The sequence below is a fragment of the Streptomyces sp. NPDC107522 genome, assembly GCF_055657525.1.
Map to the genome: position 1 here is coordinate 225392 of NZ_JBVKAU010000005.1, position 55467 is coordinate 280858.

Annotated in this window: 50 protein-coding genes and 3 tRNA genes (2 of these 53 only partly in view); 20 read left to right on the top strand and 33 right to left on the bottom strand. The window is 71.7% G+C overall.

Features of this window, described 5'->3' with window-relative positions:
• The 3 genes from ACZ7L6_RS18180 to ACZ7L6_RS18190 form a co-directional block, all read left to right on the top strand.
• Positions 1-957, top strand: the 3' portion of a protein-coding gene (locus tag ACZ7L6_RS18180; RefSeq protein WP_471924951.1) for an alkaline phosphatase PhoX. It extends 201 nt beyond the left edge of the window; 957 of the gene's 1158 nt are visible here — the last part of the coding sequence; its start codon lies off the left edge, out of view; the stop codon is at positions 955-957.
• Between the two features lie 85 nt (positions 958-1042).
• On the top strand, positions 1043-1513 hold the full coding sequence (locus tag ACZ7L6_RS18185; RefSeq protein WP_471924953.1) for an excalibur calcium-binding domain-containing protein: 471 nt from the start codon (positions 1043-1045) through the stop codon (positions 1511-1513).
• Positions 1514-1596: 83 nt separating this feature from the next.
• Positions 1597-2523, top strand: coding sequence for an oxidoreductase (locus tag ACZ7L6_RS18190; protein ID WP_471924955.1), 927 nt, complete (start codon positions 1597-1599; stop codon positions 2521-2523).
• Between the two features lie 14 nt (positions 2524-2537).
• On the opposite strand, the gene ACZ7L6_RS18195 is transcribed toward ACZ7L6_RS18190, so the two are convergent.
• The 6 genes from ACZ7L6_RS18195 to ACZ7L6_RS18220 form a co-directional block, all read right to left on the bottom strand.
• The gene (locus ACZ7L6_RS18195) at positions 2538-3317 is read right to left on the bottom strand and encodes an SDR family NAD(P)-dependent oxidoreductase (protein WP_471924957.1); all 780 of its coding nucleotides are present in this window, start codon (positions 3315-3317) and stop codon (positions 2538-2540) included.
• A 71-nt stretch (positions 3318-3388) separates the two neighbouring features.
• Positions 3389-3973: a TetR/AcrR family transcriptional regulator gene (locus ACZ7L6_RS18200; protein ID WP_471924959.1), complete on the bottom strand. Its 585-nt coding sequence runs from the start codon at positions 3971-3973 to the stop codon at positions 3389-3391.
• Positions 3974-4019: 46 nt separating this feature from the next.
• On the bottom strand, positions 4020-4370 hold the full coding sequence (nirD, locus tag ACZ7L6_RS18205) for a nitrite reductase small subunit NirD (protein ID WP_471924961.1): 351 nt from the start codon (positions 4368-4370) through the stop codon (positions 4020-4022).
• A complete protein-coding gene (gene nirB, locus ACZ7L6_RS18210; protein WP_471924963.1) occupies positions 4367-6955 on the bottom strand; it encodes a nitrite reductase large subunit NirB in 2589 nt (862 codons plus the stop codon). Before nirB ends, nirD begins: the two co-directional genes overlap by 4 nt.
• Positions 6955-8178 (bottom strand): NAD(P)/FAD-dependent oxidoreductase, encoded by a 1224-nt coding sequence (locus ACZ7L6_RS18215; RefSeq protein ID WP_471924965.1) that lies wholly within the window; start codon positions 8176-8178, stop codon positions 6955-6957. Before ACZ7L6_RS18215 ends, nirB begins: the two co-directional genes overlap by 1 nt.
• Positions 8179-8456: 278 nt before the next feature.
• A complete protein-coding gene (locus ACZ7L6_RS18220; RefSeq protein WP_471924967.1) occupies positions 8457-9389 on the bottom strand; it encodes an NAD(P)-dependent oxidoreductase in 933 nt (310 codons plus the stop codon).
• 98 nt (positions 9390-9487) lie between these two features.
• On the opposite strand from ACZ7L6_RS18220, the gene ACZ7L6_RS18225 reads away from it, so the two are divergent.
• Positions 9488-9928 carry a winged helix-turn-helix transcriptional regulator gene (locus tag ACZ7L6_RS18225; protein WP_471924969.1) on the top strand — a complete coding sequence of 147 codons (441 nt, stop codon included), beginning with the start codon at positions 9488-9490 and terminating at the stop codon, positions 9926-9928.
• Here the strand turns inward: ACZ7L6_RS18225 and ACZ7L6_RS18230 are convergent.
• The 6 genes from ACZ7L6_RS18230 to ACZ7L6_RS18255 form a co-directional block, all read right to left on the bottom strand.
• Entirely contained in the window at positions 9866-10510 is a 645-nt protein-coding gene (locus tag ACZ7L6_RS18230; RefSeq protein ID WP_471924971.1) for a class F sortase, read from the bottom strand. The genes ACZ7L6_RS18225 and ACZ7L6_RS18230 overlap by 63 nt on opposite strands.
• A 115-nt stretch (positions 10511-10625) precedes the next feature.
• On the bottom strand, positions 10626-11150 hold the full coding sequence (locus tag ACZ7L6_RS18235; RefSeq protein ID WP_471924973.1) for a hypothetical protein: 525 nt from the start codon (positions 11148-11150) through the stop codon (positions 10626-10628).
• Positions 11151-11456: 306 nt separating this feature from the next.
• A complete protein-coding gene (locus tag ACZ7L6_RS18240) occupies positions 11457-12536 on the bottom strand; it encodes an ABC transporter substrate-binding protein (protein WP_471924975.1) in 1080 nt (359 codons plus the stop codon).
• Positions 12537-12696: 160 nt separating this feature from the next.
• Positions 12697-12855 carry a hypothetical protein gene (locus ACZ7L6_RS18245; RefSeq protein WP_471924977.1) on the bottom strand — a complete coding sequence of 53 codons (159 nt, stop codon included), beginning with the start codon at positions 12853-12855 and terminating at the stop codon, positions 12697-12699.
• The gene (locus ACZ7L6_RS18250; RefSeq protein ID WP_471924979.1) at positions 12852-13397 is read right to left on the bottom strand and encodes a GNAT family N-acetyltransferase; all 546 of its coding nucleotides are present in this window, start codon (positions 13395-13397) and stop codon (positions 12852-12854) included. Before ACZ7L6_RS18250 ends, ACZ7L6_RS18245 begins: the two co-directional genes overlap by 4 nt.
• Positions 13398-13466: 69 nt before the next feature.
• Positions 13467-15113 (bottom strand): M4 family metallopeptidase, encoded by a 1647-nt coding sequence (locus ACZ7L6_RS18255; RefSeq protein ID WP_471924981.1) that lies wholly within the window; start codon positions 15111-15113, stop codon positions 13467-13469.
• Between the two features lie 111 nt (positions 15114-15224).
• Here ACZ7L6_RS18255 and ACZ7L6_RS18260 point away from each other — a divergent pair, with 111 nt between their 5' ends.
• Positions 15225-15653: a gamma-glutamylcyclotransferase family protein gene (locus ACZ7L6_RS18260; RefSeq protein WP_471924983.1), complete on the top strand. Its 429-nt coding sequence runs from the start codon at positions 15225-15227 to the stop codon at positions 15651-15653.
• Positions 15654-15804: 151 nt separating this feature from the next.
• Here the strand turns inward: ACZ7L6_RS18260 and ACZ7L6_RS18265 are convergent, their stop codons facing one another.
• Positions 15805-17988, bottom strand: a complete 2184-nt coding sequence (locus ACZ7L6_RS18265; protein WP_471924985.1) for a molybdopterin oxidoreductase family protein — start codon at positions 17986-17988, stop codon at positions 15805-15807.
• 199 nt (positions 17989-18187) lie between these two features.
• On the bottom strand, positions 18188-18874 hold the full coding sequence (locus ACZ7L6_RS18270) for a SanA/YdcF family protein (protein ID WP_471924987.1): 687 nt from the start codon (positions 18872-18874) through the stop codon (positions 18188-18190).
• A gap of 223 nt (positions 18875-19097) precedes the next feature.
• On the opposite strand from ACZ7L6_RS18270, the gene ACZ7L6_RS18275 reads away from it, so the two are divergent.
• The 5 genes from ACZ7L6_RS18275 to dnaG all read left to right on the top strand — a co-directional run bounded on the left by ACZ7L6_RS18275 (position 19098) and on the right by dnaG (position 25169).
• Positions 19098-19985, top strand: coding sequence for a sirohydrochlorin chelatase (locus ACZ7L6_RS18275; protein WP_471924989.1), 888 nt, complete (start codon positions 19098-19100; stop codon positions 19983-19985).
• Positions 19986-20086: 101 nt separating this feature from the next.
• The gene (locus ACZ7L6_RS18280; protein WP_471924991.1) at positions 20087-20479 is read left to right on the top strand and encodes a nuclear transport factor 2 family protein; all 393 of its coding nucleotides are present in this window, start codon (positions 20087-20089) and stop codon (positions 20477-20479) included.
• A gap of 49 nt (positions 20480-20528) precedes the next feature.
• On the top strand, positions 20529-21827 hold the full coding sequence (locus ACZ7L6_RS18285) for a deoxyguanosinetriphosphate triphosphohydrolase (protein ID WP_471924993.1): 1299 nt from the start codon (positions 20529-20531) through the stop codon (positions 21825-21827).
• A gap of 133 nt (positions 21828-21960) precedes the next feature.
• Positions 21961-23226, top strand: a complete 1266-nt coding sequence (locus ACZ7L6_RS18290; RefSeq protein ID WP_471924995.1) for an NAD(P)/FAD-dependent oxidoreductase — start codon at positions 21961-21963, stop codon at positions 23224-23226.
• A 38-nt stretch (positions 23227-23264) separates the two neighbouring features.
• The gene (dnaG, locus tag ACZ7L6_RS18295) at positions 23265-25169 is read left to right on the top strand and encodes a DNA primase (RefSeq protein ID WP_471924997.1); all 1905 of its coding nucleotides are present in this window, start codon (positions 23265-23267) and stop codon (positions 25167-25169) included.
• Here the strand turns inward: dnaG and ACZ7L6_RS18300 are convergent.
• Positions 25140-26144, bottom strand: coding sequence for a nucleotidyl transferase AbiEii/AbiGii toxin family protein (locus tag ACZ7L6_RS18300; protein WP_471924999.1), 1005 nt, complete (start codon positions 26142-26144; stop codon positions 25140-25142). The two genes, dnaG and ACZ7L6_RS18300, sit on opposite strands and share 30 nt — an antisense overlap.
• Positions 26141-26767 (bottom strand): hypothetical protein, encoded by a 627-nt coding sequence (locus ACZ7L6_RS18305; protein WP_471925001.1) that lies wholly within the window; start codon positions 26765-26767, stop codon positions 26141-26143. The genes ACZ7L6_RS18300 and ACZ7L6_RS18305 overlap by 4 nt, the downstream gene beginning before the upstream one ends.
• Before the next feature lie 138 nt (positions 26768-26905).
• Here ACZ7L6_RS18305 and ACZ7L6_RS18310 point away from each other — a divergent pair, with 138 nt between their 5' ends.
• Entirely contained in the window at positions 26906-28216 is a 1311-nt protein-coding gene (locus ACZ7L6_RS18310) for an RNA polymerase sigma factor (RefSeq protein ID WP_471925003.1), read from the top strand.
• Between the two features lie 189 nt (positions 28217-28405).
• Here ACZ7L6_RS18310 and ACZ7L6_RS18315 read toward each other — a convergent pair whose 3' ends face one another.
• From ACZ7L6_RS18315 to ACZ7L6_RS18330, 4 genes are all read right to left on the bottom strand, one after another.
• Positions 28406-30334 carry an ABC transporter ATP-binding protein gene (locus tag ACZ7L6_RS18315; RefSeq protein WP_471925005.1) on the bottom strand — a complete coding sequence of 643 codons (1929 nt, stop codon included), beginning with the start codon at positions 30332-30334 and terminating at the stop codon, positions 28406-28408.
• Positions 30334-32067, bottom strand: coding sequence for an ABC transporter ATP-binding protein (locus tag ACZ7L6_RS18320; RefSeq protein WP_471925007.1), 1734 nt, complete (start codon positions 32065-32067; stop codon positions 30334-30336). Before ACZ7L6_RS18320 ends, ACZ7L6_RS18315 begins: the two co-directional genes overlap by 1 nt.
• Before the next feature lie 159 nt (positions 32068-32226).
• Positions 32227-33684: an FGGY family carbohydrate kinase gene (locus ACZ7L6_RS18325; RefSeq protein WP_471925009.1), complete on the bottom strand. Its 1458-nt coding sequence runs from the start codon at positions 33682-33684 to the stop codon at positions 32227-32229.
• 165 nt (positions 33685-33849) lie between these two features.
• On the bottom strand, positions 33850-34158 hold the full coding sequence (locus tag ACZ7L6_RS18330; RefSeq protein WP_471925011.1) for a YtxH domain-containing protein: 309 nt from the start codon (positions 34156-34158) through the stop codon (positions 33850-33852).
• Positions 34159-34316: 158 nt separating this feature from the next.
• Between ACZ7L6_RS18330 and ACZ7L6_RS18335 the strand changes: the two genes are divergently transcribed.
• The 3 genes from ACZ7L6_RS18335 to ACZ7L6_RS18345 all read left to right on the top strand — a co-directional run bounded on the left by ACZ7L6_RS18335 (position 34317) and on the right by ACZ7L6_RS18345 (position 34723).
• Positions 34317-34389 (top strand) — tRNA-Asn (locus ACZ7L6_RS18335).
• Positions 34390-34394: 5 nt separating this feature from the next.
• Positions 34395-34467 (top strand) — tRNA-Asn (locus ACZ7L6_RS18340).
• Between the two features lie 179 nt (positions 34468-34646).
• Positions 34647-34723 (top strand) — tRNA-Ile (locus ACZ7L6_RS18345).
• Between the two features lie 45 nt (positions 34724-34768).
• Here ACZ7L6_RS18345 and ACZ7L6_RS18350 read toward each other — a convergent pair.
• The 6 genes from ACZ7L6_RS18350 to ACZ7L6_RS18375 form a co-directional block, all read right to left on the bottom strand.
• Positions 34769-36523, bottom strand: a complete 1755-nt coding sequence (locus ACZ7L6_RS18350) for a VanW family protein (protein ID WP_471925013.1) — start codon at positions 36521-36523, stop codon at positions 34769-34771.
• Between the two features lie 196 nt (positions 36524-36719).
• On the bottom strand, positions 36720-37865 hold the full coding sequence (locus tag ACZ7L6_RS18355) for a DUF475 domain-containing protein (protein ID WP_471925015.1): 1146 nt from the start codon (positions 37863-37865) through the stop codon (positions 36720-36722).
• Positions 37865-38263 carry a universal stress protein gene (locus ACZ7L6_RS18360; RefSeq protein WP_471925017.1) on the bottom strand — a complete coding sequence of 133 codons (399 nt, stop codon included), beginning with the start codon at positions 38261-38263 and terminating at the stop codon, positions 37865-37867. The genes ACZ7L6_RS18355 and ACZ7L6_RS18360 overlap by 1 nt, the downstream gene beginning before the upstream one ends.
• Before the next feature lie 18 nt (positions 38264-38281).
• The gene (locus ACZ7L6_RS18365) at positions 38282-39784 is read right to left on the bottom strand and encodes a tripartite tricarboxylate transporter permease (RefSeq protein ID WP_471925019.1); all 1503 of its coding nucleotides are present in this window, start codon (positions 39782-39784) and stop codon (positions 38282-38284) included.
• A 7-nt stretch (positions 39785-39791) separates the two neighbouring features.
• On the bottom strand, positions 39792-40328 hold the full coding sequence (locus tag ACZ7L6_RS18370; RefSeq protein WP_471925021.1) for a tripartite tricarboxylate transporter TctB family protein: 537 nt from the start codon (positions 40326-40328) through the stop codon (positions 39792-39794).
• Positions 40325-41335 (bottom strand): Bug family tripartite tricarboxylate transporter substrate binding protein, encoded by a 1011-nt coding sequence (locus ACZ7L6_RS18375; RefSeq protein ID WP_471925023.1) that lies wholly within the window; start codon positions 41333-41335, stop codon positions 40325-40327. The genes ACZ7L6_RS18370 and ACZ7L6_RS18375 overlap by 4 nt, the downstream gene beginning before the upstream one ends.
• A gap of 97 nt (positions 41336-41432) precedes the next feature.
• On the opposite strand from ACZ7L6_RS18375, the gene ACZ7L6_RS18380 reads away from it, so the two are divergent.
• Positions 41433-43139, top strand: a complete 1707-nt coding sequence (locus tag ACZ7L6_RS18380) for a sensor histidine kinase (protein ID WP_471925025.1) — start codon at positions 41433-41435, stop codon at positions 43137-43139.
• Positions 43136-43816: a response regulator gene (locus ACZ7L6_RS18385; RefSeq protein ID WP_471925027.1), complete on the top strand. Its 681-nt coding sequence runs from the start codon at positions 43136-43138 to the stop codon at positions 43814-43816. Before ACZ7L6_RS18380 ends, ACZ7L6_RS18385 begins: the two co-directional genes overlap by 4 nt.
• Positions 43817-43829: 13 nt before the next feature.
• Here ACZ7L6_RS18385 and ACZ7L6_RS18390 read toward each other — a convergent pair whose 3' ends face one another.
• Positions 43830-44126 (bottom strand): DUF1876 domain-containing protein, encoded by a 297-nt coding sequence (locus tag ACZ7L6_RS18390; RefSeq protein ID WP_471925673.1) that lies wholly within the window; start codon positions 44124-44126, stop codon positions 43830-43832.
• A gap of 372 nt (positions 44127-44498) precedes the next feature.
• On the opposite strand from ACZ7L6_RS18390, the gene ACZ7L6_RS18395 reads away from it, so the two are divergent.
• From ACZ7L6_RS18395 to ACZ7L6_RS18405, 3 genes are all read left to right on the top strand, one after another.
• Positions 44499-45176, top strand: coding sequence for a response regulator transcription factor (locus ACZ7L6_RS18395; protein WP_471925029.1), 678 nt, complete (start codon positions 44499-44501; stop codon positions 45174-45176).
• Positions 45177-45185: 9 nt separating this feature from the next.
• The gene (locus ACZ7L6_RS18400) at positions 45186-46427 is read left to right on the top strand and encodes a sensor histidine kinase (protein WP_471925031.1); all 1242 of its coding nucleotides are present in this window, start codon (positions 45186-45188) and stop codon (positions 46425-46427) included.
• A 186-nt stretch (positions 46428-46613) separates the two neighbouring features.
• Complete coding sequence (locus ACZ7L6_RS18405; RefSeq protein WP_471925033.1) at positions 46614-47978, top strand: hypothetical protein; 1365 nt, start codon at positions 46614-46616, stop codon at positions 47976-47978.
• A 52-nt stretch (positions 47979-48030) separates the two neighbouring features.
• Here the strand turns inward: ACZ7L6_RS18405 and mreB are convergent, their stop codons facing one another.
• The 6 genes from mreB to ACZ7L6_RS18435 form a co-directional block, all read right to left on the bottom strand.
• Positions 48031-49083 (bottom strand): rod shape-determining protein MreB, encoded by a 1053-nt coding sequence (gene mreB / locus ACZ7L6_RS18410; RefSeq protein WP_471925035.1) that lies wholly within the window; start codon positions 49081-49083, stop codon positions 48031-48033.
• 193 nt (positions 49084-49276) lie between these two features.
• Entirely contained in the window at positions 49277-49687 is a 411-nt protein-coding gene (locus ACZ7L6_RS18415; protein ID WP_471925037.1) for an HAD family hydrolase, read from the bottom strand.
• Positions 49688-49903: 216 nt separating this feature from the next.
• Positions 49904-50254, bottom strand: coding sequence for a CU044_2847 family protein (locus tag ACZ7L6_RS18420; protein WP_471925675.1), 351 nt, complete (start codon positions 50252-50254; stop codon positions 49904-49906).
• Positions 50255-50383: 129 nt separating this feature from the next.
• Positions 50384-51925 (bottom strand): carboxyl transferase domain-containing protein, encoded by a 1542-nt coding sequence (locus ACZ7L6_RS18425; protein WP_471925039.1) that lies wholly within the window; start codon positions 51923-51925, stop codon positions 50384-50386.
• Positions 51918-53363: an acyl-CoA synthetase gene (locus ACZ7L6_RS18430; protein ID WP_471925041.1), complete on the bottom strand. Its 1446-nt coding sequence runs from the start codon at positions 53361-53363 to the stop codon at positions 51918-51920. The genes ACZ7L6_RS18425 and ACZ7L6_RS18430 overlap by 8 nt, the downstream gene beginning before the upstream one ends.
• A gap of 52 nt (positions 53364-53415) precedes the next feature.
• Entirely contained in the window at positions 53416-54801 is a 1386-nt protein-coding gene (locus ACZ7L6_RS18435) for an SLC13 family permease (RefSeq protein WP_471925043.1), read from the bottom strand.
• Between the two features lie 240 nt (positions 54802-55041).
• Between ACZ7L6_RS18435 and ACZ7L6_RS18440 the strand changes: the two genes are divergently transcribed.
• Positions 55042-55467, top strand: the 5' portion of a protein-coding gene (locus ACZ7L6_RS18440; RefSeq protein ID WP_471925677.1) for a FadR/GntR family transcriptional regulator. The gene runs 264 nt beyond the window's last position; only the first 426 of its 690 coding nucleotides appear in the window; the start codon lies at positions 55042-55044; its stop codon lies beyond the right edge, outside the window.

Sequence of the window (55467 nt, forward strand, 5' to 3'; positions counted from 1 at the left end):
CGGGTCTCCGGAACGTCGTACACCTGGCACAACGCCCCTGACGGCGGCGCCTGCTACGCGGACGGCACGGGCTGGATCTACGTCTCCAACTCGGAGATCAACCCTTCCGGCGGCGCGAGCGCGGTGAAGTTCTCGTCGGCGGGTGCGATCACGGGCGCGTACCGGATCCTGTCCAACACCCGCCAGAACTGCGCCGGTGGCAAGACGCCGTGGAACACCTGGCTGTCCTGTGAGGAGGTGTCCCTCGGCTACGTCTACGAGACCGACCCCTGGGGCACGAACGCGGCGATCCGCCGGGACGCGATGGGCCGCTTCAAGCACGAGGCGGCCGCCGCCGACCCGGTGCGCAAGGTCATCTACCTGACCGAGGACGAGACGGACGGCCGCTTCTACCGCTTCGTACCGACGACCTGGGGCAACCTGTCCTCCGGCACCCTCCAGGTCATGGTCGCTGGCAGCGCCACGAGCGGCTCCTTCAGCTGGGCGAACGTGCCCGACCCGGACGGCTCCCCGACGACCACCCGCACCCAGGTCTCCGGCTCGAAGTCCTTCAACGGCGGCGAGGGCTGCCACTACGCCAACGACACGGTGTGGTTCACGACCAAGGGGGACAACCGCGTCTGGCAGCTCAACCTCACGTCGAACACCTACGAGCTGGCGTACGACGACTCCCTCGTCAACGGCACGGCCCCCCTCACCGGCGTCGACAACATCACCGGCTCCTCCTCCGGCGACCTCTTCGTCGCCGAGGACGGCGGCAACATGGAGATCTGCCTGATCACCCCGGACGACGTCGTCGCGTCGTTCCTGCGGATCGACGGCCAGTCGGGCTCGGAGATCACCGGGCCGGCGTTCTCGCCGGACGGGAGGCGGCTGTACTTCTCGAGCCAGCGGGGGACGACGGGGAGCTCGTCGGGCGGGATCACGTATGAGGTGACGGGCCCCTTCCGCTCGTAACGGTCACGAAACAGACACATCTCCTCCACATCCGGTCACTGAGCCTTACGGTCATCCCCTCACGCACCACCAGTGGGGGGATGACATGACCAATCCGTACACCGCACCACCCATGCCGCAACCGCCCTTCCGGCCGGCCCCCGCATGGGCGCGCAAGCGCTACGTACTCCCCGCGCTCGGGCTGGCCTTCTTCCTGGGCATCGGCGCGGGCCCCTCCGGCGAGGACTCCAAGACCTCCGACGCGAAGCCGGCGGCGGCCTCACCGCGGCCCACCGTCACCGTCACGGCCACCATGACGGCCCCCGCGGAGGAACCCGCACCGGCGCCGACGGTGACCGCCACGAAGACGGTCAAGGTCACCAGAACGGTCACGGCCACTCCCGCAGCCGGCGGCGACGCCGCCTCCGACGAGGACACCGGCTCCTCCGGCGGCGACGTCTACTACGCCAACTGCAGCGAGGCCCGCGCCGCCGGGGCCGCCCCCGTCCACCGGGGCGAGCCCGGCTACGCCTCCCACCTCGATCGTGACAACGACGGGGTGGGCTGCGACAGCTGAGGACGGGCTGCGCAGGTTGCCGCAGGACTGTGGGAGGCTCGACCGACGGGGGCATCTGGATCCGCCACCAAAAGGAGCCCGTCATGTCCGGCTGGACCGTGCACGACATCCCCGACCAGAGCGGACGCGTCGCCGTCGTCACCGGAGCCAACAGCGGGCTCGGGTACGTCACGGCGCGGGAGCTGGCGCGCACCGGTGCGCGGGTGGTGCTCGCGTGCCGGAGTGAGGCGCGGGGTGCGGCGGCCGTCGAGCGGCTGGGCTCCGAAGTGCCGGAGGCGCGGGTCGAGTTGAGGCGGCTGGACCTCGGCGACCTCGGCTCGGTGAGGGAGTTCGCCGCGGGGTTGCCGTACGAGCGTCTCGACCTGCTCGTGAACAACGCCGGGGTGATGGCGTTGCCGTACGGCACGACGGTGGACGGCTTCGAGACGCAGTTCGGCGTCAACCACCTCGGGCACTTCGCGCTCACCGGTCTGCTGCTGCCCGCGCTGCTCGGGACGCCGGGCGCGCGGGTGGTGACCGTGTCCAGTCCGATGCACGCGGTGGCCAACATCGACATCGGTGACCTGAACAGTGAGCGGCGGTACCGGCGTTGGATCGCCTACGTCCGGTCCAAGACCGCCAACCTGCTCTTCACGCACGAGCTCGCACGCAGGCTGGCGGCCCGGGGCCCGGAGGTGGTGGCCGCCGCGGCGCACCCCGGGTACGCGGACACCAACCTGCAGACCGCGGGGCCACGCATGTCGGGTCGCCGGGCCGGTGAGTGGTTCATGCGGGTCGGCAACCGTGTCTTCGCCCAGTCCGCCGAGGCGGGCGCCCTGCCCATCCTGTACGCCGCCACCGCCCCCGACGTCCGCCCCGACTCCTTCACCGGCCCGTCCTTCGCCGGCTGGCGTGGCTCACCCGCACCGTCCTGGCGGGCGCCGTGGACCCTCGACGACCGGGCGAGCGAACGCCTTTGGGAGGAGTCGGAGCGGCTGACCGGGGTGACGTACGACGTCCTCGAGGCGTGAGGGCGGATGTGGGCTCAGGCCGTCGCCCCGCTGTCCACGACCAGGTCGGTGCCCACCACCGACGTGGCGTCGTCCGAGGCCAGGTAGAGAACCGCCGCGGCCACCTCCTGCGTGGTCGAGATGCGGCCCAGGGGCAGGGTGGCGCGGGCGCGTTCGGCGCGGTCCGCGTCCTGCTCGCCGGGGCGCAGGGACATCGGTGTGTCCACGGCGCCGGGGCTGACGGCGTTGATGCGGATGCCGTCGCGGATGTGGTCGAGGGCGGCGCCCCGGGTGAGGACGGAGACGGCGGCCTTGGTGGCGGCGTAGGCGGCGGCGCCGGGGTGGCGGGCGTGCACACCGAAGGTGGAGGCGATGTTGACGATCGCGCCGCCGGACGGCTGGGTGCGCATCTGCCGGATCTCGGCCTGGAGGGCCAGGAACACGCCCGTGACGTTGATGGCGAGCTGGGTGTGCCAGTCCTCCTCGGGGAGGTCGGCCAGCGGCGCGCCGCCGTGGAAAACGCCCGCGTTGTTCACCGCCACGTCCAGGGAGCCGAAGTGGTCGACCGCCGCGTCCACGGCCGCCCGGACGTCGGCCGCCGCGGAGACGTCCGCCGTGACCGCCAGTGCCTTTCCCGCTGCCTCCTCGATCAGTGTCACCGTCTCGTCCAGTGCCTCCCGCCTGCGGCCGACCGCGACGACGTTCGCGCCCTCGGCGGCGAGCGCGAGCGCGATGGTCCGGCCGATGCCGGAGCCGGCGCCGGTGACGAGGGCGGTCCTGTCGGTGAAGCGGGTGCCTGTGGTGGCGGTGGTCATGATCTCCCCTTTTCTTGACCGATCGATTCATTATGAAGGCATGAAAAACGCCCCTCGAAACGAAGGGCGTTTCAGTCGAGCAACGCCAGTGCCTGCTCCGCCGCGTCCCGGACCCGGGCCGGGTCCTGCGACGCCTTGCCCACGACCCTGAGGCCCTGCAGCAGCACCAGGAGCATGCGGGCGAGGGTGAGCGGGTCGCGGTCGGCGGGCAGTTCCCCCTGGGCCTGGGCGCGGACCAGCGCCGAGTGCAGCACCGTCTCCAGCTGGTCCCAGTTGCGCTCCACCTGCCGCGCGGCCGCCGGGTCGTGCGGGGCGAGTTCCGCCGCCGTGTTGGTGACCAGGCAGCCGTTCAGGCGCAGTTGAGCGTCGGCAGCCTCGGTGGCGTACCGCCTGACGACGGATCGTACGGCCGGCAGCGCGGGCCCCGGCTGGGACAGCTCCCGCACGATCGGCGGGAGCCCGGCCCGGTCATAGCGCTCCAGCGCCTTCAGGTACAGCTCGTGCTTGTTGCCGAAGGTCGCGTAGAGGCTCGCCCGTCCGATGCCGAGGTGCTCGACGAGGTCGGACATCGACGTCGCCTCGTAGCCGCGCCGCCAGAACAGCTCAAGGGCTGCCTGGAGCGCGGCGTCCGGATCGAACTCCTTGGTCCTGGCCACGATGAGCAGCCTAGGTTTTTCTGGAACGATCAGTCAAGCTGAGAGGTCAGGTCGTACGGATGTCGTACGTCGCGATCCGCACCGTCTCGTCGTCCAGGCACTGCCCGGTCTCCAGGTCGAACCGCTGCTTCAGCAGGGGCGAGGCCACGAACGGGCGGCCCTGGTGCGTGCCGGTCAGGCCGCGGGAGAGGACCGCCGCCCCGCCGAACGGGTCACGGTTGTCGATGGCGTACAGCTGTCCGGCGCGGTCGCGGAACAGGGCCACCTGGTTGCCGTTCGGCAGCAGGGCCGCCACACCGCGGCCGGGGAGCAGCCGGGTCAGGTCGCAGACCGTCAACCAGTCCTCGTCCAGGCGTACTTGGACCTTCAGGTCGGTTGTCTCGGGTGCCAGGGTCATCGCTGGGCGCTTCCTTCCAGGGGACGGTGGCCGATGGTCAGCAGCGGCAGGTCGGGCTTGATCTGGTCGCGCTCGGGGACGAAGCCGACGACCGGGTCGGGGGTGTCGGGGGCGTTGATGAAGGAGACGAAGCGGGCCAGCTTCTCGGGGTCGTTGATGGTCTCCGACCACTCGTCGCGGTAGTTCGCGACATGGGCCGCCATCAGGGACTCCAGCTCCTCGCAGATGCCGAGGGAGTCCTCGACGACCACCTCGCGCACGTGGTCCAGGCCGCCGGGGATCCGCTCCAGCCAGGTCGACGTGCGCTCCAGGCGGTCCGCCGTCCGGATGTAGAACATCAGGAAGCGGTCGATCAGGCGGATCAGCTCGGCGTCGGACAGGTCCTGCGCCAGCAGGTCCGCGTGGCGCGGGGTCGCGCCGCCGTTGCCGGCGACGTACAGGTTCCAGCCGTTGGCGGTGGCGATGACGCCGAAGTCCTTCGACTGGGCCTCCGCGCACTCGCGCTGGCAGCCGGAGACGGCCGACTTCAGCTTGTGCGGGGAGCGCAGACCCCGGTAGCGCAGCTCCAGGTCGATCGCCATGCGGACGGAGTCCTGGACGCCGTAGCGGCACCAGGTCGAGCCCACGCAGGACTTCACCGTGCGCAGCGCCTTGCCGTAGGCGTGCCCGGACTCGAAGCCGGCGTCCACCAACCGGGCCCAGATCAGGGGGAGTTGTTCGACGCGCGCACCGAAGAGGTCGATGCGCTGGCCGCCCGTGATCTTCGTGTAGAGGCCGAAGTCGCGGGCGACCTCGCCGATCACGATGAGCTTCTCGGGGGTGATCTCGCCGCCGGGGATGCGCGGCACGATCGAGTACGAGCCGTTCTTCTGGATGTTGGCGAGGAAGTGGTCGTTGGAGTCCTGAAGGGCCGCCTGCTCACCGTCCAGGACGTAGCCGCTCGCGCCGATCGTCGGGGCGAGGGAGGCGATGATCGAGCCGACCGCCGGCTTGCAGATCTCGCAGCCGTCGGTGCCGCGGGCGTTCTCCCGGCCGTAGCGGTCGAGCAGGTCCTGGTAGGTGTTGATGCGCAGGGCGAGGACGATCTCGTACAGCTCCTCGCGGGTCTGCGAGAAGCAGCCGCACAGGCCCTTGTCGACCTCGACGCCGGACGCCTCCAGCTCGGCGTTGACCAGCTGGCCGAGGACCTTGACGCAGCTGCCGCAGGTCGTACCGGCCTTGGTGCACTTCTTCACCTCGGGCACGGTGGTGCACTGGTGGTCGGTGACCGCGCCGCGGATCGTGCCCTTGGTGACGTTGTTGCAGGAGCAGATGATCGCGTCGTCGGGCAGCGCGGTCGGGCCGAGCTGCGCGGACTCCCCGGCGCCGGCCGGCAGCACCAGCGACTCGGGCGAGACCGGCGGGACGGAGCCGGTGAACGCCTTCAGCGTGCCGTACGCCTCCGCATCGCCGACCAGGATGCCGCCGAGCAGCGTGCCGTCGCGGCCGATGACCAGCTTCTTGTACAGGCCCGCGCGGGAGTCGGAGTAGACGACGTCCAGGCAGTCCTCGGTGGTGCCGTGCGCGTCACCGAAGGACGCCACGTCCACGCCGAGCAGCTTCAGCTTGGTGGACAGGTCGGCGCCGGTGAACTCCGCCTCGTCCTCAGCGATCGTCGCGGCGGCCGTTTCGGCCTGCTCGTAACCGGGGGCGACCAGGCCGTACACCCGGCCGTCGGAGGCCAGCGCGCACTCGCCGATCGCGAACACGTGCGGGTCGGAGACCGTACGGCACTGCTCGTCGACCGTGATGCCGCCGCGCTCGCCGACCGTCAGGCCGCAGTCGCGGGCCAGCTGGTCGCGGGGGCGGACACCGGCGGAGAAGATCACCATGTCGGTGGCCAGCTCGGAACCGTCGGACAGCTTCATACCGGTGACGACACCGTCGGCGTCCGTCACGATCTCCTGCGTGCCCACCCCGGTGTGGACCGTCAGGCCCATGTCCTCGATCGTGCGCAGCAGCGCGGCGCCGCCGCCCTCGTCGACCTGCACCGGCATCAGGCGCGGCGCGAACTCCACGATGTGCGACTCGACGCCCAGGCCCTTCAGGGCACCCGCGGCTTCGAGGCCGAGCAGACCACCGCCGACGACGGCACCCGTCGTGGCCTTCGTCTTCGCGTACTCCTCGATCGCGAGCAGGTCCTCGATCGTGCGGTAGACGAAACAGCCGGTGGCGTCCTTGTTCGGGACCGGCGGCACGAACGGGTAGGAGCCGGTGGCGAGGACGAGGGTGTCGTACTCGAAGACCTCGCCGGACCTGGCGGTGACCTTCTTCGCCTCGCGGTCGACGGAGACCGCCGGGTCGCCGACGTACAGCTCGATGCCGTGGTCCTTGATGAACTCCATGTCGGTCATCGACAGGTCCTCGGGCGTCTTGCCCGAGAAGTACGAGGTGAGCGCCACGCGGTCGTACGCCGGACGCGGCTCCTCACAGAGCACGACCACGCGGTGCGTGGCGGTCAGGCCGCGCGCGGCGAGCGCTTCGAGGAAGCGCTGGCCGACCATGCCATGGCCGACGAGCACGATCGTGGGGGTGTCCGTGGACATCAGGAGCCTCCATCGTTGGTGAGCAGGTGGAGCAGAGGGCCGTCGTCGGGGAGCGGCTCTGCTCCCTCCCAGGCGCGGGCGAGCGCGCCGACCGTGCCGAGTTCGCCGACGAGAACCCCGCCGACCAGGCGGTCGTCGCGGACGACGACCTTGCGGTAGGTGCCGCGGGTGGCGTCGGCGAGCTGCACGACGTCGTCGCCGGGCCGGGCCTCCGTCTCGCCGAACGCGGCGAGGTCGAAGGAACCGAGGGGCGAGTCCGGCCCGGTGAGGGTGAGCCGGGTCAGGGAACGGGTGCCGGTGTAGCGGGCGCCCGTGTTCCCGGCCAGCAGTTCGGCCAGCGCATCGGCCTGTTCGAGCGCCGGAGCGGCCAGCCCGTACACCGTGCCGTCGTGCTGGGCGCAGTCGCCGATGGCCCGGATGCGCGGGTCGGACGTACGGAGCTCGTCGTCGACGACGATCCCCTTGCGCACGTCGAGACCGGCCGCCTGCGCGAGGCCCGCACGCGGGTGGACCCCGCAGGCCAGGACGACGAGGTCGGCGTCGAGGGCGTATCCGTCGGCCATCTCCACCGAGCGGACCGCCCCGCCGACGCAGCGCACGTCGCGTACCCGGCACTCGGTGTGGATCTCGACGCCGAGATCCGTGAGGTGACGCTTGACCAGTTTCGAGGCGGCCGGGTCGAGCTGGCGCTCCATCAGCCGCTCGGACTGCTGGGCGAGCACGACCTGCGCGCCGCGCAGTGCGAGCGCGCGGGCCGCGGAGACCCCGAGGAGCCCGCCGCCGATCACGACAGCCCGCACTCCCGGCCGTACCGCCTTGGACAGGCCCAGGCAGTCGTCCATCGTCCGGAAGGCGTGGACGCCCTCCGGCAGCACATGGTCGGGCGTGAACAGGCCGCGCAGCGGTGGGAGCACCGGGTTGGAGCCGGTGGCCAGGACGAGGGTGTCGTATGCGATCTCCGTGCCGTCCGCGAGATGTACGGCTCGCATCTCGCGGTCGATGCCGGTGACCCGGCCACGCGTCAGCTCCGCGGGCGCCGGGAGGGCGATCACATCGGGGCTGTAGCGGCCGGCCAGCACCTCGGCGAGCAGCACCCGGTTGTACGGGCGGTGCTCCTCGTCGCCGACGAGCGTCACGGGCGTGCCGAGCTCGCCGAGCCGCCGGGCGAGTCGGACGCCCGCGAGGCCGGCGCCGATCACCACCACACGCGTATTCGAGGTCATGCCTAGGAGCGTGCGGGGTGGGTGTTACCCGACCGCATCACATCTGTTTCCCGCGAGGAACGCTGCCCTCAGCAGGGGGCGGGGGTCGGTGTGAGGGTTCGGAGGGGGCAGCGGGGGCGGGCTGTGAGGTCGGTGCGGCAGGGCCGGGGCGGAGCGGCCCGACCTCGGGTTTCGTGCAGCCACCATCGTCTACGACCGGGGGTGACGGGCGGTGATCACAGTGTTGCTGTGACCTGCGCAACTCGGTATGAGCCGCACAGCCCGCCCCGATCACGATGTCAGTGCCGCCGGGCACCTGGGCGGCGCGGCAGCAGGGCCTGCTCCCGCCGCAGATCGAGCAGCTCGACCGCGCCCGTGGTGTCCTCGTCCCCGTGCCCCTCGGCGAGCCACCGCTCCAAAAGGGCCATGTACGGCGTCAGCAGCTCCGCGCTCACCCCCTGCTCCTTGGCCGTGTCCAGCAGCGTGGCGTTGCCCGCGACCTGCATCGCGAGGTTGGAGACGACGTCCTTGCCGTGGTCGCCGCTCTGCAACTGCTCGGCGGCCTTGTGCGCGGCCGGTGCCATCGCGCCGAGCCACGACACCAGCAGCGGCGCGAAGTCCTTCGGGGCGATGTCCTCCCGGCGGATCAGCGCGAAGGCGTGCAGGACGCCCGCGAACATGCCGCTCATCGCGCTCAGCAACGCCACGTCGTGCAGCGCCGCGAAGCCCGGGTCCGCGCCCACATACCGGGTGCCGGCCGGGACGGCGAGGGTGTCGCCGTGCTCCTCGAAGAGGCCGGGCGAGCCGCTGTAGAAGACGTACGCCCCCGACTCCGCGACCCCGATCATCGGCGGTACGGCCATGATCCCGCCGTCCAGGAAACGGGCGCCCCGCGCTTCGGCCCAGGCGGCGCGGGCGCGGCCCTGGGCGGGCGTGCCGGTGGTGAGGTTCACCAGGTCGCGGCCGGTCAGGTCGGCGCCTTCGAGGGCCTCGCCGACGGAGGCGTCGTCGAGCAGACAGACGACGACCAGCCGGCTCGCGGCCACCGCCTCGGCGGCGCTCGCGGCGAGGGCCGCGCCCTCGGCGGCCAGGGGCTCGGCCCGAACCGGGGTGCGGTTCCAGACGGTGACCGGGTGCCCGGCGGCGAGCCAGGCGCGGGCCAGGGCGGTGCCCATGGCGCCGGTGCCGAGGAGGGTGAGGGGAGTTCGAGGGGCAACGGGGTTGTCAGTCATGGCGTTTAGGCTCGTCGTAGCCGAACTGCCCGCTCAAGTACGTACTTACGAGTGGGTGGTTACCACGGGGGAAGTGTCCAGGCACGGGAGGGGACGGCATGGCGATCGGGCGGCGGCCGGGGGCCTACGTCTGCGGGATCGACGCGGCGATGGACGTGATCGGCGGCAAGTGGAAGGTGCTCATCCTCTGGGCGCTGAACGAGCGGCCGTGCCGCTTCGGCGAGCTGCGGCGCGAGCTCCCCGGCGTGACGGAGAAGGTGCTCGCGGCGCAGCTGCGCGAGCTGGAGGCCGACGGGATCGTCCACCGGGAGGCGTACGACGAGGTGCCGCCGCGGGTGGAGTACTCGCTGACACCGCGCGGCACCTCCCTCAACGAGGCCCTGGCTGCCCTCGGGGCATGGGGCCGGGTGAACATCCTGGGCGGCGCCGAGGAGTCGCACGGGTCCGGGGAGTCGCACGGGTCCGGGGAGCCGGGTTCAGCGGCTGCCCGTGAGGTGCGCGAAGACGACGACGTTGCCCTGATACCCGGTCGTCCGTGAGTAGCCGCCGCCGCAGGTGATCACCCGCAGCTCGGGGCGCGGCGCCGGGCCGTACACCTTCTCGTCGGGGAAGGCCTTCGCGTCGTACACCTCGACGGCGTCGACCGAGAAGAGCGCCCTGCCGCCGTCCCGCCGGTCCACCTCGATCGTGCTGCCCTTCTTCAGGGCGCCGAGGCGGTAGAAGACGGCGGGCCCGTCGGCGTTGTCGACATGCCCGGCGACGATCGCGGTGCCCGTCTCACCGGGCGTCGTGCCGGCCTCGTACCAGCCGGCGAGGTTCTTCCGCTCGGCGGGCGGGACGTCGAGGCTGCCCGTCCTCGTCAGGCCCAGGCCCATGAGGGGCGCGTCGACGCGGATCGAGGGGATGCGGATGCGGTCGGGCGGGGAGGGCGGGAGCGCGGCGGCGGGGGAGCGCCGGGAGCGGGGGGCGGCGTGCGGAACACCGCTCGACTCCTGCGCGGCCGACGGCTGCGGCGGGGCGTGGGTCTCGGCGCCGTTGCTCAGCAGCCAGGCGCCGGAGCACAGGGCGAGGACGGTGACGGCGGCTATGACGCCGTTGCCGACGCCGCGGGGACTGCGCACGGGAGCCTCCTGGACTCTCCTCGGCCGCCCGATCCCCCTCCGGGCCGCGAGGGGCGTCGGACCCGGAGGGGGAGGGGACGTGCGGTACCGGTGGACGGACAGCGGAGGGTGTCCGTCAGATCCCGTCGCCTCTCGCCCGGCGATGCAGGAGCCAGGTACCGCCCGCGGCGGCGACGGCGAGAGCCGCCACGCCGGCCGCGGTCTGCACGGGATCGGTGCCAAGAGCGCCGCCGACCCCCGTCTTCACACTTCCTCTCGGATGCACCTGTTCGCGCGGGGCGGTCAGCGTGACCACGAGGTCCCCGCTCACCCGCCGGCCGCCCTCGGCACAGGTCGCGACGATCTCGTACGTCCCCGGCTGCGCGCTCGGCGGCACCCGGAACCGCCCGACCGCGGCCCGCTCGCCGCTGTCCGGCGCGAGCGGGAACTCGCCGGCACCGACGGCGCTGGCGTCGCCCGCCGCCGTACCGCCGTCCCGGCAGGCGGCTGTCCTCACCGTCACGTCCCCACCCGGCACGACCGAGGACGGGGACACCTCCAGGTCACCACCACCGTCGCCGCCGTACGCGGGCGTGACGACGAGACCGGCGGCACCGACGGCCAGCGCGGTCCCGGTCAGCAGACGGGCGGTACGTCGCATCGATGCTCCTCCGCACTCCACGGGGCCACGGCCCGCGACACCCCCATGTGTCGCCGCCTCGGTCGTGCCCCTGCCCTTCCGAGGTAAGTGGCAGAGGGGCTGGGGCGCTTCCCGAGAGAGCGTCGAAAATGGGGTGAATGGGTGTCGGGAGGGCGGGGCGCGGTCGTTGGTGTGATGGTGTTTCAGCAGGTCATTGCCGTGCCCGGGGTGGGTCGTGGAAGAGAACCCGATGGGCGGAGGAGCGGGGGTGTGAACGGGTGACCGCCAGAGCGAGCTTCAGCCGTGGGCCGCGGCCTACGCGCTCTCTCAGGTGGCGTGGAGGACTCGGAAGCTGTCGGGTCGTGCCGGATCCCGATCCACGACCTGGACGGGCGTCCCCGCCCATTGCCACACGCTGATGCCGGGCGTGCGGGAGAACCGGATCTGTCCTCGGGTGCCTTCGACGGCGACGCGCGGCCAGGCGTCGGCAGTGCGCGCCCGGTCCGGGCCGTGGGAACGCAGCATGTCGGCGAGGACCGCGACCGTGTCGTAGCCCTCGAACGCGACGAACGAGGGCGCTTCGGCCAGCCGCTCACCAAGGGCCGCCTCGACCCGTACACCGAGTGGGCTGAGACGCTCGGGCAGGTAGCGCAGGAACGGAACCGCGGCACCGTCGTCGCCCAGCGACGTCGACCATTCCGCGAACTCCGGTTGCCCGGCCGGAGCACCGATCATGATCTCGGCGAGGCGCTCGTGGCGGCGGACGGACCTGACGATCGACACGGCCGGCTCCGGGAGGCCGACCAGCAGAAGGAGGGCCGTCGCGCCGTTGTCGACGAGTGCGTCGCACACGGCCGCGGGCGTGAGTGAGCGCGCATCGAGTTCGATCACGATGCCGCCGCGTGGAGCGAGGTGCTCCCGAAGGATGCGGACCCCTGACGCCCAGTACACGCTCGGTTCGGTCGCCACGGCGATGCGGCTGTGGCCCGCACCGAGGAGCAGGTCCGCGTAGATCCGCCAGCCGTGCGACTGCGGCGGGGAAAGACGCGCGACCCAGTCCGTCGGCTCCTCGGTGAGCGCGTCGAGAACCGCCGACGAGCAGAGGAACGGCACGCCGAGCGCGTCGGCCCTGGTGGCAGCGGCGCGGGCGACGACGCTGTGATACTCCCCGGCCAGGGCGGCCACGCCCAGACGGGCCAGTTCGTCCACGGCCGCCGCTGCCTTGTGTGGATCGGCGGCAGTGTCCCGGACGACCAGCTCGAGCGGCCTTCCGCCGATCCCGCCGCCGTCGTTGACTTCGCCGACGGCCAGCTCGAGGCCGGCGAGCAGGTGCCGGCCCGCCTGGACCCAGCCGGGCCGGGTCAGCGGAGCGAGAGCACCGATCTTGATGGCTGATTCGTCCGTCATCGCCCGCCGCCTTCACACTCCGCCAGCACTTCACCCACAGCCCGCTGTCCCACTCCCGCCGGCACCGGCGGGCGGTCGCGTGGCAGCCGGTCGGGCGGCAGCGGAGCGTATCCGGATCATTGATGCCGCCGCCACCGCTTTTTGCAGTGCTGACACATGGTCAGGAGCCGCAGTCCCGGCCGGCGTCGCACTGCCAGCCGGAGAAGCCGCCTTCACGGGGATGGTCGATCTCGTGGTCGAACCGGAGGAACCCCCAGGCCACCCACGCGATGAAGGCGATGCACAGGGCGAGCCCGGTCCACAGCGTCAGCTTCTTCAACCCCGAAGGTCCTCACCCTGCACGGCGTACATCACCTGCGAAGCATCCCATTCCACGAAGTCGCCGATCGCGCGCATACCGATGGCCTCGAGCAGCCGGCGTGAGCGGCTGTTGGCCTCCTGGGTGACCGCGATGACGGAGGGGTCGTCCGAGGGGACGTGCTCGAAGGCCCAGCCGACCGCGGCCGTCACCGCCTCACGGGCGTACCCCTGGCCCCAGTACTCCGGCAGGAAGGAGTAGGACACCTCCCGTCGGCCGTCGTGGCGGGACTTCGGCTCGATGAACACGGAGCCGAGCGTGACTGGGTCCTGCCGCGTGACCACGGTGAACAGATGGCGGCGGTCGGCGAAGTGCTGCCGGTACACGGCGAGTTGATCCTCGGCGACGGGCCCGCCCAGGAAACGACGGACATCGGCGTCGGTCCACAGCCGGGTGAAGGCGGACACGTCGGCGGGTTCGGCGGGACGCAGCGTCAGCCGGGCGGTCTGGATGGCGCACGGCCAGGACCCCGTGGCGGCCGGCGAAGACAGGAGAGTGGTCACCGCATCAGCCAACCAGAACTGCAACACGGAGGCGGGGGACCGGCATGACCGGTCCCCCGCCTCCGGTCCTCAGCCGACGTTGACCGCGCTCCAGGCCGCCGCCACCGCGTTGTACTCCGCGCTGCCGGCTCCGTACAGGTCCTTCGCCGCGTTCAGCGTGGCCGTACGGGCGCCCGCGTAGTTCGTCGAGGACGTCATGTAGACCGTCAGCGCGCGGTACCAGATCTTGCCGAGCTTGTCCCGGCCGATCCCGGTGACCGAAGAGCCGTTGCACGTGGGGGAGTTGTAGCTGACCCCGTTCACGGTCTTCGCGCCGCTGCCCTCGGCGAGGAGGTAGGCGAAGTGGTTGGCCACGCCGGACGAGTAGTGGACGTCGAGCGTCCCGGTCGTCGCGCTCCAGCAGTCGGCCGAGTTGCCGTCCTTCGACGGCTTGTCCATGAAGCGCAGGGCCTCCTGCCCGAAGCCCGACCGGACGATCTTCTCACCGATCAGGTAGTCGCCCGGGTCCGAGGCGTTGGCCGCGTGGAACTCCACCAGCGTGCCGAAGATGTCCGACGTCGCCTCGTTCAGCCCGCCGGACTCGCCCGAGTACGTCAGCGCCGCGGTCTTCGACGTCACGCCGTGCGTCATCTCGTGGCCGGCCACGTCCAGCGACACCAGCGGCCCGAGCTGGGTGCCGTCACCGTCGCCGTACGTCATGCAGAAGCAACTGTCGTCCCAGAAGGCGTTGTTGTACTTGTTCCCGTAGTGCACGCGGTTGAAGGAGCCCTTGCCGTCGCCCGCGATGCCCTTGCGGCCGTGGACGTCCTCGTAGTAGTCCCACGTCACGTCCGTGCCGTACTGGGCGTCCACCGCGACCGTCGAGCGGTCGGCCGTCGTGCCCGTGCCCCAGTGGTTGTCGGCGTCCGTGAACACCGTCGCCGGGGCGCGGTTGAGGCACACGGTCAGGACGCACAGGTCCGTCTTGTTCGCGGCGTCACCGGTGTACGTGCCGCCGCGCGTCGGGTCCTTCAACTGGTACGCCGACCCGGACGCCGTCGTCTCCAACGGCACCGTGCCGCCGTACAGCGACTTCCCGTCGCCCGACGCCGTCTCGATGCTGTCCCACGCGTCGATCTGCTTCCCGGTGCGGGCGTCGGTCAGCACCGTGCGGGCGACCGGGTTGCCGAGGGAGTCCTGGGCGACGGCATTGGTCCGCCACGCCAGCTTCGGGGTGCCGTGCAGGGCGTCGACGACCAGCTCGGGCCTGGCCGTCAGCCGCTTCAGCGTCTCGCCGAGGTTCACAGCACGCAACGCGTTCGCCGCGAGGTCGGCGGCCTTCGGGGCGGAGACCTGCGGGGTGATGCTCGACAGGGAGAGCGCGCCCTTGGTGGCGCGGGAGGCGCCGCGGTACGTGCCGTCCTTGGCCAGGTGGACGACGAAGTCGCCGCCGAGGACAGGGAGTTGGCGGTACGTCCGGTCGTAGCGGACGTGCTGCGAGCCGTCGGCGTCGATGACGACGTCCCGTACGGAGGTGTCCTGCGCGGCGGTCAGCCCCAGGGCCGCGGCACGCTCCAGCAGGACCGACGCCGCGTTCTCGAGCGCGCTCGCCCTGGTCGGCCTGTCGTCCGCGCCGGCGGCGGGGGAGAGCGCGCCGGCCAGCAGGGCCGTGGTGGCGGCGGCCACCCCGGCGGTGGCGAGACGGGAACCTCGGACATGCAGCCGTATCCGACTCATCGCTCTCCTTGAACTGGGCGGTAACTAGAGATGTCCCAGATTCAAGGGGGCGTGCACATGCCATGGCCAGGGCGAATACGTGGAGGTGTGTGAGGGGAGAGAATCGTTTCCGTGAGCCTCTCTCCTCGACTCCCGTTCTTCGTCTACGGCACCCTGCGCCCCGGCGAGCCCAACCACGACCACTTCCTGCGCGGCCGCACGCAGTCGGAGGAACCGGGGCGGCTCACGGGAGCCGTGCTGTACGACGGGCCGGGGTATCCGTACGCCGTGGAGGAGCGGGGCGGGGTGGTCAGCGGCGAACTCGTCACCGCTCGGCCCGAGGCGTACCCGGAACTGCTCGTCGCCCTCGACCTGTTGGAGGAGTACGCCCCGGGCGACCCGCGCAATCTCTACGAACGTGTCGAGCGCGAGGTCGTCCGGGATGCCGACGGCGCGACCGTACGGGCCTGGGTGTACGTCGCCGCGCCCGCCGTCGCCGCCCGGTTGCGGGCCCGCGGCAAGCTGATCGAGAGCGGGGACTGGCGAGACGCGCTCCGCTGAGAGGGCCGCGACCAGGTGGTGCCGTGATGTGTCGTCGGTCGTCTGCGGCGCCGTTGTGGCTGGTCGCGCCCACGCGGCGGAGCCGCATACAGATACAGCCCCGCGCCCCTTGGGGCGTTGCCGAGCCGTCGGCCCCCGAGCCCCCGGGCTACTACTTCACCGTCTCGAGCCGTACCGCGCACGTCTTGAACTCCGGCATCCGTGACGTCGGGTCCAAGGCCGGGTTGGTCAGGGTGTTCGCGCGGCCCTCGCCCGGCCAGTGGAAGGGCATGAAGACAGTGTCGGGGCGGATGCCGGTCGTGATGCGGGCGGGCGCCACCGCCCGGCCCCGGCGCGAGACCACGGCCACCGGATCGCCCTCGGCCGCCCCGAGCCGCGCCGCCAGCCGGGGGTGCAGCTCCACGAACGGGCCCGGCGCGGCGGCGTTCAGTTCGTCGACGCGGCGGGTCTGGGCGCCGGACTGGTACTGGGCGACGACCCGGCCGGTGGTGAGCAGGACCGGGTACTCGTCGTCGGGCTCCTCGGCGGCCGCGCGGTGCGAGACGGGGGCGAACCGGGCCCGTCCGTCCGGCGTGGCGAAGCGGTCGAGGAAGAGGCGGGGCGTGCCGGGGTGCGCGGCGCCGGCGGCGTCCGCGTCCTGCGCCGGGTCGTCGTCCCCGGCGGTCATGTCCAGTGAGGCGTCCTCGGAGTCACCGGATGCGCCCGAGCCGCCGTCCGTCGGCGCCGGGCACGGCCAGAACACCCCGTTCTCCTCCGCCAGCCTCCGGTACGTGATCCCGGAGTAGTCGGCGGGCCCGCCCGCGCTCGCCCGGCGCAGTTCCTCGAAGACCTCCTCGGGGTCGGTCGGGAAACCCTTCTCCAGGCCCCGCTCGCCGCCGAGCCGCGCCGCGAGCTCGTGCATGACCTCCAGGTCGCTGCGGACGCCCTCGGGCGGGGTGATCGCCCGGCGACGCAGCAGGACGCGGCCCTCCAGGTTGGTCGTCGTGCCCGTCTCCTCCGCCCACTGGGTGACCGGGAGGACGACGTCCGCGAGCGCCGCCGTCTCCGACAGCACCACGTCACACACCGCCAGGAAGTCGAGGGACTTGATGCGCTCCTCGATGTGCGCGGCGCGCGGCGCCGACACGACCGGGTTGGAGCCCATCAGCAGCAGCGACTTGATGTCCGTGCCGAGCGCGTCCAGCAGTTCGTACGCACTGCGCCCGGGTCCGGGAAGACTGTCCGGGTCCACGCCCCAGACCTCGGCCACGTGCCGCCGCGCCGCGGGGTCGTCCAGCTTGCGGTAGCCGGGCAACTGGTCGGCCTTCTGGCCGTGTTCGCGCCCGCCCTGTCCGTTGCCCTGCCCGGTCAGACAGCCGTACCCGGACAGCGGCCGGCCCGCCCGCCCCGTCGCCAGGCACAGGTTGATCCACGCGCCGACCGTGTCCGTGCCCTTGGACTGCTGCTCGGGCCCGCGCGCGGTCAGCACCATCGCGTGCTCGGGCTCACAGAACAGCCGTACGGCTTCGCGTAGTTGGGGAACGGACACCCCCGTGATCCGTTCCACGTACTCCGGCCAGTGCGCCATCGCGGCGGCCCGGGCGTCCTCCCAGCCGACCGTGCGCTCCTGGACGTATTCCTCGTCCACCCGCCCCTCGGCGACGACCAGGTGCAGCAGACCGAGGGCCAGCGCGAGGTCGGTGCCGGGGCGGGGCATCAGGTGCAGATCCGCCTGCTCGGCGGTCTTGGTGCGGCGCGGGTCGACGACTATGAGCGTGCCGCCGTTCTCCTTCAGCTCGGTGAAGAAACGCAGCGACGGCGGCATCGTCTCCGCCAGGTTCGAGCCGACGAGGATCACGCAGCCCGTCTTCGGGATGTCCTCCAGGGGGAAGGGGAGCCCCCGGTCCAGGCCGAACGCCTTCATCCCGCCCGCGGCCGCCGACGACATGCAGAAGCGGCCGTTGTAGTCGATCTGCGAGGTGCCGAGCACGATCCGGGCGAACTTGCCCAGGCTGTACGCCTTCTCGTTGGTCAGGCCGCCCCCGCCGAAGACCCCGCACGCGTCCGGGCCATGTTCCGTACGCGTGCGTGCCAGGCCTTCGGCGACGCGGTCCAGTGCCTCGTCCCAGGTGGCGGGCACGAGCTCGCCTCCGGAGCGCACCAACGGGGAGGTCAGGCGGACGCTCGTCGCCAGGACCGCCGGTGCCGTACGGCCCTTGCCGCACAGGGCTCCCCGGTTCACCGGGAAGTCCGGGCGCTCGACCACCGCGACACCCCCGTCCTGCAGGGGCGTGAGGTTCATTCCGCACTGCAGGGCGCAGTACGGGCAGTGCGTGGGCGTCGCGGAGTTCGGCATACCGTCCAGCGTGAGTCGGGCGTGTTACGTCCGGGACGGCTCCCTGTTACGCGGCCGGGACGGTGACCTCCCCTCCGGGGGTCGGGCGGCGTGAGGTGGGTGTCGCGCCGGGTCGTCGTTCGTCTGCGGTGTTGTTGTGGTTGGTCGCGCCCACGCGGCGGAGCCGCATATCGATACAGCCCCGCGCCCCTGGGCCGTTTCAGCGGGCGCCGGCCAGCGCGCGAGCCACGCCCGGTTCCCTCGGCCCGAGGAACCGGGGGTCCGGTTCGAAGACCGCGTCCAGGGCCGCCTTGCCGGCCGCGAGCACCTCCCGGGTGCCGCCGTAGTACCACGTGGCGTCGTGCCTCTCGTCGACCCCCACGCCGTACGACGCCACCCCCGCCTCCTCGCACAGTGCGACCGCGCGCCGGATGTGGAAGCCCTGGCTGATGAGTACCGCCTCGTCGACGCCGAAGATCTTCTTGGCGCGGACGCAGGAGTCCCAGGTGTCGAAGCCGGCGTAGTCGCTGACGATGCGCGAGCCGGGTACGCCGTGCCGGGTCAGATACGTGCGCATGGCGTCCGGCTCGTCGTAGTCCTCCCGGCTGTTGTCGCCGGTGACGAGGACGACCTCGATCCGGCCCGCGCGGTAGAGCTCGGCCGCCGCGTCCAGCCGGTGGGCGAGGTACGGGGACGGCTCGCCGTCCCACAGCCCGGCGCCGAAGACGACGGCGACGTCGGTGCGCGGCACGTCGGCCGCGGTCCGCAGCCGGTCACCGGTCACGACGTACATCCAGGTGGCCGGAAGCAGCGCCAGCACGCACCCGAGCATCACGGCCTGCACCAGCCGCCGCTGCCCGGTGCGGGTGCGCGGCAGTCGTGGTCGGCGCAGCTCGGGTCGGCGCATCGGAACGGTCCCTCTCTGTCGGCTCACGGCCTGTTCTCGACACTCAGGGACGTTCTGTCGGCCTCCGCGGTTCGCCGCCCACGACGTGACCAGGTTCACACCGGACCGTCAATCCGCAGGTCAGCCCAGCTCACACAGCTCAGGGGCCCCGCGGTGAACCTGGTGTAAACACCCGTTATTCACGCGCAACGGGGAGGCAACGTCCCGCCCTCACCATCGATTCATGACGGCGTCGAAACCTCCTCGCGACGAGTCCACGACCCTCCCCGTCCCGGGGGCCCACCTCGACAGTACGGCGCACATCATGAACCGGATCAGCAGCCAGCTAGCCAGCCAGCTCAGCCTCGTCTCGCTCGACGGCAGGCGCCGCCCCGAACCTCCCGCGCTCGTCGTCGTGGCCCACGGCAGCCGCGACCCGCGCGCCCTGAGCACCGTGCGCGCGCTGCTCGACAAGGTCCGCGAGCTGCGCCCCGCCCTGCCGGTCCACCTCGGCCACATCGAGCTGAACGAGCCCCTGCTCCCGGACACCCTCGCCGCCCTCGGCGACCGCGAGGCGATCCTCGTCCCGCTCCTCCTCAGTCGCGGCTACCACATCAAGCGGGACATCCCCGAGATGGCCGCCGAGTCGCAGGTACGCGCCCGCGTGGCCGGCGCCCTCGGCCCGCACCCGCTGCTGGTGGAGGCCCTGTACGCCCGCCTGGTCGAGGCCGGCTGGCGCACCCGGACGGACGACGCCACCCGCCGCAGGAGTGCGGTGGTCCTGGCGGCGGCGGGCTCCCGCGACCCCGAGTCCAAGGTCGACACCGCCCGCACGGCCCAGCTCCTCGCCGACCGCCTGGGCGTCCCGGTGGTCCCGGCGTACGCGACGACGGCGGCCCCGACGGTCCCCGACGCCATCCGCGCCCTGGCGGCCCGGGGCCGCACGAGGGTGGCCGTGGCCTCCTACTTCACCGCCCCCGGCCGCTTCGCGACGGAGTGCGCGCAGGCGGCCCCATGGATCGCGTCGGCCCCGCTCGGCACCCACCCCGCGATGGCGAGCCTGCTCCTCCACCGCTACGACCAGATGCTGGCGACCCCGGCCACCACGGCACCCGAACTGGCATCGGCTTAGAGCGCGGGGCACCGCCCCCGGCTTCGGCCGGACGGCGTAACGACGGCGGGTCCCGGTCCGTCGGCCGACTTACGTTCGTGAGGAGGCCGAGGGAGGCACCGATGCCCGACCATCCGAACACCGCCGTTTTCCACCGCGTCATGACCGCCTTCTCGGCGGGCGACATGGACACGTTGGCCGAGCTGTTCCATCCCGACGTGGTGTGGCACATCGGCGGCAGGAACCTCCTGGCTGGCGACCACCGGGGGCGCGACGCCACGTTCGCCCTGTTCGGCCGCGAGTTCCGGCTGACGGACGGCACCTACCGCCCGCAGCTGCACGACGTCCTCGCCGACGACGACCACACCGTCGCCCTGCTCCACGTCACGGCGACACGCGAGGGCAGAAGGCTCGATGTGGACTACGCCCTCGTCCTCCACATCGACGACGGCCGGATCACCGAGGGCTGGGTGGTGACGACCGATCCGGTGGCGTACGACGAGTTCTGGGCATAGGCGAATCAGCTCCCCTCCATTTGTCAGACCCTGCCCTTACTGTCGAGGCATGGAAGGAACCGCGGCACACCCCCACGAAAACCACATCCCACCCCCTGGCTACGACCCCGCGTCAGTGGAACGCTGGGCACCGGAGCCGGACAAGCGCCCAGGCCGCACCGCCTTCCAACGTGACCGCGCCCGCGTCCTGCACTCCGCGGCCCTGCGCCGCCTGGCCGGCAAGACCCAGGTGGTGACGCCCGGCACCCACAGCCAGGCCTGGGATCCGAGCCCCCGCACCCGCCTCACCCACTCCCTGGAGTGCGCCCAGGTCGGCCGGGAGCTCGGCGCGGCCCTCGGCTGCGACCCCGACCTCGTGGAAGCCGCCTGCCTCTCCCACGACCTCGGCCACCCGCCCTTCGGCCACAACGGCGAAGTCGCGCTGAACGAATTCGCCGAGGACTGCGGCGGCTTCGAGGGCAACGCCCAGTCCCTGCGGCTCCTCACCCGCATCGAACCCAAACGGTTCACCCCGGAGGGCTCCGTCGGCCTCAACCTCACCCGCGCCGCCCTCGACGCCGCCACCAAGTACCCCTGGCCCCGCGGCGCCCACCCCACCGACCCCACCTCCCCGAAGTTCGGCGTCTACGAGGACGACCGCCCCGTCTTCGACTGGGTCCGCAAGGACGCCCCCGGCGCCCGCACCACCTTCGAGGCCCAGGTCATGGACTGGTCCGACGACGTGGCGTACTCGGTGCACGACGTCGAGGACGGCCTGCACGCCGGCCACATCGACCCCAACCTGCTGCACGCCGAGCCAGAACGCGAGGCGGTCTTCGCGGTGGCCGTCGGACGGTACGTCCCCGAGGACACCGACCCCGCCGAACTCGCCGCCGCCCTCGACCGGCTCCAGGAAGAACCGTGGTGGCCGCACGGCTACGACGGCTCGGCCGTCGCCCAGGCCCGCCTGAAGGACGCCACCAGCCAGCTCATCGGCCGGTTCTGCCTGGCCGCCGAGACCGCCACGCGCGCGGCGTACGGCGCCGGACGGCTCACCCGCTACGGCGCCGAACTCGTCGTACCGCACGAGACCCGCCTGGAGTGCGCGGTGCTCAAGGCGGTCGCCGACCGGTACGTCATGCAGCGCGCCGAGCAGGAGCGGCTCCGCGCCGACCAGCGGATCGTCGTCGCCGAACTGGCCGAGGCGCTCACCGCCCGCGCACCCGACGGCCTGGACCCCCAGTTCCGGGCCCTGTTCGACGCGGCCCCCGACGACCGCGCCCGCAAGCGCGTGATCGTCGACCAGATCGCGTCCCTGACGGACGCGTCGGCACGCGCACTGCACGCCCGCCTGACGGGCCACTCATGAGAGGGCCGGGGCACGAGTGAAGTGAAACGAGCCCGAATGTGACACTCCGTGGCCTGATCGGGCCACTCCCTCTTCCCCCATCACGCTGCGTGCGGGACGCTCGCATGGCGGCACCTTTACGAGGAGGCATCAAGTGGTCGACGCGGATCAGACATTCGTCATCGTCGGAGGGGGACTCGCCGGCGCGAAGGCGGCCGAGACGCTCCGCGCGGAGGGCTTCACCGGGCGGGTGATACTGATCTGCGACGAGCGCGACCACCCCTACGAGCGCCCGCCGCTCTCCAAGGGCTATCTCCTCGGCAAGGAGGAGCGCGACAGCGTCTTCGTGCACGAACCCGCCTGGTACGCGCGTAACGACATCGAGCTGCACCTCGGCCAGACCGTCGACGCGATCGACCGCGGGGCGAAGACGGTGCGGTTCGGCGAGGACGGCACCGTCGTCCACTACGACAAGCTGCTGCTGGCCACGGGCGCCGAGCCCCGCCGCCTCGACATCCCCGGTACCGACCTGGCCGGCGTCCACCACCTGCGCCGCCTCGCGCACGCCGAGCGCCTCAAGGGCGTCCTGACCTCGCTCGGCCGTGACAACGGGCACATCGTGATCGCCGGCGCCGGCTGGATCGGCCTGGAGGTCGCGGCGGCGGCCCGCGAGTACGGCGCGGAGGTCACCGTCGTCGAGCACAACCCGACCCCGCTGTACCGCGTCCTCGGCCCCGAGCTCGGGGCACTCTTCGCCGAGCTGCACCGCGAGCACGGGGTGCGCTTCCACTTCGGCCGGCGGCTGACGGAGATCGTCGGCCAGGACGGCATGGTGCTGGCGGCCCGGACCGACGACGGTGAGGAGCACCCGGCGCACGACGTCCTCGCGGCGATCGGAGCGGCGCCGCGGGTCGCTCTCGCGGAGGCGGCCGGGCTGGAGATCGCCGACCGTGCGTACGGCGGCGGCGTCGTGGTCGACGAACACCTGCGCACCTCCGACCCCGACATCTACGCGGCCGGCGACGTGGCCTCCTTCCCGCACGCCCTCTTCGACACCCGGGTACGCGTCGAGCACTGGGCCAACGCGCTGAACGGCGGCCCGGCCGCGGCGCGGGCGATGCTGGGGCAGGACGTCACCTACGACCGGGTGCCCTACTTCTTCTCCGACCAGTACGACCTGGGCATGGAGTACAGCGGGTGGGCGCCGCCGGGGACGTACGACGAAGTGGTGATCCGCGGGGACGCCGGGAAGCGGGAGTTCATCGCGTTCTGGGTGAAGGAGAACCGGGTGCTCGCCGGGATGAACGTGAATGTGTGGGACGTCACAGAGCCGATCCAGCGGCTGATTCGTTCCAGGGCGCAGGTGAACACGGAGGCGCTGGCGGACCCGCATGTTCCGCTGGACAGCCTCGCCTCCTAGCCGACAGGACTGTCCGACCGTCACCGTAGAATTCACGCGTGGCAGGACGGATCAACGACGAGGACGTGAAGGCGGTTCGGGACGCGGTCCCGATCGACGCCGTCGTGTCCGAGTACCTCCAGCTGCGCAACGCGGGCGGCGGAAACCTCAAGGGGCTGTGCCCCTTCCACGACGAGAAGTCGCCGTCCTTCCAGGTCAGCCCGAGCAAGGGACTCTTCCACTGCTTCGGCTGCCAGGAGGGCGGCGACACCATCACGTTCGTGATGAAGGTCGACCACCTCTCCTTCTCGGAGGCGGTCGAGCGGCTCGCCGCCCAGGCCGGCATCACCCTGCGCTACGAGGAGGGCGGCTACAACCCCTCCCACCAGCGCGGCGAACGCATCCGCCTGGTCGAGGCCCACAAGATCGCCGCCGAGTGGTACGCCGAGCAGCTGGCGACCAGCCCCGAGGCCGACACCGGCCGGATCTTCCTCGCCGAGCGCGGCTTCGACCAGGCCGCCGCCGTCCACTTCGGCGTCGGCTACAGCCCCCAGGGCTGGGACCACCTCACCCGCTACCTGCGCGGCAAGGGCTTCAGCGACAAGGAGCTCGTCCTGTCCGGGCTCGCGCAGGAGGGACGGCGCGGCCCCATCGACCGCTTCCGGGGACGGCTCATGTGGCCCATCCGGGACATCGCCGGGGACGTCGTCGGCTTCGGCGCCCGCAAGCTGTACGAGGCGGACAACGGCCCGAAGTACCTGAACACCCCCGACACGACGATCTACAAGAAGTCCCAGGTCCTCTACGGCATCGACCTGGCGAAGCAGCACATCGCCAAGACCAGCCGAGCCGTCGTCGTCGAGGGCTACACCGACGTCATGGCCTGCCACCTCGCCGGCGTCACCACGGCCATCGCCACCTGCGGTACGGCCTTCGGCGGCGACCACATCAAGATCCTGCGCCGGCTGCTGATGGACAACGGCTCGGCCCGCGTCATCTTCACCTTCGACGGCGACGCGGCCGGCCAGAAGGCGGCCCTGCGCGCCTTCGAGGACGACCAGAAGTTCGCGGCGGAGACCTACATCGCGATCGCGCCGGACGGCATGGACCCCTGTGAGCTGCGCCTCGCGAAGGGCGACGAGGCGGTCGCCGACCTGGTCGAACCGCGCACCCCGCTCTTCGAGTTCGCCCTGCGCCAGATCGTCGTCCGCTACGACCTCGACACCCCGGCGGGCCGCGCGGCGGCGCTGGACGAGGCGGCGCCGATCGTCGCCCGCATCAAGAACAGCGGCGCCCAGCACGAGGTGGCCGTCCAGCTCGCGGGCATGCTCGGCATCCTGGACACACAGTTCGTGGTCAAGCGGGTCGCGCAGCTGGCGCGCTGGGCGCGGGAGCGGGGCGGCAGGGGCCAGGCGCCGACGGCCCGGGGCCCGCAGCAGCAGTACGACGCGGCCCCCGTCTCCCGGCCGTCGGGCCCGGCCCTGACCCTGCGCAACCCGGTGTACGCCACCGAACGCGAGCTGCTGAAACTCGCCCTCCAGCGGCCCGAGTTGGTCTCCCCGGCGTTCGACGCGTACGGCGTCGACGAGTTCACCGCCGCGCCCTACGCCGCCGTACGCCAGGCGATCATGGACGCGGGCGGCGCCGAGTACGGCATCCAGGACCCGCAGGAGTACCTGGTCCGCGTCCGCGAGGCGGCCCCCGACGACCAGGTCCGCGCGATGGTCACGGAGCTGGCCGTCGAGGCGATCCTGCGCAAGACAGTCGACGAGAACTACGCCGGCGAACAACTCGTCACCGTCCGCCGCCGCGCCGTGGAACGCCGCATCCGCGACATCCAGAGCCAGCTGACCCGCCTGGGCGCGGGCGGCGACCCCGCCCAACTGGCCGCCGTACAGAACGAGCTGTGGGTGCTGCAGCGGTACGACCAGGCGCTACGCGTCCAGGGCGCCGCCGCCCTCTGACCGCCCCGCGAAGGTCGGAGTCACCGCCCGGATCAGCCGGTCCACGAAGGCCTGCTCGTCGTCGGCGTACTGCGGGTACTCGACGACGAAGTGGTTCCACTCGACGTACTGCAGCAACTCCACCACGTTGTCGAGGGTGACGTACTGCTGTTGGGGGTAGGGCCACTCGCCCGAGAGCCGGAAGACCTCGTGCAGCAGCTCGTAGGGCAGCGGGTGCCGCTCGGCGAGCAGGACCGCGTCGTACAGGTCCTTGCCCTGCGCATACGCGTCGTTGATCAGCCACATCATCTTCCAGGCCAGCGACAGCGCGGGCGTGGCCGCCTGCACGATCGCACCGCCGGGCAGCTCCACGAGCTCGGGCGGCTCCGGCAGCCTCTCGTTGAAGACGAAGTCGAGCTGGACGTGACCGCCGGGCAGCCCGGGCGCGCTCCACGGCAGCACCATGCGGCGGCCGGGCACCCGCTCATAGGTCCAGATGTCCTCCACGACAGCGCCCTGAGCCGAGACACGGACGTCGTCCCCGGACGCCTCCTGCGCGGCCTGCGCGATGCCGTCGAGCATCCGGGCGGTGCGCTCGTCGTCCATCTTCCAGGTGTGCGGTACGACGACGAAGTCCAGGTCGCCGGGCTCGCGGGCGGCCTCGCCGAACCAGGCGGCCATCAGCACGCTGCCGCGCAGCACCAGCGCGTCGACCCACTCCGACCGAGCGATCGCGGTGACGACCAGGTCCAGCGCCCGGCGCCGGGCCACCCGCCAGGCATCCGTGCGGGCGGGGTCGGTGAAGGCCGGGTCGGTGGCGCGATAGGCGTTCTGGTGCTGCTTCATCGCCGGGTCGAAGACCAGTCGCTGGGTGACGTCCTCGCCGGGCACGGTGCGCAGGGTGAGGGGCAGCTCACGCTCCCGCCGGGTGGCGTCGTCCAGCTCCTCCCGGGGCATGTCACGCCACAGGTTCCAGTTCCGCCAGGACCCGCTCATCCCGGTATCCCCTCCGTCATGTCGTCGTCGATCCACCCGTCGTCCACGGACAGATCGCTGTCGTACAGCACGAACTCCCGCTCCACGTCCACCACTTCGAGCCCCGCCAGCTCGGCCAGCAGCGCATCGAGCGCGCGTCCGGCGCCCTCGGCGTCCACCCCGCGGCACCGCTGGGTCACGAACCGCTCGTGCCGGCCGGCGCCGACGACCCGCCGCGCGTTCCACGACAGATGCGCGCCGTGCGGCACCACCCGGGCGGCCAGGGCGCCGAGGTCCGTGTCCGCGGGCAGCCGCAGCTTCACATGGTGCTCGAAGTACTGCCCGCCGCCGCACGGCCCGGCCGGCACCTCCGGCGCCCAGGGCGCCGACTCGGTCTTGATCCGGACCGGGGCGAACCCGTCCGCCCGCAGCCGCGCCGCGACCTCCTCGGCGCCGGCCGTCGCCGCGGCCCAGGAGGGGGAGCCGGTCAGGGTGAGCATCGGCTGCGACGGCATCCGGCCGCGGGCCAGTTCGATACAGGTGAGCTTCAGCCCCGCGGCGGCCGACCAGCGGCGCAGCCGCTCGGACTCGGCCGCGCCGGCGCAGCGGACCGTCACATGGGTTTCGTACAAGGATCCGGACACTGCGGAATCGTGCCAGATCAGCCGGGCGCGGGCACCCAGGTTTTGCGGGGGCCGTAACCACGCGGTCACGGACCGGACTCAAAAAGTCACCGCACGCCCCTCGTGGCGGCGATGTGTCGTACTCCACACTGGGTTCCGGTGCCTGAGTCCTCGGAGCGCGGCCGATCCGTTCCCAACGGGTCCCACACCCCCGCGGTTCCGCTCATCGCGTACGGGACGGACAGCGGCGAGGCCGCCGACTCCGCCCTCGAAGCAGCGCTGCCGTATGCGTCGGCAGCGATCATCCTGGAGGTCGCCCCCGTGCAGACCCAGACCCTCAGCCAGACCGACAGCAGTACGGACGACACGGCTTCGGACGCCGACGTTCTCGTCGCGGTGCCGCCGCAGAGCCGTGTCGCGCACCACCCCGAGGCGGAACCGGAGGCGCCGGCCGAGCCGGCGGAACCGCCCGCCGAGGCGCTGGACGGCGCGGACGGCGCCGACGCCGCCGAGCCGGTGGAAGCACCGCTGCCGACGCGCGGCCGCGCCGACACCAGCGGCCCGTCCTCGGACCTCTTCCGCCAGTACCTGCGGGAGATCGGCCGCATCCCCCTCCTCACCGCGGCCGAGGAGGTCGAACTCGCCCGCCGCGTGGAGGCCGGCCTGTTCGCCGAGGAGAAGCTCAGCAACACCCGCGACCTGGACAGCCGGCTCGCCCTCGACCTGGACCGCCTGGTCGTCATGGGCCGTATGGCGAAACGGCGGCTCATCGAGGCGAACCTGCGCCTCGTCGTCTCCGTCGCCAAACGCTACGTCGGCCGCGGGCTCACCATGCTCGACCTCGTCCAGGAGGGAAACCTCGGCCTGATCAGGGCAGTCGAGAAGTTCGACTACGCCCGCGGCTACAAGTTCTCGACGTACGCCACCTGGTGGATCCGCCAGGCCATGTCCCGCGCCCTCGCCGACCAGGCCCGCACCATCCGGGTGCCGGTCCACGTCGTCGAGCTGATCAACCGGGTCGTCCGCGTCCAGCGCCGCATGCTGCAGGAACGCGGCTACGAGCCGACGCCTGAAGAGGTCGCCGCCCACCTCGACCTCCCGCCCGAGCGCGTCAGCGAGGTCCTGCGCCTGGCCCAGGAACCGGTGTCGCTGCACGCCCCGGTGGGCGAGGAGGACGACGTCGCCCTCGGCGACCTCATCGAGGACGGCGACGCGGCGTCACCCGTGGAGTCGGCGGCGTTTCTGCTGCTCAGGGAGCACTTGGAGGCGGTCCTGTCGACCCTGGGGGAGCGTGAGCGGAAGGTCGTGCAGCTGAGGTACGGCCTCGCGGACGGCCGCCCCCGCACGCTGGAGGAGATAGGCCGCATCTTCGGGGTGACCCGGGAGCGGATCCGCCAGATCGAGTCGAAGACCCTGAACAAGTTGAGGGACCACGCCTTTGCGGATCAGCTGAGGGGTTACCTGGACTGACGCCGTCTGCGGGCCGGTGGGGGCTGGTCGCGCCCACGCGGCGGAGCCGCAAATCGGTACAGCCCCGCGCCCCTAAAGGGCGTTAGCTGCACGTACCTAAGGGGCGCGGGGAACTGCGCGACCAGCCACAACGGACCCGCAGCCGCCCCACGACACCACGTGGCACCCCCGAACGCGACTCAGTCCACGTCAGTCCACCTCGGCCACCGCCTGAGCGAACTGCGCCTTGTACAGCCGCGCATACGCCCCGTCGGCCGCCAACAGCTCACCGTGCGCGCCCTGTTCCACGATCGACCCGTTCTCCATGACGAGGATCGTGTCCGCGTCCCGGATCGTCGACAGCCGGTGCGCGATGACGAACGACGTGCGCCCGTGCGCCAGCTTGGCCATCGCCTTCTGGATCAGCACCTCCGTACGGGTGTCGACCGACGACGTCGCCTCGTCCAGCACGAGGATCACCGGGTCGGACAGGAACGCCCGCGCGATGGTGATGAGCTGCTTCTCGCCCGCGCTGACCCCCGACCCCTCGTCGTCGATCACCGTGTCGTACCCGTCGGGGAGCGTGCGGATGAAGCGATCCGCGTGCGCCGCCCGCGCCGCCTCCTCGATCTCGCCCCGGGTGACATCCCGGGACGCCCCGTACGCGATGTTCTCCGCGATCGTGCCGCCGAAGAGCCACGTGTCCTGCAGCACCATCCCGATCCCGGCCCGCAGCTCGTCCCGGGACATACGCGCGATGTCGACGCCGTCGAGGGTGATGCGCCCGGACGAGACGTCGTAGAAGCGCATCAGCAGGTTCACGAGCGTCGTCTTGCCGGCACCCGTCGGGCCGACGATCGCGACCGTGTGCCCGGGTTCCACCGTCAGCGACAGGTCCTCGATCAGCGGCTTCTCGGGGTCGTACCGGAAGGACACACCCTCCAGCGCCACCCGCCCCCGCAACTCCTCCGGCCGCACGCCCGGCACCGGATCGGCCTCCTGCTCGTCCGCGTCCAGCAGTTCGAAGACCCGCTCCGCCGAGGCGACGCCCGACTGCACGAGGTTCGCCATCGACGCGACCTGCGTCAGCGGCATGGAGAACTGCCGCGAGTACTGGATGAAGGCCTGCACGTCACCGATGGACAGGGAGCCGGAGGCGACGCGCAGACCGCCGACCACCGCGACCAGCACGTAGTTGATGTTCGACACGAACAGCATCAGCGGCTGCATGATCCCGCTGTTGAACTGCGCCTTGAACCCGGCCTCGTAGAGCGCCTCGTTCTGCTCGGCGAACTGCTCGGCCGACTCCTCCTGCCGCCCGAACACCTTCACCAGGGTGTGCCCGGTGTACATCTCCTCGACGTGCGCGTTGAGCTTGCCGGTCGAGCGCCACTGCTGCACGAAGTGCGGCTGCGACCGCTTGCCGACGCGCGTGGCGACGAAGAACGACAGCGGCACGGTCACCAGCGCGACCAGCGCCAGCAGCCACGACACCCAGAACATCATCACCAGCACACCGATGATGGTGAGCACCGAGTTGATGAGCTGTCCCATCGACTGCTGGAGCGTCTGCCCGATGTTGTCGATGTCGTTCGTCGCACGGCTCAGCACCTCACCGCGCTGCCTCTTGTCGAAGTACGACAGCGGCAGCCGCGACAGCTTCGCCTGCACGTCCTCGCGCATCCGGAACATGGTCCGGTTCACGGCCCGGTTCACCAGCCGCGTCGCCACCGCCATCAGCAGACCGGCGACGAGGAACACGGCGAGCGCGAGCAGCAGGACGTTCCCCACGGCACCGAAGTCGATGCCCTGTCCCGGCGTGAAGTCGGTGCTGCGCAGCATGTCGGCGATCTCGCTGTCGCCGCGCTCCCGCATGGCCGCGAGGATCTGCTCCTTGCTCATCCCGGAGTCGAACTGCCGCCCGACGATGCCCGCGAAGACCAGGTCCGTCGCCTCGCCGAGGATCTTCGGTCCGGCCACCGACAGGCCCACGCTCACGACCACGCAGAACAGCAGCGCGTAGATGGTGAGCCGCTCGGGCTTGAACCGGGCGACGAGCCGCCTGCCCGACACCTTGAAGTCCATCGAGCGCTGGTCCGGGCCGCCGCCGGCCATCATCCGCCCCATCGGCCCGGCCATCAGGCAGCCTCCGCTTCCGTCAGCTGGGAGAGCACGATCTCCCGGTACGTCTCGTTGTCCGCCATCAGCTCGTGGTGCCGGCCCGTGCCGACGACCCGTCCCTCGTCGAGCACGACGATCCGGTCGGCGTCCCGGATGGTCGCCACGCGCTGGGCGACGATGACGACGGTCGCCTCGGCGGTCTCCCGCGCGAGCGCCGTACGCAGCGCCGCGTCCGTCGCGTAGTCGAGGGCGGAGAAGGAGTCGTCGAAGAGATAGATCTCCGGGCGCTGCACGAGGGTGCGGGCGATCGCGAGCCGCTGCCGCTGACCGCCCGACACGTTCGTGCCGCCCTGCGCGATGGGCGCGTTCAGCCCGCCCTCCAGCCGCTCGACGAACTCCTTGGCCTGCGCGACCTCCAGCGCGTGCCACAGCTCCTCGTCCGTGGCGTCCGGATTGCCGTAGCGAAGGTTGGTCGCCACCGTCCCCGCGAACAGATACGGCTTCTGCGGCACCAGCCCGACCGTCCTCGCCAGCAGCTGGGGATCGATGGTCGCCACGTCCTCCCCGTCCACCAGCACCCGGCCGTCGGTCGCGTCGAACAGCCGGGGCACGAGCCCCAGCAGGGTCGACTTGCCGCTGCCCGTCGAGCCTATGACGGCCGTCGTCTCACCCGGCAGCGCGACCAGGTCGATCGCCTTCAGCACCGGCTCCTCGGCACCCGGATAGCGGAAGCCCGCGCCCCGGATCTCCAGATGGCCGTGCCGGCGCAGTTCCCGCACCGGCGCCTTCGGCGGCACGACACTCGACTCCGTCTCCAGGACCTCCTGGATGCGTTCGGCGCACACCTCGGCGCGCGGCACCATCATGAACATGAAGGTGGCCATCATCACGGACATCACGATCTGCATCAGATAGGCGAGGAACGCGGTCAGGTCACCGATCTGCATCCCGCCGCTGTCGATGCGATGGGCGCCGAACCAGACCACCGCGATCGACGACAGGTTCACCACCGTCATGACGATCGGGAACATCAGCGCGAGCAGCTTGCCGGTGCCCATCGCCATGTCGGTGAGCTCGACGTTGGCCTTCCTGAAGCGGTGCTGCTCGTACTCGTCGCGCACGAAGGCACGGATCACCCGGTTGCCGGTGATCTGCTCGCGCAGCACCCGGTTCACCGTGTCGAGGCGCTCCTGCATCGTCCGGAACAGCGGTCGCAGCCGCCGTACGATCAAGGTCACACTGATGCCCAGCACCGGTACGACCCCGACCAGCACCCCGGACAGCGGCACGTCCAGACCGAGGGCCAGCACGATGCCGCCCACGCACATGATGGGCGCCGACACCATCAGCGTGAACGTCATCAGGGCCAGCATCTGCACCTGCTGCACGTCGTTCGTCGTACGCGTGATCAGCGAGGGCGCCCCGAAGTGCCCGACCTCCCGTGCCGAGAAGGACTGCACCCGGTCGAAGACGGCCGCCCGGATGTCCCGGCCCACCGCCGCGGCGGTCCGTGCGCCGTAGTACACGGCCCCGATGTTGCACACGACCTGCGCCAGCGAGATGCCGATCATCAGGGCGCCGTACGACAGGATGTAGCCGGTGTCGCCGTTGACGACGCCGGTGTCGATGATGTCCGCGTTCAGCGTGGGCAGGTAGAGGGTGGCGCAGGTCTGCAGGAACTGCAGCAGCACCAGCCAGCCGATGGGTTTTCGGTAGGGCCTGAGGTAGGTCCGCAGGAGTCGTATGAGCACGCTGCTTCTCTCGGAGTCGGCGGAGTCTCGATGGGGCCGGTTGGTTGCCCCTGGCCCCTATCGTCGAACACTCCACCCGCGTTACCTCAACCGATTAAGCCGTCAGCGCGGCTCCGTACGGCCTTACGGGTACGGCTCCTACCGGTCTCTTACCTTCCGCTACGGCCGGAACGCCCCCGGATGCGTCTGCTCGCGCACCGACACGAACTGCTGCCGCACCGCCTGCCCCACGGCCAGCTCCTCGCCGGGCTCCAGGACCTGCGCGGCCGCGCCCTGCCAGACCGGCGGGGTGCGCGGGTCGAGCGTGCCCTGCGAGACACCGAGCGCCCAGGCGGCCTGCCGGGCGGCGCCGATCGCCGCGTAGTCCGCGGGCTGCGGTACGACGACCTGCGTCCCGAACAGCGCGGGCGCCGCCGCCTGCACGGCGGGCAGTTCGGCGGCCGCCCCGAGCAGGAAGATCCGCCGCACCTCGACACCCCGGCCGCGCAGCACGTCCAGCGCGTCCCCGAGTCCGCACAGCATCCCCTCGAACGCGGCCCGCGCCAGATGCTCCGGCTTCATCGACTCCCGCCTCAGGCCGGCCAGCGTCCCGGCGGTGTGCGGCAGGTTCGGCGTCCGCTCACCCTCCAGATAGGGCAGGAGTACGAGGCCGTGGGCCCCCGGCGTCGACTTCATCGCCAGGTCGGACAGGCTCTCCAGGTCGGGCATGCCGAGGAGCTCGGCGGTGCCGCGCAGGGTGCGTACGGCGTTGAGGGTGGTGACGACGGGGAGGTGCATGCCGGTCGCGTCGGCCAGGGAGGTGATCATCCCGCTGCTGTCGACGAGCGCCTCGGGGTGGACGGCCATCACGGACCCGGAGGCGCCGAGCGACACGACGGCGTCCCCCAGCCCGATGCCGAGCCCGAAGGCGGCGGCCATGGTCTCGCCGGTGCCCGCGGAGATGAGGAGCCCCTCGGGGGTCGTACCGGCCGCCTCCGCCGGCCCGATCACCTCGGGCAGCATGGCCTGGTGGCCGAGCGCCAGCTCGACGAGATCGCTGCGGTAGGCGCCGGTGGCCGCCGACCAGTAGCCGGTGCCGGAGGCGCCGCCCCGGTCTGTGGTCCTTCTCACGGGCCGCCCGAGCAGCTGCCACACCAGCCAGTCGTGCGCCTGCATCAGGACGGCGGCACGCAGCGCGTTCTCCGGCTCGGTCTTGGCGAGCCAGCGCAGCTTGGTCACCGGCTGCGCGGCCTGCGGCACACACCCCACGGCCTGCGCCCACGCCTCGCGTCCGCCCAGCGCGTCGATCAGGTCGGCCGCCGCCACCTGCGCGCGCTTGTCGCCGCCGACCATCGCGGGGCGCACGGTGTTGCCCTGTGCGTCCAGCGGGACCACCGCGTTCTGCTGCGCCGACACGCCGATGGCCTGCACGCCTTCGAGCAGCCCGCCGCCGGCCGCCTCACCGAGGGAGAGCAGCCAGGCCTGCGGGTCGACGTCGGAGGGGCGTGCGCCGCCGCCGTCCGGCGATTCCACCGGGTGTGGGGCGTACCCCTGCCTGAGCACGGCGCCTGTGTCCGTGTCGCAGACGACGATGCGAGTGAAATCGGGCGAACTGTCCAGCCCGGCGACTATCCCCATGGCCCAAATTGTGCCGTAGCGCTGCGCTTGCTTGGGCCGTGGGCGCCGTGGGGGTGCGTGTGGTTTTTTTGGGCGCGGGTTCGTTGTGGCTGGTCGCGCAGTTCCCCGCGCCCCTTGGGGCGTTGCAGGGCCCGGCACCAAGAGGTGCCGCACACGATCACAGGTCTACGTGTTGCTGGTTCCCCAGTCGTCCTCTGTGCCGCCGTTGTGGGCGCTGCGTTCGCGGAGGGAGCGGACTCGGTCGGCCACCGCGGCGGGGACTCGGTCGCTGACCTTGTCGCTGACCGTGTGGTAGGCCTTGCCCGCGAAGTGCCGGCCCTGTTGTGCGGCCGACTCCGCGGTGTTGCGGACGGCGGGGTTGTGGGAGATCTCCCGGGCTGTCTTCTTCAGTTGCTCGTAGCGTTCGCGTCCGGCGCGTGTCCCGAGGACGTAACCGACGGCGAGTCCGATCACGAACGTGACCCGGTAGCGCATGGCGGCCACCCTTCCCTTGCGTAGGTCCCTGGTGCGGCGTCGGCGCCGGGGGGAACCGATTGGCGGAGCACCCCCCTGCTTGCGCTAATGTATGTGTCGCAGCGAGCGCACGCCCCCTGGCGAATACCCAGGTAGGTACGTTCGATGCAACGAGGCATTCCTCCGTAGCTCAATTGGCAGAGCAGCCGGCTGTTAACCGGCAGGTTACTGGTTCGAGTCCAGTCGGGGGAGCTCGGTCCTCCGTAGCTCAATTGGCAGAGCAGCCGGCTGTTAACCGGCAGGTTACTGGTTCGAGTCCAGTCGGGGGAGCATGCTGAACGAGGACCCCGTCGGGGTCCTTTTTCATGTCCGGGTCCCTGTGATGGGAACCGTGCAGGTCGTGGGGGAGTCCTTCAGGGCATGCGAAGTCGACCATACGAAGCAGGAGATCGTATGAGCGGCTATGCTGCGGCAGACGGCGCGCACACTTGTACGCGACACGCCGCTATGGGGCGGTAGCTCAGCCGGTTAGAGCAGCGGACTCATAATCCGTCGGCCGTGGGTTCGAGTCCCACCCGCCCCACCAAGCGGCATCGGTGCAGAAACGATGCGACCAGCCCGTGCCGGGAGGTCACTCATCCTCCGGCTCGCAGACGATCTCGTCCCGCGGCGTGTAGTGCGTGCGGAACGGCTCCCGCTTCACCTCTTTGCCGTCGGCGTAGAAGACCCGCTGCACGGTGACGTCGAAGCCCTCCAGCGGAGTCTGCGGCACGCACTTCTCGTCGGTGCTGACCTTCCGCTCCGGCTCCTTGACGTTCGTGCGCGGCCCCGTGACCGACTCGATCTCGTCGTACTTCTTGGTGCCGAGGAAGGTGATGGTGACCGAGGAGTCGGTGGACTCCGCCTGGATGTACAGGGCGTTGCCGGAGTCGTTCCTGAACCGCAGGTCCAGGCTGCCCCAGGCGACCGTCGCCTCGCGGCCCTCCGGGTAGCGCTCGATGTAGAAGGAGTGGGCGCCGTACTCGACGGGCTTCACCCCGGCGAAGAACATCGCGTTGAACGTCGTCGTGGCCACGGCGGACACGCCGCCGCCGGGTGCCTTCGTGAACTCGTCGTTGAGGATCATGACGCCCTCGGTGAAGCCGTTGGCCTCGGTGCGCTCGCCGACCCTCTTGTTGAAGCTCCAGGTCTCGTTCGGCATGACGAGGGAGCCGTTGATCAGCTCCACGGCCCGGCCGATGTTCTTCGTGCGGTACGGCGCCGGCTCGAAGTTGACGGTGAACGAGGACATCTTCTCCGTCAGGCCCAGCCGCGCGGCGTTCTCCGCGGTCACCTGGGGTCGCGTCACGCGCGCGGCCACCTCGCCGGTACGGGCGGCGGAGCCCGACTTGGTGAGCAGCGGCAGCACCGCCTTGCCCAGCGCCTTGTCGGTGACCTGCACGCCGGCCTGGGCGTCGTCGGCCGCCACGACCTCGTCGCCGTCGAGGCTCAGGGTGGCGTTCCGGGGCCTGGCGGGCAGGTCGGACAGGGGCTCGGTCACCGCCGGGTCGGCGCGCAGGCCCTTGGCGTCGAGGGCTGGGGTGAGCTTGCCGGCGTCGTTCGGCCGCATCGTCAGGTACTCGCCGAGGACCGCCGGGCCGATCGTGAACCGCTCGTCGGCCGCGGTGAGCATGACCGGCCCAGACATGGCGGGCTGGGCGAACTCGCGCACGGCGCGCCGCACCTCCGCCGCCGTCACCTTCGGCTTGGTCTCGCGGGCGGGCAGAGCCGTGACGGAGCGGGCCTCGCCGCGCAGGAAGGCGGCGCGCAGCGGGGCGACGGCGGTGTCCGTGTCCAGTGCGTAGCCGGTGTGCGGGGTGATCTGGCGGACCCGGCCGTCCGCGAAGGAGACGGCGCCGTCGCGGACCTTCTGGTCGAGCGACTTCGCCAGCTTTCCGAGGGCGGAGTGGGCCTTGGCCTCGTCGACGCGTACGACGGGCTCGACGGCACCGCCCGAGCGGAAGAGCCCGCCGATGACCGTGAGGGGGTTGGCGTCGTCGGTGCGCGACGCGCGGTCCACCGTCTTCTCGTAGTCGAAGGTGATGCCGGTCTGCCGCGGATCGACGGTGCCCTTGCGGTCGCCGACCGTCACGGCCAGCTCCCGGGCGCCGGCCGGGCCCAGCCGCTTCTCCAGCTTCTGGATGGCCTCCGCGCGGCTCAGGCCCCCGATGCCGACGCCGCGCACCGTCGTACCGGCGTCTATGTCGCCGCCCGCGATCAGCAGACCCGCGAGATACAGGCCGCCGACGCCGACGGTCAGGGCGCCGCCGGCGAGGGCGAGGGGCGGAACGGAGGCGATCCTGGGGGCTGAGGCGTTTCGCAGGGCGGAGGGGGCGCGCAGGCGCATGGGTCTCCCGGGCGGGCGTTTCGACAGGGACGGCGCGTCCGATGACGTGCCGCTGTGCGCGAGGCAAGCACATCCAGCTAGCCATAATCGGACGAAAACGCCTATGTCGTAGAACACGTATGTTTCGGGTCACGCCCTTGCCCCACGCCCTCCACCGGCCCCTGCCCCCCGCCCCCTGCCTACTCCCAGGGCCCGGTCACGCCCCGCTCGGCACCTCTGTCTTCTCGGCCGGTGTGACCTTGTCCTCCTCGGACGCCGCCAGCGTCTTGTTGCGGCGGACGGAAGCGAGGAAGGACGCGGCGATCAGGACGACGCCGATCAGGCCGGTGATGATCTCGCTGATCTGATGCTGGATGGTGACCAGCAGGATCGCGGCGAGGGCGCCGATGGCGTAGTGGGCGCCGTGCTCCAGGTAGACGTAGTCGTCGAGGGTGCCCTGGCGGACCAGGTAGACCGTGAGGGACCGGACGTACATCGCGCCGATGCCGAGGCCGAGCGCCATCCAGAAGATGTGGTTGGTGATGGCGAAGGCGCCGATCACGCCGTCGAAGGAGAAGGACGCGTCCAGGACCTCGAGGTAGAGGAAGAGGAAGAACGCGGCTTTCCCTGCGAGGGCCACCGCCGAGACCGGCCTGCCTTCCGCCCTCGCCTTCTCCTCCTCCTCGTGCTCGTGTTCCTCCTCCTCTTCGAGCCTGTCCTCGAAGTAGCCGGAGAGACCGCCGACCACGAGGTAGGTGATGAGACCCGCGACTCCGGAGAGCAGCACGGTGGCCGTCTTGTCGGCGTGGCCCGTGCTGACGTGCGCGTGGGTGGCGAAGGTCAGCGCCGTGGCCAGCAGGGCGACGAGCGCCAGGCACACCGCCAGCATGTCGATCTTGCCGAGCTTCGCGAGCGGGCGCTCCAGCCAGGCCAGCCACTTGATGTCGCGGTCCTCGAGGATGAAGTCCAGGAAGATCATCAGCAGGAACATGCCGCCGAAGGCCGCGATCGCGGGGTGCGCGTCGGTGACCAGGTCCTGGTAGCGGTCCGGGTCGTCCAAGGCCAGCTGGACCGCCTCGACGGGGCCGACCTTGGCACTGATCGCGACGATCACCACCGGGAAGACCAGCCGCATGCCGAACACCGCGATCAGGATGCCGAGGGTGAGGAAGACGCGCTGCCAGAAGGCGTTCATCTTCTTCAGGATCCCGGCGTTGACGACCGCGTTGTCGAAGGACAGCGAGATCTCCAGGACGGAGAGGATCAGGACGATCCCGAAGGCCTCCCAGCCCCACTGCCACGCGGCGAAGGCGAGGCCGAATGCCGTGACGGCGAACGACCAGCCGAAGGTTCGCAGCACCATCACTGGCCCTCCGCCTTCACGGCCAGCACCGGGCAGCCCACGCCCAACAGGATCTGCTGGGCCGCCGAGCCCATGATCAGCTTGCCGACCGCGCTCCGCCGCCGCAGACCGATCACCACCAGGGACGCGTCCTTCTGCTCCGCGAGGTCGATGATCTCCTCGGCGGCGTCGCGGGCGCCGAGGACCTGGCGGATGTCGAAGTCGATGCCGAGGGCCGCGAGGTCCTCGCGGACGTGGGTCAGGTCGGGTTCCTGGGCGAAGCGGGGGTCCACCAGCGCGTCGCCCCGGGTGGTGTTCACGACGAGGAGCTTCTCGCCGCGCCGACGGGCCTCGTCGATCCCCGCGCGCAGGGCCGCCTCGCCCTCGGGTGAGGGGACGTAGCCGACCAGGATGGTCATCTCGTTTCTCCAGTTGTCTCAGGCGGCGCTTCGCGCGCGCAGGGGACGTACGACGAACCGGCCGATCAGCGGCCACACCAGGACCAGCGCGATCACCAGGTAGACCGTGTACGACACCGGGCCGCCCAGCAGCCCCGACAGCTCGCCGCCGGACAGCTGGAGTGAGCGCCGTCCCTGCAGCTCCGCGCGCGGGCCGAGGATCACGCCGACGATCAGCGGCAGGACCGGCAGTCCGAAGCGGCGCATGGCGAAGCCGAGCAGACCGAGGACGAGCAGGATGAACAGGTCCAGGGGCTGGGCGTTGACGGCGTAGGCGCCCATCGAGGCGAAGAACAGGATGCCCGCGTAGAGGTACGGGCGCGGGATCTGCAGCAGCTTCGCCCAGGCCGGGGCCAGGGGGAGGTTCAGCAGCAGGAGCAGCAGGTTGCCGATGAAGAGGCTGGCGATCAGGATCCAGACCAGGTTCGCCTCGCGCTCGAAGAGCAGGGGGCCGGGCTGGATGCCGTACGACTGGAAGGCCGCCAGCATGACCGCGGCGGTGGCGTTCGTCGGGAGGCCGAGCGCCAGCATCGGGACCAGCGTGCCCGCCGCGGACGCGTTGTTCGCGGCCTCCGGGCCCGCCACGCCCTCGATGGCGCCCTTGCCGAATTCCTCGGGGTGCTTGGTGAGCCGCTTCTCCGTGGCGTACGACATGAAGGTCGGGATCTCCGCGCCGCCGGCCGGCAGCGCGCCGAACGGGAAGCCGTACGCCGTGCCCCGCAGCCAGGGCTTCCAGGAGCGCTGCCAGTCCTTCCTGCCCATCCACGGGCGGCCGACCGGGATCACCTCGGCGGGCTTGCGCCGCAGATGGGCGGCCACCCACAGCGCCTCGCCGACGGCGAAGATGCCGACCGCGACCACGACGACGTCGATGCCGTCGGCCAGCTGCGGTATGCCCAGGGTCAGGCGCTGCTGCCCCGACACCGCGTCGATGCCGACCAGGCCGATCGTCAGGCCCAGCAGGAGCGAGACGAGGCCCCGGATGCGGGAGGAGCCCAGCACCGACGTCACGGCTATGAACGCCAGCAGCATCAGCGCGAAGTAGTCGGGCGCGCCCAGGCTGACCGCGAAGTCCACCACGAACGGGGTGACCAGGACCAGCAGCAGAGTGCCGATGGTGCCCGCGACGAAGGAGCCGATCGCCGCCGTGGCCAGGGCCTGGGCCGCGCGGCCCGCCTTCGCCATCTTGTTGCCCTCGATGGCCGTGACCACGGACGAGGACTCGCCGGGGGTGTTGAGGAGGATCGACGTCGTCGAGCCGCCGTACATGCCGCCGTAGAAGATGCCGGCGAACATGATGAACGCCTGCACCGGCTCCATGCCGTACGTCACCGGCAGCAGCAGGGCCACCGTCATCGCCGGGCCGATGCCCGGCAGGACGCCCACCGCGGTGCCGATGACGACGCCGACGAGGGCGAGCAGCAGGTTCATCGGGTCCATGACGTCCGCGAAGCCCTGCATGAGGTTGTTCAGGTTGTCCATCGGGGCCTCACAGGATTCCTTGCAGGACGCCGGCGGGGAGGTTCACGCCGAGGCCGATCGCGAACGCGTAGAACGTCGTCAGGGAGAGCGTCGCCGAGATCAGCAGGTTGCGGATGTAGTGGCGGTTGCCCAGCGCGAAGGCCGTGCCCCAGAAGAGCAGGCCGCCGCTGATCACCCAGCCGAGGCGCTCGATGAGCAGCGCGTTCGCCAGGAACACGCCGACCAGCAGCAGCACGGTGCGCCAGTCGCTGCCGGCCGACAGGTCGACGTCCTCGCCGGCCTCCGGCTCACCGCGGCCGCCCCGGGCCACGTCGACGGCGTACAGCACCGCGAGCAGCACGAGCAGGCCGCCCAGGATCAGGGGCACCGCGCGCGGCCCGACCGGGTCGGTGCCGCTGGTGAGGTGCGGGATGCCCAGGGCGTCCACGACGACGGCGGCGCCCAGCAGGGCGAGGAACGCGCACACGCCGTACTGCGCGCGGTCCCCGCCCTCCCGGGGCGGAGGGGAGTCCTCCACGGCCCGTTCCTCTGTCTGCGAGCTCATGCCAGCCCGAGCTCTGCCAGCAGGTCGGCGACCGCCTTGTCCTGCTCGTTGAGGTAGCTGCCGAACTCGTCGCCGGTGGCGAAGGCGTCGACCCAGCCGTTCTTCTCCAGCTGTGCCTTCCAGTCGTCCGAGTCGTGCATCTTGGTCAGCGCGTCGATCCAGGTCTGCTTCTGCTCGTCGCTGATGCCGGGAGGGGCGACGATGCCGCGCCAGTTGGTGAAGACGAGGTCGATGCCCTGGTCCTTGAGAGTGGGCGCGTCCTTCAGCGCCTCGACCGGCTTCTCGCTGCTGACGGCGAGGACGCGCACCTGGCCGGCCTCCACCTGGTCGAGGAACTCACCGAAGCCGCTGGCGCCGAAGGCGATCTTGTTGCCGAGGACGGCCGGGAGCAGCTCGCCGCCGCCGTCGTACGAGACGTAGTTGACGTCCTTCGGCTTGATGCCGACGGCCTTCGCCAGCTGCATCGGGAGCAGGTGGTCGGGGCCGCCCGGCGAAGAACCGCCCCCCACGGCGAACTTCTTGGGGTTCTTCTTCCAGGCGGTGACGAGGTCGTCCATCGTCTTGTACGGGGAGTCCTTCGGCACGACGATCGCGCCGGCCTCCTCGATCAGCTTGGCGAGCGGCGTGGTGTCGGTCAGCGTCGCCTTGGACTTGGAGGTGTACGAGGCTCCGACGACGCCCAGGCCCATCTGCATGGCCAGCTTGCCGTTGCCCTTCTCGTTCACCAGGCGCTGCAGACCCACCGTGCCGCTGGCGCCGGGCAGGTTGAAGACCTGGACCCCGGAGGCGGCCTTGGTGTCCTGCATGACCTGGGTGACGGTGCGGGCGGTGAGGTCGTAACCGCTGCCCGGGGTGTTGGGGACCATGAGGCGCAGGCCCGTCACGGGCTTGTCGGACCCGCCTCCGCTTCCGGACTCCTCCTTGTCGGCGGTGGCACCACAGGCACTGACCGCGAGCATGGACGCGGCAGCAAGAGCTCCGACAAGTGCGGCTCGTCGAGTTCTCATGGCTCATCTCTTTCGCTTGGGCCGATCCGGCGCCATGATTGTGCGGTTCCTGAGACACCCCGTCTCGGTTGTGTGACCATTGAAGGTTGAGTTCATAGTGGTCATAACGTCACGGTCACCGTCCCGAAGACAGCGACGCCACACGCTCGCCGGTGAGCTGCTGAGATGGCAGCTCGCCATTGTCGTGATCGTGCTGGCCGCCGTCGCCGCGGTCTCGCTGGCGCAGTCCAAGGCGACGTTCGACCGGGTCGAGGGGCGCCGGGTGACCGCGCTCGCCGAGGAGATGGCGGGCAACCCCCTCGTGCGCACCCAACTGGTCCGCCCCGCCGTGGCCGAGATGCTCGCCCCTTTGCTCCAGTCGACGCTGACCAGGTCCGGTGTCACCTCCGCCACGGTCGCCGACGCCGACGGCGAGATCGTCGCCTCCACCAACCCCACCCTCCTCGGCACCCGGCTGCCGGTCTCCGGCATCGACGCCGCCGAGGGCCGCGGCTGGTCCGGGGAGCTGCCCGTCAACGGCGTCACCGAGCTGGTGGCGCAGGCGCCGGTGCTCCAGGCGGAGAACGACGAGGACCGCCGCCTCAAGGCCGGGGACCACCTCGGCACCGTGATGATCGGGCGGGCCTCACCGTCGGTCTGGCAGCGGCTGGTGGGCGCCTCGTCCTATCTGCTCGTCTACCTCGGCGTCGCCAGCGTCCTCGGCGTGGCCGGCTCCTGGCTGCTGGCCCGGCGGATCAAACGGCAGACCTTCGGCATGGAGCCGCGCGAGATCGCCGGGCTCGCCGAACACCGGGAGGCGATGCTGTTCGGGATCGCCGAGGGCGTGGTGGCACTCGACCCGCAGCAGCGGCTCACGCTCGTGAACGCCGTCGGCCGCAGCCTGCTGGACCTGCCCGAGAACTGCGTCGGGATGAGCCTGGCCGACCTGGGGATCGAGGGGCGGCTGTACGACGTCCTGGCCGGGACCGCACCGAAGGACGAGCCCGGCGATCTCGCGGGCCGGGACGAGGTCGTCGTACGCCGAGGGCGCGTCCTCGTCATGAACCGCATGGACGTCACCAAGGACGGCCGCCGGCTCGGCTCGGTGACGACCCTGCGGGACCGCACCGAACTCGCCCAGATGGAACGGGAGTTGGGCTCCTTCCGCAGCACCACCGAGCTGCTGCGCGCCCAGGCGCACGAGTTCTCCAACCAGCTGCACACCATCTCCGGGCTCATCCAGATCGGCGAGCACGACGAGGTCGTGCGGTACGTCCGCGCCCTGCGCAAACACCGCGAGTCGCTCGACCTGCACCTCACCAGCCGGGTCCGCGACCGGGCCGTCGCCGCGCTGCTCATGGCCAAGTCGGCGCTCGCCGCCGAGCGCAAGGTGCGGCTGAAGATCTCCGAGCGCACGGCACTGGAACGCCTGGAGCCGACCGACTCGGCGGACGTGGCGACCGTGCTCGGCAACCTCGTGGACAACGCGGTCGACGCAGCGGCGAGCGGTTCCAGGACAGGGGACGGCGACCCCGACGCCTGGGTGGAGGTCGAACTGCGCCAGGACGCCTCCAGCGTCGAGATCGTCGTACGGGACTCGGGGCCGGGGGTGGCGCCCGAGCTCGCGCAGGAGGTGTTCCTGCACGGGTTCACCACCAAGGCCGCGCAGGGCGGCGACCGGGGGATCGGCCTGGCGCTGACCCGGCTGGTGTGCAAACGCCGGGGCGGTGAGGTGTCGGTGGCCAACACGCAGGCGGGCGCCATGTTCACCGCCCGGATGTCCGTCGGCCGTCCGGCCGACCGAGCGACGGAGGGGGTCCGATGATCGACGTACTGATCGTGGACGACGACTTCATGGTGGCGCGGATCCACCGCGGATTCGTCAACGACGTCGACGGGTTCCGGGTGGTCGGCACGGCGAACTGCGGGGAGCAGGCGCTCACCGCCGTCGCCGAGCTGCAGCCCGACCTGGTCCTGCTCGATCTCTACCTGCCCGACATGTTCGGGCTGGAGATCATCCCCCGGCTGCGGACCGCCGGGCACGACTGCGACGTCATGGTGATCAGCGCGGCGCGCGAGTCGGAGGCGGTGCGGGGCGCCGTACGGCAGGGAGTCGTCGACTATCTGCTCAAGCCGTTCGACGCCGAGGACCTGAGGGCGCGACTGGAGCAGTACGCCGCCCGGCGCAGCAACCTGTACGCGGCCGTGGTCAGCGGGCAGTCCGACGTGGACCGGGCGCTGGCGCGGGGCGCGGCGCCGGCCGCCACGACGGCCTCCCTGCCCAAGGGCATGAGCGTGGAGACCGCCGAGCTGATCGAGCGGGAGCTGCGGACGGCCGAGGGCAGCCTCTCCGCCGCCGAGTGCGCGGCCCGGCTCGGGGTGTCACGGGTCAGCGCCCGGCGGTACCTGGAGCACTTCACCGTCACGGGGCGGGCGGAGGTGTCGCTGCGCTACGGGCAGGCCGGGCGGCCGGAGCGGCGGTACAGCTGGCTGGACGACTAGGGCGTCTCCCACGCTAGGGCGTCTCCCACGCCCGGCTGCCTTCCTGGTCGGCCGGGCCGGTCAGCTGGACGATGTCGTCGGACGCGATGTCGTGCAGTCTGATGGCCAGGTCCTCCAGGGCGCGGCTGGCGGCGAGTTCGTCGCCGATCTCGGGGATGGGCCGGTCGATCGGATTGCGGTGGGCCACGCCCCGGCCGGTGACGGTCGAGGTGCCCTGAGCCGCGTCCTGCGTGGTCAGGACGGCCTCGGCGCGGGTGTCGTCGCCGTCCTCGGTGATGTGGATCCGGACGGTCCAGTCCTTGTCTTCCATCGAGATCACTTCCGTACGGGATCGGGAAGAACCCCCCACTGATGAGCGTGCGCCTGTTCCCGGGCCGGGGCCAGCGCGCACCGGCATCTGCCACCCGCTCCTGCCGCGCAGGCATGACAAGTCTCTGGGTGGGCACGATCTGCCGAAAGGTTGCGCAGAGCAGGCCGGTCGCAACGGACCCCAGGTACGAGGAGGGCGCCATGAACCGCCAGACACCCGTCCGTGTTCGTGTCACCCGCCGGCCCGCCGCTCCGCGCGACACCCGGGGCGAGATCGACCGGCGCACCCCCTCGGGGCGGATCCTGCCGTACTGACACCGGGCCCGTCGCTCGACACCGGGCCCGTCCGCGGTCTCCGACGTAGCGTGAGGGCATGCGGGTGCTGGTCGTCGAGGACGAGGAGCGGTTCGCGGCGGGGCTCAGGGACGGGCTGGAGGCCGAGGGCTTCGCCGTCGACGTGGCGCTCGACGGCGTGGACGGGCTGTGGCTGGCCCACGAGAACAGCTACGACGCGATCGTCCTCGACGTCATGCTGCCGGGGCTCAACGGCTACCGCCTCTGCCGGGCCCTGCGCGCCGAGCGCGACTGGACGCCGATCCTCATGCTCACCGCCAAGGAGGGCGAGTGGGACGAGATCGAGGGCCTCGACACCGGCGCCGACGACTACCTCACCAAGCCCGTCTCCTACGCCGTACTCCTCGCCCGTCTGCGGGCGCTGCTGCGGCGCGGGGCACGGCAGCGGCCCGCCGTGCTCGCCGCGGGCGATCTGCGGCTCGATCCGGCGGCCCGGACGGTCAGCCGGGCCGGACGCGACATCGAGGTCACCGCGCGGGAATTCGCGGTGCTGGAGTTCCTGCTGCGGCGGGCCGGGGAGGCGGTGTCCAAGCGGACCATCCTCGACCACGTCTGGGGCGACGACTTCGAGGGCGACCCGAACATCGTCGAGGTGTACGTACGGCGGCTGCGCAACAAGGTCGACCGGCCCTTCGGCAGGGAGTCGCTGCTGACCTCGCGGGGGCACGGGTACCGGCTCGTGCCGGACGACGGGTGACGGTGCCCGATGACAGGCGAGCGGTACGAGCGTCGGCTGCGGGCCGTGCGGGTCCGGGCCACGGTCGTCGCCGTGCTCGCTGTCGCCATCGCCCTGATCGCCGCCGCCGTCGGGCTCGTCGTCGGGCTGCGTACCGAGCTCAGCAACGACGTACGGGACGCCGCCCGGGCGCGCGCCTCGGACGTGGCCCGGGTCATCGAGGCGGGCCGCGGGGTGCCCGCGCCGACCGTGTCCGCGCCCGACGAGGAGTTCCTCCAGGTGATCGCCGCGGACGGCACGGTCGTCGCGGCCAGCGAGAACGTCGAGGGACAGCCCGCGCTGGCCCGGCTGGGCCCCGGCGGGAGCGCCTCCGTCGACACCCCGCTCGACGACGACCCCTTCCTCGTCGTCGCGGTCGGCGCCGAGGACGACGGCCGTGACCTGGTCGTCCTCGACGGACGGGACGCCTCCGGAGTCGCCGAGGCCACGGACACGGTCACCTGGCTGCTGCTCATCGGCCTGCCCGTGCTGCTCGTCCTCGCGGCCGGCGCGACCTGGACGGCCGTCGGCCGCGCCCTGCGCCGCGTGGCCCGCGCCGAGGCCGCGCAGCGCCGGTTCGTCTCCGACGCCTCCCACGAACTGCGCTCACCTGTCGCCACCGTCCGTCAGCACGCCGAGGTCGCCCTCGCCCACCCCGAGCGCACCGACACCGGTGCCCTGGCCGGGACCGTGCTCGACGAGGCCGTCCGCATGCAGCGCCTCGTCGACGACCTGCTGCTGCTCGCCCGCGCCGACGAGAGCGCCCTGCTGCGGGGCGGGCGGCGGTCCGTCGACCTCGACGACCTGGTGCTCGAGGAGGTGGGGCGGCTGCGCGCGTCCTCACCCGGTCTGCGCGTCGACAGCACGGCGGTGGGCGCGGCCCGGGTGACCGGCGACGCGGAGGCGCTCCGGCGCCTGGTCCGCAACCTCGGCGAGAACGCGGCACGGCACGCCCGCACGCGGGTGGCGTTCACGCTGAAGGACGCCGGGGACGGGTGGGTGCGGCTGGTGGTGGAGGACGACGGGCCCGGCATCCCGGCCGCCGAACGGGCGCGGGTCTTCGACCGTTTCGTACGGCTGGACGAGTCCCGTGCGCGGGGGGAGGGCGGCGCGGGGCTTGGCCTGGCGATCGTCGCGGAGGTGGCGGGGGCGCATCGGGGGCGGGTGGAGGTGGGGGTGAGTGAGGGGTTGGGTGGGGCGCGGTTCGGGGTGACGGTGCCGTCGGCGGAGTGAGCGCGGCTGGTTTCGCCCAGTAGCTCGGGTTCATGCGTTGTACGGCGGCTGCCGGTGGTTCGTGGTTGCTCGCGCAGTTCCCCGCGCCCCTGGGTACTTTCTGACACCGCGTTCAGGGATGTTCAGGGGTTGTTCAGGGGTGGGGCGGGACCCTCGGCGTAGCCGATCGGTATCGAGGAGGCCGCCATGAACACTCAGCGCAGGATCCTGTGGCCGGGAGCCGTCATGGGCGCCGTCGTGCTGATGGCCGGCGCCTGCTCCGGGAGCGCGGGCGGGTCGGAGAACGCGAGCGCCGGCGACTGTGTGCATGTCGTCGACGAGGACACCGGACAGACGGGCAAGGACTGCTTGCCGCTCGCTCCCCGCAGTGACCGCGTCGACCTGACCGAGCCGGTGTTCTCCCACTCGACCCGGGTCACCAACCCTTTGCACCCCACCGGCGAGGTCGACCAGGTCGTCATGGGCGGCCAGGTGGACGACGAGGCCTTCCGCACCGAGGTCAGCCTGCTGCCCGGCACCAAGACCATCAAGTTCGACGGCAAAACGGTCCAGGCCCTGACCCAGCAGTACGTCGCCTTCGCCGACGGCCGCATCCACGAGGTCGCCCTCGACTGGTACGCCCAGGCCGACGACGGTTCGGTCTGGTACCTCGGCGAGGACGTCTTCAACTACGAGGACGGCGTGGTCGCGGACACGGAGGGCACCTGGCAGGCGGGCCGGGACGGGGCGCCACCGGCGATGATCATGCCCGCGCATCCGGAGAAGGGGGACGTGTACCGGCCGGAGAACCTGCCCGGCGTCGTCTTCGAGGAGGTCACCGTGCGGAAGACCGGGCAGACCGTCGACGGGCCGTACGGGAAGGTCGAGGGCGCGATGACCGTGCGCGAACTGCACATGGACGGCTCGACCGAGGACAAGACCTTCGCCCCGGGCTACGGCGAGTTCTCCACCGGGAACGCGAACGGCGACCTGGAGGCGGTGTCGCTGGCGGTGCCCACCGACGCCGAACAGGGGCCGCTGCCAAGGGAGTTGGCCGCACTCGACCGGGCGGCCCGCGCCGTGCAGGACGGCAAGGTCACCGACGCCGACCTGGGCGGGGTGCGGGACGCGTGGACGGCGTACCGCGACTCCGAAGCCGTACCGAAGCTGCTGGAGCGGCAGATGACGCGCGACCTCGACACGCTCGACGAGGCCGTCGGCGCGAAGGACGAGGAGGAGACGCTGGGCGCCGCACTGCGGGTGGCCCAGAACACGTCGGATCTGCGGCTGCGTCACGAGCCGGTGCGGACGGTGGATGTCATCCGGTTCGACATGTGGGCACGGCAGTTGGGGATCGACGCGGCAGCCGGGGCCGAGGGGGCGGTCGCCGGTGACGTCACCAGCCTCGAACTCGTCTGGGAGCGGCTGAAGGACGAGGTGCCCAAGGTCAAGGCGGCCGCGGTGACGGCAGACCTGCGCGAGGCCCGCGAGGCCGCCGACCGCGGGGACATGGCGGCGGCGCAGCGGTTGGCGCCGGGCTTGGCGGAGGCGATCGCGGCGCTGAGGGGCTGAAGGGCTCAGGGGTTCGGCGGCGGCCGTCGCCGACGTGCGGCGCTGACCCCGGTCACGAACCGTCGGAGTCGGAGCCCGTCGGGTTCAGCTCCATCGGCGCGATCTTGCCCTCCAGCATCGTGCCCAGGCCCTGCACCGCGCAGACGTCGGGCCGCTCGGCGATGTGCACGGGCATGCTGGTGGCCTGCCGCAGCATCTCGTCGAACCCGGGCAGCAGCGCACTGCCGCCGACCATCATGATCCCGCGGTCGGCGAGGTCGGCGACCAGGTCGGGCGGGCAGTCGCGCAGCACCTTGCCGATGCTGTCGAGGACGGCGGTGAGCGGCGTCTGGATGGCGTCCCGTACGGCCGCGGTGTCGACCTGGACGCTGCGGGCGAGACCGGTGCAGACGTCCCGGCCGTGGATCTCGGTGGAGGCGGGACCATGGGGTGTGAGGCCGTTGCCGGAGAGCGCCAGCTGCAGGGGCCGCACGCTCTGGCTGGGCAGCATGAGTTCGTGCTCGTGCCGCAAGTGCTGCACGATGGCGTGGTCGACGGCCTCACCGCCGACCCGGACGCGTTCGGCGGTGACGATGTTGCCGAGGGAGAGCACGGCGACCTCGGTCGCGGCCGCCCCGCACACCATGATCATGCTGGCCTCGGGCTGCTCCACGGGCAGCCCGCAGCCCACGGCGGCGGCGATCAGCGTGTCCACCAGCTCCACGCGCCGCGCGCCCAGCCCGACGAGCGTCTCCATGGCGGCGCGCCGGGCGAGCGGGTCGGGGTTGTGCGGCGTGCAGACCGCGGCGCGCAGGAAGGGCTTGCGGCGCAGGGAGCGGCGCATCTTGTCGCCGAGGAGGTGCCGCAGCATCCGCTGCGCCATCTCGATGTCGACGACGGTGCCGCCGGAGACGGGCCGTACGACGCGGATGTAGTCCGGGGTGCGCCCGGTCATCCGCTCCGCGAACTCGCCGACCGCGATCAGGGCGCCGGTACGGGTGTTGACGGCGGCGGCGGAGGGCTGGTCGACGACGAGCCCGGCGCCCTTCACATAGACGCGGGTCCTGGCCGCCCCCAGGTCGACGGCGAAGTGGCAGCGACGCAGCTGCTCCAGCGTGGCGGTCATGGGGGGTCCTCCCGAGAACGCAGACCATGGGGTCCGCCGGGTGGGTGGCGGGCCTCGCTCGGTTGTTTCGTGTGTGCGGGGCCGCCGGGTCGGGGCCTCTTACCGCATCGTGCGGGCCGCCGGGAGGGGGGCGCCTTCTGTAGGGGGCCGGGTGGGGTGCGGCTGAATGGGGGGTTCTGGATCTGATGGAGGGTCAGGTGGGTGTGTCGGGTCCCAGGGAACGGGCGGCTTCGAGTATGGGCTGCAGTCCCGGCACGGTGAGGTCGGCCGTGTCGAAGCGTCGGCGTGCCTGCTCGGTCCGTGCGTGGCCGACGAATCGCACGCCCGCGGCGTGGGCGGCGGACTGTTCGGCCGCGGTGGAACCGATCAGCACACAGCGCTCGGGGGAGACGCCGAGCCGCTCGACGGCCCGGCGCAGGACGTCGGGGTGCGGCATCAGCCGGGTGAGGTCGGGGGAGCGTCCGTGCACACCGCCGGAGAGACAGGCGGTCAGGCCATGCCGGTCCAGGAAGGTCTCGGCGGCGCCCGCGGCGTGGTCGGTGACGACGGCCAGGGGCATGCCACGGGCGTACAGGGTCTGGACCAGCTCCTCGGACAGCGGCATGGGCCGGGTCGTTGGGGCCGCCCGTCCAGCCGCCGTGGACCACGACGGTGGCGGCCACCTCGCCGAGGCTCCCGCACTGCGGGAACGTCACGGTCACCGCCGAACGGTCGCTCCATCTGACGACGTGCGCACACGTGAGCACGCGGTGCGGGGAGATCAGGAAGCCCGCGCCGACCTCGCCCCCGCAGACGATCCGGGCGTGCCAGGCAGCGCTGCTCATGACCGTCCGGGGGTCTCCCGGCCGGCCGCGGACCGGTCGGGGGTCCAGCTGAGCTTCACCACCAGGTGGCCCTCCGTCGTCCCCTTGGCGATGACCGCTCCGGCCTCCGCGGTCAGCTTCACGCCGAATTCGAGTTCCACGGTGTCCGGTTCGAGGGAGCCGTCCCGGAAGACCCGCAACGCGGAGTCGGCCGCCGCGCGGACGCCGTCCAGGGCGGTCTCGAAGGTCCGCGTCGCCCGGGCCGGCCCGTCGCCGCGCGACACGAGACGGGCGCCGTGCTCGTCGTGGACGCCCTCCACGACGACCCTGGCGCCGCCGTCGGTCTCGAACTCCATCAACCCGTCCATGGCGCCGCTCGCTCCCCCGTGGTGTGTGACCTCGACGAACTCCATTGTTGCGGACGTCACTTGGAGATGTCCCGGGTTCCTGTGTGCAGGACTTGCAGGACTTGGGGAACGCAGCGACACCGGTCCCCGTCAGTTCCCGCTCGGAGCGCCTACGACGCCCCGGATCACCCCCAGCTCCACCAGGTCCTGCGGCCGGATCCGCAGCTGATCCGCCGTCGCCTCCACTTCCCCCGGCCCTCGCTTGAGGATCGCGGCGGCCAACTCGGGCGCTATCACCGAGAAGTAACTGTCCGGCGTGGCCCAGGTGTTGCCCGGCGCCGCCGGCGCCAGCGCTCCTCCCGAGCCGCCCTCGCCGATGACCAGCGTGGTGATCGGCGTGCGCGCGGCGGCCACGGCACCGAACAGGTCGGCGATCGCGACACCCACTCCCTGCCGCTCCGCCTCGGCGTCGTTCGCGGCACCCGGCGTGTCCACCAGCGTCAGCACCGGGATGCCGAGCCGGTCCGCGAGGCGGATCAGGCGGGCGGCGGTGCGGTAGCCGGCGGGGCGGGTCGCGGTGCCGGTCTGGGCGGCGTAGGCGACCGTACGGCCCTCGTGCTCGCCGAAGCCGCAGAGCATGCCGTCGGGGTCGGCGCCGCCGCAGCGGTCGCCGCTGATCGTGACGCGGTGGGTGAAGTAGGCGTCCAAGTAGCGTGCGGCGCGAGGGCGTTCGGGCGACCGGGCACGCCGCACCGCGTCCCAGCCGGTGGTGGGGACATCGTCGAGGCCGAGGGCTGATGGAAGCGGGGCGGCCGGGAATGCCGGGCCGGGCGTCTCCGGGGGCGTCGGGCCGGGCGCGCCGGATGTCTCCGGGATTGTCCGGCCGGGCGTGTCTCGGGCGGGCGGAGCCGCCTGGCCGGGCCCCGCCTGATCCGCCGGGGGCGTCCCGCTGGGTGTCGTGCGTTGCGCCTGTCGATCCGGCAGCCGCGACGCTCCACGAGCCGGCGGCCCCGCCAGCAGCCGCAGCCACGACCCCAACACCCCCCGCAGCTCCTCCGCGCGGACCACCGCGTCCACCGCCCCCGCCCTCACCTGCGCCTCCGCCGTGTACGCCGCCGGATCCGCGTCCGCCGGCCGGACCCGGGAGCCCGCGAAGCCGACCTGGGCGCCGGGCAGGGCGAGGGTCACGTCGGCGCCGGCGCCGAGGGTGGCCCAGCCGCCGCCGGTGGTCGGGTCCCGCAGCACGGCGATCTGGGGCAGCCCGGCCTCCCTGGTGAGCGCCGACTGGCGGGCCACGCGCTGGAGTTGGGTCAACGCGAGCATGCCCTCCTGCATACGGCTTCCTCCCGTCGCCACCAGCGGGACAACGGGGAGGCGGCGGGCGCGGGCGTAGGTGTACGCCGCCTCCAGCCGGTCGCCGGTGCGTTCGCCCAGTGAGCCGCCCAGGAAGCCGAACTCGAACGCGATCAGGACCGCGCGCGTGCCCTCGACGGTGCCGGTGCCGCAGATCACCGACTCCTCCTCGCCCGTGCGCTCGGCGGCGCGGGCGCGCGAGGCGTCGTAGCCGTGCCAGGCGAGGGGGCCGTCGGGGGTGGAGGCCTTGGCCGCGTACGGGAGTTCGGTGAAGTCGTCGGCGACCAGGGCGACGGCCTCCCGGGCGGAGAGGCGGTTCTGGGTGGGCTGTTCAGTCATGGGTCAGCGCCCGCTTCATGATCTTCCCCATGTCGTTGCGGGGGAGCGCCGTGAGGTAGTGGACGGTGCGCGGTCGTTTGTGCGGCGCGAGGCGGTCGGCGACGTGGTCGGCCAACTCGGCGGCGGCAGGCGGGGATTCCGGGTCCGCCGGGACCACCCAGGCCACGATGCGCTCGCCCAGGTCCGCGTCCGGCTCCCCGGTGACCGCCGCCTCCCGCACCCCGGGGTGTTCGAGGAGCGCGTTCTCGATCTCGCCGGCCCCGATCTTGTAACCCCCGCTCTTGATCAGGTCGGTGGCCTTGCGGCCGACGATACGGACGTAGCCGTCGGGATCGCGCACCGCCATGTCGCCGGTGCGGAACCAGCCGTCCGCGGTGAAGGCGGCGGCCGTCGCGTCGGGGCGGTTGAGGTACTCGGTGAACAGGTTCGGGCCGCGCACCTGGATCTCGCCCACGGTCTCGCCGTCGTACGACGCGATCGGCGTCCCGTCCTCCTCCACGAGCCGCAACTCCACGCCCGGCAGCGGGACACCGACGGTTCCCGCGCGGGGTTCGCCGTCCGCGCGGACGCTCGTGTTCATCAGCGTCTCCGTCATGCCGTACCGCTCGACGACCCGCTGCCCGGTCGCGGCCGTGATCCGCTCGTGGTCGTGCACCGGGAGCGCGGCCGAGCCCGAGACCAGCAGGCGGGCCCTGCCCAGTGCCTTCGCCAGCTCCGGCTCCTCGGGGAGCGCCTGGGCGATGCGGTGGTACATCGTCGGCACGCCGAACACCATGGTCGCGCCGTGGTTCAGCTCGCGCGCGACGCCCTCCGTGCTGAACCTGCCCAGGTGACGTACCGATCCGCCGCGGCGCAGCGGGCCGAGGATGCCGAGAACCAGGCCGTGCACGTGGAACAGGGGCAGGCCGTGCACGAGGACGTCGTCGCCGGTCCACTGCCAGGCGTCCGCGAGCGCGTCCAGGGTGGCGGTGATCGCCCGGCGCGGGATGACCGCGCCCTTCGGCGGGCCGGTGGTGCCGGAGGTGTAGACGATCAGAGCCGGGTCGGCCTCGGTGGCCTGCTCGTCGGGGCGGGGGCCGGCGGCTCGCACGTCGACGTCCATGCGGTCCAAGTCACTGAGCGGGGCCGGGAGTTCATCGCCCGGCGCCGCGAGTACGAGGCTCGGCGCGCTGTCGGACAGGATGTGCCCCAGCTCCTTCTCCCCCGACTTCGGGTTGAGCGGCACGGCGGCGATCCCGGCCTCCAGCGCCGCCACCACGGCGACGGCGCTCTCCAGTGCGGGCGTCGCCCAGACGGCCACCCGGCCCGCGCCGCCGATCCGCGCCGCGAGGGCGCCGGAGGCGGCGCCGAGCTCGCCGTATGTCAGGGAGCGGTCGCCGAACCGCAGGGCCGGCCGGTCGGGCCGGCTGCCGGTCAGGGCCGGAAAGAGAGAGGACACGCGTCGTACTCCTTAGCTGTCGCCGTCGATTGCAGTCTGTCGTCCGCGGGGACTATCCCCAGCCCGGCACGACCATCACCAGCCACACCGCCGCGGGTACCACCGCGACAACGATCCCTCCGTACACCATCAGCTGCCGGAAGAACCGCTCACGGTCGACATCCGGTGCCGCGGCCAGCACCAGCGCGCCGTTCGTCGAGAACGGACTCACGTCCACGACCGTCGCCGACACCGCGAACGCCGCCACCATCCCGACCGCGCCGATCTCGCCCTGCGCCAGGAACGGCACGGCGAGCGGGATGAGCGCGCCCATGATGCCGACGGACGAGGCGAAGGCCGACACGAGCGCGCCGATGTAGCAGAGCAGCACCGCGGACAGCAGCGGTACGCCGATGTCGCTCACGCCCTCGCCGGCCCAGGTGATGGTGCCGATCTCCTCCAGCACGCCGACGTACGTCAGCACACCGCAGATCACCAGGACCGTCGGCCACGCGATCTCGCCGACCGCCTTGCGGCTGTCGTCGGGCCAGGCGGCGCTGAGGACGACGGCGAGGGTGATCGCGGTCAGGCCCGCGTCCAGGTCGAGGACGAGGACGGCGATGACGAGGGCGATGAGGGAGAGGAGGGTGGCGATTCGGGGTGGGGTGAGGGGGAGGGCGAGGGTGTCGGTGGGGGCGGGGGTTGTTTCGCGGGTGGCGGTCGTGGCGGTCGTGGCGGTCGTGGTGGTTGTGGGGGAGGGGTGGGTGCCGGGATCTGTCGTAGTCCCCGTACCGCTCCGTTGTGGCTGGTCGCGCAGTTCCCCGCGCCCCTTTGGGGCGTGTCCGGCGCCCTCCCTCCACAGCCCGAGGCCTCCGCACGCGACGAAGACCACCGCCGCGATGACGAGGTTGACGATCAGCGACGCCAGGAAGAGGGCGACCTCGTTCCCCGGCAGCTTCTCCCGCTCGACGATGCCGTTGACGATGGAACCGTAGATGCTGATCGGGGAGAAGCCGCCGGCCTGCGCACCGTGCACCACCATGGCGCCCATCAGCAGCGGGCTGATCCGGTACCGGGCGGCGAAGCTCAGTGCGACGGGCGCGACGATCGCCACGGCGGCCGGGCTCACGGCGCCGATCGCGGTGAGCGAGCCGGTGAGGGCGAACATCACCCAGGGGATGAGAGCCACCCGGCCCCGGACGAGCCGGATGGAGGCGTGCACCAGCCAGTCGGTGGTGCCGTTGGCGCGGGCGATGGCGAAGAGGTACGTGACGCCGACGAGTACCACGAACAGGTCGCCGGGGAAGCCGGCGAAGATGCCGTCCGCGTCGAGGTCGGCGACGAGGGTGCCGACCGCGAAGGCGGCGGCGAAGGCGAGCGCGCCCATGTTGATCGAGCGGGTCGTGGCGATGACGAACACCACGGCGAGAACGAGGATCGAGACGAGTTCGGGGGACATACGGGCTCCCGTCTTTGGGTCCCGGAGCGGTTGCGGGTTCCACACCCGCTTCAGTGGCTGAGTGGCTGAGCCAATTCGGGGTGCTGGCTGGACAGCGTGGGCGCGCGGGGAGCGGACGTCAAGGGGTCGCGCAGGAATTGGCTCAGCCACTCGACCACTCAACCGCCCGGCCACTCACCCGGCCCGGTGTTACGCTCCCGGCGAGAGGGGGACCCCGTGACCGACGACGCCCTGCGCCCCATGACCAAGCAGCGCCTCTACGAGCAGGTGCTCGACCGGCTGCGCGCATACGTCGCCGAGGGCGGCCTCGGCGCCGGGGACCGGCTCCCGACCGAACGCGACCTGGCCCAGCGGCTCGGAGTCAGCAGGGCCTCGGTGAAGCAGGCGATCGTGGTCCTGGAGGTGCAGGGCCTGGTGGAGGTACGGCACGGGGGCGGCACGTACCTCGTCCGGGACAGCCTCGACGTGGAGCCGGTGGACCGCATGGTCGAGCGCCGCCGACGCCTGCCCGACGTCCTGGAGGCCCGCGAGGCCCTGGAGACCAAACTCGCCGAACTGGCCGCCGAGCGCCGCACGGAGGAGGACCTCGCGGCGATGCGGGCGGCGCTCGCGCACATGGCGAAGGAGATCGAGGAGAACCGCCCCGGCGTGGAGGGCGACCGCCTC

What these genes read in the sequence shown, in the direction of transcription:
- ACZ7L6_RS18350 (WP_471925013.1), bottom strand. Translation starts at nt 36,523, where the DNA reads ATGCGCCTGCGCGCCCCCTCCGCCCTGCGAAACGCCTCAGCCCCCAGG.
- ACZ7L6_RS18425 (WP_471925039.1), bottom strand. Translation starts at nt 51,925, where the DNA reads ATGACTGAACAGCCCACCCAGAACCGCCTCTCCGCCCGGGAGGCCGTC.
- ACZ7L6_RS18330 (WP_471925011.1), bottom strand. Translation starts at nt 34,158, where the DNA reads ATGCGCTACCGGGTCACGTTCGTGATCGGACTCGCCGTCGGTTACGTC.
- ACZ7L6_RS18375 (WP_471925023.1), bottom strand. Translation starts at nt 41,335, where the DNA reads ATGAGAACTCGACGAGCCGCACTTGTCGGAGCTCTTGCTGCCGCGTCC.
- mreB (WP_471925035.1), bottom strand. Translation starts at nt 49,083, where the DNA reads ATGACCGCCACGCTGGAGCAGCTGCGTCGCTGCCACTTCGCCGTCGAC.
- ACZ7L6_RS18435 (WP_471925043.1), bottom strand. Translation starts at nt 54,801, where the DNA reads ATGTCCCCCGAACTCGTCTCGATCCTCGTTCTCGCCGTGGTGTTCGTC.
- ACZ7L6_RS18275 (WP_471924989.1), top strand. Translation starts at nt 19,098, where the DNA reads ATGACGGCGTCGAAACCTCCTCGCGACGAGTCCACGACCCTCCCCGTC.
- ACZ7L6_RS18405 (WP_471925033.1), top strand. Translation starts at nt 46,614, where the DNA reads ATGAACACTCAGCGCAGGATCCTGTGGCCGGGAGCCGTCATGGGCGCC.
- ACZ7L6_RS18225 (WP_471924969.1), top strand. Translation starts at nt 9,488, where the DNA reads ATGGCGATCGGGCGGCGGCCGGGGGCCTACGTCTGCGGGATCGACGCG.
- ACZ7L6_RS18270 (WP_471924987.1), bottom strand. Translation starts at nt 18,874, where the DNA reads ATGCGCCGACCCGAGCTGCGCCGACCACGACTGCCGCGCACCCGCACC.
- ACZ7L6_RS18315 (WP_471925005.1), bottom strand. Translation starts at nt 30,334, where the DNA reads ATGGCCGGGCCGATGGGGCGGATGATGGCCGGCGGCGGCCCGGACCAG.
- ACZ7L6_RS18285 (WP_471924993.1), top strand. Translation starts at nt 20,529, where the DNA reads ATGGAAGGAACCGCGGCACACCCCCACGAAAACCACATCCCACCCCCT.
- ACZ7L6_RS18195 (WP_471924957.1), bottom strand. Translation starts at nt 3,317, where the DNA reads ATGACCACCGCCACCACAGGCACCCGCTTCACCGACAGGACCGCCCTC.
- ACZ7L6_RS18400 (WP_471925031.1), top strand. Translation starts at nt 45,186, where the DNA reads ATGACAGGCGAGCGGTACGAGCGTCGGCTGCGGGCCGTGCGGGTCCGG.
- ACZ7L6_RS18360 (WP_471925017.1), bottom strand. Translation starts at nt 38,263, where the DNA reads ATGACCATCCTGGTCGGCTACGTCCCCTCACCCGAGGGCGAGGCGGCC.
- ACZ7L6_RS18240 (WP_471924975.1), bottom strand. Translation starts at nt 12,536, where the DNA reads ATGACGGACGAATCAGCCATCAAGATCGGTGCTCTCGCTCCGCTGACC.
- ACZ7L6_RS18390 (WP_471925673.1), bottom strand. Translation starts at nt 44,126, where the DNA reads ATGGAAGACAAGGACTGGACCGTCCGGATCCACATCACCGAGGACGGC.
- ACZ7L6_RS18215 (WP_471924965.1), bottom strand. Translation starts at nt 8,178, where the DNA reads ATGACCTCGAATACGCGTGTGGTGGTGATCGGCGCCGGCCTCGCGGGC.
- nirD (WP_471924961.1), bottom strand. Translation starts at nt 4,370, where the DNA reads ATGACCCTGGCACCCGAGACAACCGACCTGAAGGTCCAAGTACGCCTG.
- ACZ7L6_RS18190 (WP_471924955.1), top strand. Translation starts at nt 1,597, where the DNA reads ATGTCCGGCTGGACCGTGCACGACATCCCCGACCAGAGCGGACGCGTC.
- nirB (WP_471924963.1), bottom strand. Translation starts at nt 6,955, where the DNA reads ATGTCCACGGACACCCCCACGATCGTGCTCGTCGGCCATGGCATGGTC.
- ACZ7L6_RS18300 (WP_471924999.1), bottom strand. Translation starts at nt 26,144, where the DNA reads ATGAGCGGGTCCTGGCGGAACTGGAACCTGTGGCGTGACATGCCCCGG.
- ACZ7L6_RS18255 (WP_471924981.1), bottom strand. Translation starts at nt 15,113, where the DNA reads ATGAGTCGGATACGGCTGCATGTCCGAGGTTCCCGTCTCGCCACCGCC.
- ACZ7L6_RS18370 (WP_471925021.1), bottom strand. Translation starts at nt 40,328, where the DNA reads ATGAGCTCGCAGACAGAGGAACGGGCCGTGGAGGACTCCCCTCCGCCC.
- ACZ7L6_RS18220 (WP_471924967.1), bottom strand. Translation starts at nt 9,389, where the DNA reads ATGACTGACAACCCCGTTGCCCCTCGAACTCCCCTCACCCTCCTCGGC.
- ACZ7L6_RS18355 (WP_471925015.1), bottom strand. Translation starts at nt 37,865, where the DNA reads ATGGTGCTGCGAACCTTCGGCTGGTCGTTCGCCGTCACGGCATTCGGC.
- ACZ7L6_RS18365 (WP_471925019.1), bottom strand. Translation starts at nt 39,784, where the DNA reads ATGGACAACCTGAACAACCTCATGCAGGGCTTCGCGGACGTCATGGAC.
- ACZ7L6_RS18280 (WP_471924991.1), top strand. Translation starts at nt 20,087, where the DNA reads ATGCCCGACCATCCGAACACCGCCGTTTTCCACCGCGTCATGACCGCC.
- ACZ7L6_RS18325 (WP_471925009.1), bottom strand. Translation starts at nt 33,684, where the DNA reads ATGGGGATAGTCGCCGGGCTGGACAGTTCGCCCGATTTCACTCGCATC.
- ACZ7L6_RS18395 (WP_471925029.1), top strand. Translation starts at nt 44,499, where the DNA reads ATGCGGGTGCTGGTCGTCGAGGACGAGGAGCGGTTCGCGGCGGGGCTC.
- ACZ7L6_RS18420 (WP_471925675.1), bottom strand. Translation starts at nt 50,254, where the DNA reads ATGGACGGGTTGATGGAGTTCGAGACCGACGGCGGCGCCAGGGTCGTC.
- ACZ7L6_RS18415 (WP_471925037.1), bottom strand. Translation starts at nt 49,687, where the DNA reads ATGCCGCTGTCCGAGGAGCTGGTCCAGACCCTGTACGCCCGTGGCATG.
- ACZ7L6_RS18385 (WP_471925027.1), top strand. Translation starts at nt 43,136, where the DNA reads ATGATCGACGTACTGATCGTGGACGACGACTTCATGGTGGCGCGGATC.
- ACZ7L6_RS18265 (WP_471924985.1), bottom strand. Translation starts at nt 17,988, where the DNA reads ATGCCGAACTCCGCGACGCCCACGCACTGCCCGTACTGCGCCCTGCAG.
- ACZ7L6_RS18185 (WP_471924953.1), top strand. Translation starts at nt 1,043, where the DNA reads ATGACCAATCCGTACACCGCACCACCCATGCCGCAACCGCCCTTCCGG.
- ACZ7L6_RS18235 (WP_471924973.1), bottom strand. Translation starts at nt 11,150, where the DNA reads ATGCGACGTACCGCCCGTCTGCTGACCGGGACCGCGCTGGCCGTCGGT.